This is a genomic window from Umezawaea beigongshangensis, from assembly GCF_016464305.1.
Lineage (GTDB): Bacteria > Actinomycetota > Actinomycetes > Mycobacteriales > Pseudonocardiaceae > Umezawaea_A > Umezawaea_A beigongshangensis.
Window position 1 is genome coordinate 648,898 of sequence record NZ_JAEIOJ010000003.1, and the last position, 56,376, is coordinate 705,273.

Annotated in this window: 55 protein-coding genes (2 of these 55 cut by a window edge); 21 read left to right on the forward strand and 34 right to left on the reverse strand. The window is 74.0% G+C overall.

Annotation, left to right across the window (positions count from 1 at the left end; genetic code table 11):
• Together IMZ35_RS11250 and IMZ35_RS11255 are read right to left on the reverse strand one after the other, a co-directional pair.
• Positions 1-362: the 5' portion of a PP2C family protein-serine/threonine phosphatase gene (locus IMZ35_RS11250; RefSeq protein ID WP_307867935.1), read on the reverse strand. The gene continues 349 nt to the left of window position 1, outside the view; the window shows 362 of its 711 coding nt (coding positions 1-362); the start codon lies at positions 360-362; the stop codon falls past the left edge of the window.
• A 69-nt stretch (positions 363-431) separates the two neighbouring features.
• On the reverse strand, positions 432-1,382 hold the full coding sequence (locus tag IMZ35_RS11255) for a DNA polymerase domain-containing protein (RefSeq protein ID WP_199440904.1): 951 nt from the start codon (positions 1,380-1,382) through the stop codon (positions 432-434).
• Positions 1,383-1,564: 182 nt separating this feature from the next.
• Here IMZ35_RS11255 and IMZ35_RS11260 point away from each other — a divergent pair, with 182 nt between their 5' ends.
• Positions 1,565-1,993: an NUDIX hydrolase gene (locus tag IMZ35_RS11260; protein ID WP_199440905.1), complete on the forward strand. Its 429-nt coding sequence runs from the start codon at positions 1,565-1,567 to the stop codon at positions 1,991-1,993.
• A gap of 619 nt (positions 1,994-2,612) precedes the next feature.
• Here the strand turns inward: IMZ35_RS11260 and IMZ35_RS11265 are convergent.
• Positions 2,613-3,608, reverse strand: a complete 996-nt coding sequence (locus IMZ35_RS11265) for a helix-turn-helix transcriptional regulator (RefSeq protein WP_199440906.1) — start codon at positions 3,606-3,608, stop codon at positions 2,613-2,615.
• Positions 3,609-3,702: 94 nt separating this feature from the next.
• On the opposite strand from IMZ35_RS11265, the gene IMZ35_RS11270 reads away from it, so the two are divergent.
• From IMZ35_RS11270 to IMZ35_RS11285, 4 genes are all read left to right on the forward strand, one after another.
• Positions 3,703-4,101 (forward strand): VOC family protein, encoded by a 399-nt coding sequence (locus IMZ35_RS11270; RefSeq protein WP_199440907.1) that lies wholly within the window; start codon positions 3,703-3,705, stop codon positions 4,099-4,101.
• Between the two features lie 65 nt (positions 4,102-4,166).
• Complete coding sequence (gene ybiA, locus IMZ35_RS11275; RefSeq protein WP_199440908.1) at positions 4,167-4,730, forward strand: riboflavin biosynthesis intermediates N-glycosidase; 564 nt, start codon at positions 4,167-4,169, stop codon at positions 4,728-4,730.
• Between the two features lie 593 nt (positions 4,731-5,323).
• Positions 5,324-7,294, forward strand: coding sequence for an alpha/beta fold hydrolase (locus IMZ35_RS11280; protein ID WP_199440909.1), 1,971 nt, complete (start codon positions 5,324-5,326; stop codon positions 7,292-7,294).
• Positions 7,295-7,721: 427 nt separating this feature from the next.
• Positions 7,722-10,820, forward strand: a complete 3,099-nt coding sequence (locus IMZ35_RS11285; RefSeq protein WP_199440910.1) for an AfsR/SARP family transcriptional regulator — start codon at positions 7,722-7,724, stop codon at positions 10,818-10,820.
• Between the two features lie 102 nt (positions 10,821-10,922).
• Here the strand turns inward: IMZ35_RS11285 and IMZ35_RS11290 are convergent, their stop codons facing one another.
• Entirely contained in the window at positions 10,923-11,240 is a 318-nt protein-coding gene (locus IMZ35_RS11290) for a hypothetical protein (RefSeq protein WP_199440911.1), read from the reverse strand.
• A gap of 16 nt (positions 11,241-11,256) precedes the next feature.
• On the reverse strand, positions 11,257-12,408 hold the full coding sequence (locus IMZ35_RS11295) for a cellulose binding domain-containing protein (protein WP_307867936.1): 1,152 nt from the start codon (positions 12,406-12,408) through the stop codon (positions 11,257-11,259).
• Between the two features lie 370 nt (positions 12,409-12,778).
• Here IMZ35_RS11295 and IMZ35_RS11300 point away from each other — a divergent pair, with 370 nt between their 5' ends.
• Complete coding sequence (locus tag IMZ35_RS11300) at positions 12,779-13,435, forward strand: lytic polysaccharide monooxygenase auxiliary activity family 9 protein (protein ID WP_229371369.1); 657 nt, start codon at positions 12,779-12,781, stop codon at positions 13,433-13,435.
• 281 nt (positions 13,436-13,716) lie between these two features.
• On the opposite strand, the gene IMZ35_RS11305 is transcribed toward IMZ35_RS11300, so the two are convergent.
• Complete coding sequence (locus IMZ35_RS11305; protein ID WP_199440913.1) at positions 13,717-14,484, reverse strand: alpha/beta fold hydrolase; 768 nt, start codon at positions 14,482-14,484, stop codon at positions 13,717-13,719.
• Positions 14,485-14,578: 94 nt separating this feature from the next.
• Between IMZ35_RS11305 and IMZ35_RS11310 the strand changes: the two genes are divergently transcribed.
• A complete protein-coding gene (locus IMZ35_RS11310) occupies positions 14,579-15,898 on the forward strand; it encodes an aminotransferase-like domain-containing protein (protein ID WP_199441040.1) in 1,320 nt (439 codons plus the stop codon).
• Positions 15,899-15,908: 10 nt separating this feature from the next.
• On the opposite strand, the gene IMZ35_RS11315 is transcribed toward IMZ35_RS11310, so the two are convergent.
• The gene (locus IMZ35_RS11315) at positions 15,909-16,502 is read right to left on the reverse strand and encodes a TetR/AcrR family transcriptional regulator C-terminal domain-containing protein (RefSeq protein WP_307867937.1); all 594 of its coding nucleotides are present in this window, start codon (positions 16,500-16,502) and stop codon (positions 15,909-15,911) included.
• A 146-nt stretch (positions 16,503-16,648) separates the two neighbouring features.
• Between IMZ35_RS11315 and mptB the strand changes: the two genes are divergently transcribed.
• Together mptB and IMZ35_RS11325 are read left to right on the forward strand one after the other, a co-directional pair.
• On the forward strand, positions 16,649-18,145 hold the full coding sequence (gene mptB, locus IMZ35_RS11320; protein WP_199440915.1) for a polyprenol phosphomannose-dependent alpha 1,6 mannosyltransferase MptB: 1,497 nt from the start codon (positions 16,649-16,651) through the stop codon (positions 18,143-18,145).
• Positions 18,146-18,158: 13 nt separating this feature from the next.
• Positions 18,159-19,568, forward strand: coding sequence for an FAD-dependent monooxygenase (locus IMZ35_RS11325; RefSeq protein ID WP_199440916.1), 1,410 nt, complete (start codon positions 18,159-18,161; stop codon positions 19,566-19,568).
• 75 nt (positions 19,569-19,643) lie between these two features.
• On the opposite strand, the gene IMZ35_RS11330 is transcribed toward IMZ35_RS11325, so the two are convergent.
• Positions 19,644-20,237 (reverse strand): hypothetical protein, encoded by a 594-nt coding sequence (locus IMZ35_RS11330; protein WP_199440917.1) that lies wholly within the window; start codon positions 20,235-20,237, stop codon positions 19,644-19,646.
• Between the two features lie 500 nt (positions 20,238-20,737).
• On the opposite strand from IMZ35_RS11330, the gene IMZ35_RS11335 reads away from it, so the two are divergent.
• Both IMZ35_RS11335 and IMZ35_RS11340 read left to right on the forward strand, forming a co-directional pair.
• Positions 20,738-24,277 (forward strand): SDR family NAD(P)-dependent oxidoreductase, encoded by a 3,540-nt coding sequence (locus tag IMZ35_RS11335; protein ID WP_199440918.1) that lies wholly within the window; start codon positions 20,738-20,740, stop codon positions 24,275-24,277.
• A gap of 54 nt (positions 24,278-24,331) precedes the next feature.
• A complete protein-coding gene (locus IMZ35_RS11340; protein WP_438816856.1) occupies positions 24,332-25,702 on the forward strand; it encodes a resuscitation-promoting factor in 1,371 nt (456 codons plus the stop codon).
• A 103-nt stretch (positions 25,703-25,805) separates the two neighbouring features.
• Here IMZ35_RS11340 and IMZ35_RS11345 read toward each other — a convergent pair whose 3' ends face one another.
• The 11 genes from IMZ35_RS11345 to IMZ35_RS11395 all read right to left on the reverse strand — a co-directional run bounded on the left by IMZ35_RS11345 (position 25,806) and on the right by IMZ35_RS11395 (position 37,444).
• Positions 25,806-26,450 carry a response regulator gene (locus tag IMZ35_RS11345; RefSeq protein ID WP_199440919.1) on the reverse strand — a complete coding sequence of 215 codons (645 nt, stop codon included), beginning with the start codon at positions 26,448-26,450 and terminating at the stop codon, positions 25,806-25,808.
• Complete coding sequence (locus IMZ35_RS11350; protein WP_199440920.1) at positions 26,438-27,661, reverse strand: sensor histidine kinase; 1,224 nt, start codon at positions 27,659-27,661, stop codon at positions 26,438-26,440. The genes IMZ35_RS11345 and IMZ35_RS11350 overlap by 13 nt, the downstream gene beginning before the upstream one ends.
• A gap of 9 nt (positions 27,662-27,670) precedes the next feature.
• Positions 27,671-30,205 (reverse strand): ABC transporter permease, encoded by a 2,535-nt coding sequence (locus tag IMZ35_RS11355; protein WP_199441042.1) that lies wholly within the window; start codon positions 30,203-30,205, stop codon positions 27,671-27,673.
• Complete coding sequence (locus IMZ35_RS11360) at positions 30,205-30,954, reverse strand: ABC transporter ATP-binding protein (protein ID WP_199440921.1); 750 nt, start codon at positions 30,952-30,954, stop codon at positions 30,205-30,207. Before IMZ35_RS11360 ends, IMZ35_RS11355 begins: the two co-directional genes overlap by 1 nt.
• Before the next feature lie 278 nt (positions 30,955-31,232).
• On the reverse strand, positions 31,233-31,775 hold the full coding sequence (locus IMZ35_RS11365; protein ID WP_199440922.1) for a hypothetical protein: 543 nt from the start codon (positions 31,773-31,775) through the stop codon (positions 31,233-31,235).
• A complete protein-coding gene (locus IMZ35_RS11370) occupies positions 31,775-32,908 on the reverse strand; it encodes a hypothetical protein (protein WP_199440923.1) in 1,134 nt (377 codons plus the stop codon). Before IMZ35_RS11370 ends, IMZ35_RS11365 begins: the two co-directional genes overlap by 1 nt.
• A gap of 16 nt (positions 32,909-32,924) precedes the next feature.
• Positions 32,925-33,338, reverse strand: a complete 414-nt coding sequence (locus IMZ35_RS31365; RefSeq protein WP_199440924.1) for a FixH family protein — start codon at positions 33,336-33,338, stop codon at positions 32,925-32,927.
• Positions 33,335-34,774, reverse strand: coding sequence for a DUF8832 domain-containing protein (locus IMZ35_RS11380; protein WP_199440925.1), 1,440 nt, complete (start codon positions 34,772-34,774; stop codon positions 33,335-33,337). The genes IMZ35_RS31365 and IMZ35_RS11380 overlap by 4 nt, the downstream gene beginning before the upstream one ends.
• A 108-nt stretch (positions 34,775-34,882) precedes the next feature.
• A complete protein-coding gene (locus tag IMZ35_RS11385; RefSeq protein WP_307867939.1) occupies positions 34,883-35,545 on the reverse strand; it encodes a response regulator in 663 nt (220 codons plus the stop codon).
• Positions 35,542-36,810: a sensor histidine kinase gene (locus tag IMZ35_RS11390; RefSeq protein ID WP_307867940.1), complete on the reverse strand. Its 1,269-nt coding sequence runs from the start codon at positions 36,808-36,810 to the stop codon at positions 35,542-35,544. Before IMZ35_RS11390 ends, IMZ35_RS11385 begins: the two co-directional genes overlap by 4 nt.
• A 178-nt stretch (positions 36,811-36,988) precedes the next feature.
• A complete protein-coding gene (locus IMZ35_RS11395) occupies positions 36,989-37,444 on the reverse strand; it encodes a hypothetical protein (protein WP_199440926.1) in 456 nt (151 codons plus the stop codon).
• Positions 37,445-37,633: 189 nt separating this feature from the next.
• Here IMZ35_RS11395 and IMZ35_RS11400 point away from each other — a divergent pair, with 189 nt between their 5' ends.
• A complete protein-coding gene (locus IMZ35_RS11400) occupies positions 37,634-37,849 on the forward strand; it encodes a DUF397 domain-containing protein (protein ID WP_199441045.1) in 216 nt (71 codons plus the stop codon).
• A gap of 80 nt (positions 37,850-37,929) precedes the next feature.
• Here the strand turns inward: IMZ35_RS11400 and IMZ35_RS11405 are convergent, their stop codons facing one another.
• A complete protein-coding gene (locus IMZ35_RS11405) occupies positions 37,930-38,475 on the reverse strand; it encodes a hypothetical protein (RefSeq protein WP_199440927.1) in 546 nt (181 codons plus the stop codon).
• Positions 38,476-38,984: 509 nt separating this feature from the next.
• Between IMZ35_RS11405 and IMZ35_RS11410 the strand changes: the two genes are divergently transcribed.
• Together IMZ35_RS11410 and IMZ35_RS11415 are read left to right on the forward strand one after the other, a co-directional pair.
• A complete protein-coding gene (locus tag IMZ35_RS11410) occupies positions 38,985-39,599 on the forward strand; it encodes a helix-turn-helix transcriptional regulator (protein ID WP_199440928.1) in 615 nt (204 codons plus the stop codon).
• Positions 39,600-39,899: 300 nt separating this feature from the next.
• Complete coding sequence (locus IMZ35_RS11415) at positions 39,900-41,228, forward strand: FAD-dependent oxidoreductase (RefSeq protein ID WP_199440929.1); 1,329 nt, start codon at positions 39,900-39,902, stop codon at positions 41,226-41,228.
• A gap of 20 nt (positions 41,229-41,248) precedes the next feature.
• On the opposite strand, the gene IMZ35_RS11420 is transcribed toward IMZ35_RS11415, so the two are convergent.
• The 4 genes from IMZ35_RS11420 to IMZ35_RS11435 all read right to left on the reverse strand — a co-directional run bounded on the left by IMZ35_RS11420 (position 41,249) and on the right by IMZ35_RS11435 (position 42,864).
• Positions 41,249-41,671 (reverse strand): roadblock/LC7 domain-containing protein, encoded by a 423-nt coding sequence (locus IMZ35_RS11420; protein WP_199440930.1) that lies wholly within the window; start codon positions 41,669-41,671, stop codon positions 41,249-41,251.
• Entirely contained in the window at positions 41,668-42,036 is a 369-nt protein-coding gene (locus IMZ35_RS11425; RefSeq protein ID WP_199440931.1) for a hypothetical protein, read from the reverse strand. The genes IMZ35_RS11420 and IMZ35_RS11425 overlap by 4 nt, the downstream gene beginning before the upstream one ends.
• A gap of 146 nt (positions 42,037-42,182) precedes the next feature.
• On the reverse strand, positions 42,183-42,668 hold the full coding sequence (locus IMZ35_RS11430; protein WP_199440932.1) for a MarR family winged helix-turn-helix transcriptional regulator: 486 nt from the start codon (positions 42,666-42,668) through the stop codon (positions 42,183-42,185).
• A gap of 28 nt (positions 42,669-42,696) precedes the next feature.
• Positions 42,697-42,864 carry a hypothetical protein gene (locus IMZ35_RS11435; RefSeq protein ID WP_199440933.1) on the reverse strand — a complete coding sequence of 56 codons (168 nt, stop codon included), beginning with the start codon at positions 42,862-42,864 and terminating at the stop codon, positions 42,697-42,699.
• A gap of 58 nt (positions 42,865-42,922) precedes the next feature.
• On the opposite strand from IMZ35_RS11435, the gene IMZ35_RS11440 reads away from it, so the two are divergent.
• Positions 42,923-43,141, forward strand: a complete 219-nt coding sequence (locus IMZ35_RS11440; protein ID WP_199440934.1) for a hypothetical protein — start codon at positions 42,923-42,925, stop codon at positions 43,139-43,141.
• 20 nt (positions 43,142-43,161) lie between these two features.
• Here the strand turns inward: IMZ35_RS11440 and IMZ35_RS11445 are convergent, their stop codons facing one another.
• Both IMZ35_RS11445 and IMZ35_RS11450 read right to left on the reverse strand, forming a co-directional pair.
• Complete coding sequence (locus IMZ35_RS11445; protein WP_199440935.1) at positions 43,162-43,533, reverse strand: hypothetical protein; 372 nt, start codon at positions 43,531-43,533, stop codon at positions 43,162-43,164.
• Between the two features lie 282 nt (positions 43,534-43,815).
• Positions 43,816-44,709, reverse strand: a complete 894-nt coding sequence (locus IMZ35_RS11450) for an MBL fold metallo-hydrolase (protein WP_199440936.1) — start codon at positions 44,707-44,709, stop codon at positions 43,816-43,818.
• A gap of 111 nt (positions 44,710-44,820) precedes the next feature.
• On the opposite strand from IMZ35_RS11450, the gene IMZ35_RS11455 reads away from it, so the two are divergent.
• A complete protein-coding gene (locus tag IMZ35_RS11455) occupies positions 44,821-45,675 on the forward strand; it encodes a LysR family transcriptional regulator (protein ID WP_199440937.1) in 855 nt (284 codons plus the stop codon).
• A 6-nt stretch (positions 45,676-45,681) separates the two neighbouring features.
• Here the strand turns inward: IMZ35_RS11455 and IMZ35_RS11460 are convergent, their stop codons facing one another.
• Positions 45,682-45,837, reverse strand: coding sequence for a winged helix DNA-binding protein (locus IMZ35_RS11460; RefSeq protein WP_199440938.1), 156 nt, complete (start codon positions 45,835-45,837; stop codon positions 45,682-45,684).
• A gap of 77 nt (positions 45,838-45,914) precedes the next feature.
• Between IMZ35_RS11460 and IMZ35_RS11465 the strand changes: the two genes are divergently transcribed.
• A complete protein-coding gene (locus IMZ35_RS11465) occupies positions 45,915-46,163 on the forward strand; it encodes a nuclear transport factor 2 family protein (RefSeq protein ID WP_307867942.1) in 249 nt (82 codons plus the stop codon).
• Here IMZ35_RS11465 and IMZ35_RS11470 read toward each other — a convergent pair whose 3' ends face one another.
• The gene (locus IMZ35_RS11470; RefSeq protein WP_199440939.1) at positions 46,164-47,186 is read right to left on the reverse strand and encodes a YcxB family protein; all 1,023 of its coding nucleotides are present in this window, start codon (positions 47,184-47,186) and stop codon (positions 46,164-46,166) included.
• Between the two features lie 265 nt (positions 47,187-47,451).
• Positions 47,452-48,291 carry an SDR family oxidoreductase gene (locus IMZ35_RS11475; protein WP_199440940.1) on the reverse strand — a complete coding sequence of 280 codons (840 nt, stop codon included), beginning with the start codon at positions 48,289-48,291 and terminating at the stop codon, positions 47,452-47,454.
• Positions 48,292-48,382: 91 nt separating this feature from the next.
• Here IMZ35_RS11475 and IMZ35_RS11480 point away from each other — a divergent pair, with 91 nt between their 5' ends.
• The gene (locus tag IMZ35_RS11480) at positions 48,383-48,754 is read left to right on the forward strand and encodes a winged helix-turn-helix transcriptional regulator (RefSeq protein ID WP_199440941.1); all 372 of its coding nucleotides are present in this window, start codon (positions 48,383-48,385) and stop codon (positions 48,752-48,754) included.
• Between the two features lie 324 nt (positions 48,755-49,078).
• Here IMZ35_RS11480 and IMZ35_RS11485 read toward each other — a convergent pair whose 3' ends face one another.
• The 3 genes from IMZ35_RS11485 to IMZ35_RS11495 form a co-directional block, all read right to left on the reverse strand.
• Positions 49,079-49,744: a TetR/AcrR family transcriptional regulator gene (locus tag IMZ35_RS11485; RefSeq protein ID WP_199440942.1), complete on the reverse strand. Its 666-nt coding sequence runs from the start codon at positions 49,742-49,744 to the stop codon at positions 49,079-49,081.
• 52 nt (positions 49,745-49,796) lie between these two features.
• A complete protein-coding gene (locus IMZ35_RS11490) occupies positions 49,797-50,498 on the reverse strand; it encodes a DUF2306 domain-containing protein (protein ID WP_199440943.1) in 702 nt (233 codons plus the stop codon).
• A 616-nt stretch (positions 50,499-51,114) separates the two neighbouring features.
• A complete protein-coding gene (locus IMZ35_RS11495) occupies positions 51,115-52,155 on the reverse strand; it encodes an NAD(P)-dependent alcohol dehydrogenase (RefSeq protein ID WP_199440944.1) in 1,041 nt (346 codons plus the stop codon).
• A gap of 93 nt (positions 52,156-52,248) precedes the next feature.
• Between IMZ35_RS11495 and IMZ35_RS11500 the strand changes: the two genes are divergently transcribed.
• The gene (locus tag IMZ35_RS11500; RefSeq protein ID WP_199440945.1) at positions 52,249-52,836 is read left to right on the forward strand and encodes a TetR/AcrR family transcriptional regulator; all 588 of its coding nucleotides are present in this window, start codon (positions 52,249-52,251) and stop codon (positions 52,834-52,836) included.
• A 303-nt stretch (positions 52,837-53,139) separates the two neighbouring features.
• Positions 53,140-54,579, forward strand: coding sequence for an MFS transporter (locus IMZ35_RS11505; RefSeq protein ID WP_199440946.1), 1,440 nt, complete (start codon positions 53,140-53,142; stop codon positions 54,577-54,579).
• A gap of 283 nt (positions 54,580-54,862) precedes the next feature.
• On the opposite strand, the gene IMZ35_RS11510 is transcribed toward IMZ35_RS11505, so the two are convergent.
• Both IMZ35_RS11510 and IMZ35_RS11515 read right to left on the reverse strand, forming a co-directional pair.
• Complete coding sequence (locus IMZ35_RS11510; RefSeq protein WP_199440947.1) at positions 54,863-55,702, reverse strand: spermidine synthase; 840 nt, start codon at positions 55,700-55,702, stop codon at positions 54,863-54,865.
• A 116-nt stretch (positions 55,703-55,818) separates the two neighbouring features.
• Positions 55,819-56,181 carry a hypothetical protein gene (locus tag IMZ35_RS11515; protein ID WP_199440948.1) on the reverse strand — a complete coding sequence of 121 codons (363 nt, stop codon included), beginning with the start codon at positions 56,179-56,181 and terminating at the stop codon, positions 55,819-55,821.
• 80 nt (positions 56,182-56,261) lie between these two features.
• Between IMZ35_RS11515 and IMZ35_RS32080 the strand changes: the two genes are divergently transcribed.
• A protein-coding gene (locus IMZ35_RS32080; RefSeq protein ID WP_368857014.1) for an NAD(P)-binding protein crosses the window boundary here: on the forward strand, positions 56,262-56,376 show its 5' portion. The gene runs 767 nt beyond the window's last position; 115 of the gene's 882 nt are visible here — the first part of the coding sequence; it begins with the start codon at positions 56,262-56,264; its stop codon lies off the right edge, out of view.

The window sequence follows — 56,376 nt, forward strand, 5'->3', positions numbered from 1 at the left end:
ACGCCGTCGCGCAGCAGGTAGGTGCGGGAGTCGCCGACGTTGACCAGGCCGATCCGGTCGTCGGCGAACAGCAGGGCCGTCAGCGTCGTGCCCATGCCCTCCAGGTCGGGGTCCGCCGCGACGAGCCGCGAGATCTCCCGGTTGCCGTCGAGCACGGCCCGGTCCAGGCTGCCCAGCAGGTCGTCGCCGGACTCCTGGTCCAGCGGCGCCAGCGCGCTGATCACGACCCTGCTGGCGACCTCACCGGCCGCGTGACCCCCCATGCCGTCGGCGACCGCCAGCAGTCTCGACCCGGCGAACACCGAGTCCTCGTTGTTACCCCGGACAAGACCCCGATCGCTGCGGGCGGCGCAGTTCAGCACGAGCACATGTGATCAGACGCCCGCGAACCCCTGCGGGTTGCCCCCCGTTTCCCGGCCGCGGGAGGCCGCTCAGCCGCGCCGGGCGCGGGCCCGCCGCTTGCCCTCGTGCATCGCCTGCACGCGCGCCACGGGGATCGTGCGGCCCTCCTCCACCAACCCCCGGTCCAGCCGCTGCGGCTCGGGCAGCGCCTCCGCCCACGGGTCGCGCTCCGCGACCAGCCGCGCCGCCGTGCGCAGGGTGAAGTCGGCGGGGGCGACGCGGTCGAGGTCGTCCCAGGCCACCGGGAACGACACCGGCGTGCCCGGCCGCAGGCGCGGGCTGTAGACCGCGACCACGGTCGTCCCGCCCGCCCTGGTCGAGTCCAGGAACACCCGGCCGCCCCGGTCGTCGCGGACGAACGCGGTCGTGGTCAGTGCGGGGTCGAGGCGCTCGGCGCGCGCGGCGACCGCGCGGGTGGCCGCGGCCACGTCCTCGGTCGGCGCCTCGCCGTCGAGCGGCACGACGACGTGCAGCCCCTTCGCGCCGCTGGTCTTCACCGCACCGGCCATGCCGGCCTCCGCCAGGACCTCGCGGACCAGCCGGGCGGCGAGGACGGTCGCGGAGAACGCGTCGTCGGCCGGCGGGTCGAGGTCGAGCACGAGGTCCGTGGGACGGCCGGGCCGGTCCTCCCGCAGCAGCGGCACGTGGTACTCCACCGCCCGCTGGTTGGCGAACCAGAGCAGCGTGGGGCGGTCGTCGCACAGCGCGTAGGCCACCTCGCGGCGGGACGTCTCCGCCCACACCCGCACGGTCCGCACCCACGGGGGCGTGCGGTCGGGAACGTTCTTCTGCACGAACGGCGCTCGCCCGCGCAGCACCCGGATCACCGACAGCTGCCGGTCGCGCAGGACGGGCAGGACCCGGTCCGAGACGGCGTCCAGGTAGTCCACCAGGTCCCGCTTGGTGGCGTTCGCCCCGTCGAACAGGGGCTGGTCGAGATTGGTCAGCGTCACGCCGTCCCGCACCTCGTCAGCGCTCATGGCCACATCCTGCCCCCTGCGCGGCGGGGGAGCGAGAGCAACGGCACCGCCACGGATCGGGGTCACCTCTTGACAGGTGTTCGAACGTTTGTGCGAGTATGCGGGTGCGATCTTCGGGTCGCACGTCGGGCCCGGGGTGGGGAAGCGCCTCGGGCCCGACGCCGACGTCGGAGGTGCTGGCGGTGATCGTGCGACACGTGGTGGACGTGCACGTGGTGCTGCGGCGGGCCGACGAGGTGCTGCTCCTGCGGCGACGCGACCCGGCCCCCGAGTTCGACGGCGGCTGGCAGCCACCGGCGGGCAAGCTCGACGCCGGCGAGTCGGTGCTGACCGCCGCCGTGCGCGAGGCGTTCGAGGAGGTCGGCGTGGGGATCGACCCGGCCGACCTGCGACTCGTGCACACCGCGCACGCGCGCGTCCCAGGCCACGAACCGCGCCTGGGCCTGTTCTTCGCGTGCGAGCGCTGGAGCGGCGAACCGGCCAACCGCGAGCCGGACAAGTGCTCGGAGGTGGCCTGGTTCCCGCTGTCCGCCCTGCCGAGCCCCCTGCTGGAGTACCCGTGCAGCGGCCTGGCCGCGAGCGGCCCGCTGGCCGTGCTGGGCTGGGACTGAGAGCGTTCACCCGTCCGGGACGATGCGGGAGTGCGGACGTTCCAGCGCTTCGGCCCGGCCGACGGCCGGTGCGCCACTGCTCCTGCTGGTCGGGTGATCCGCGCGGACCTCGTCGTGGACACGGCGACGGGCGCGATCGGCCACGGGCCGTGTCCGCACGACGCACCGTGAGGACCGGAGGCCGACCGCGAGCGGTGGCGACGCGGTCGGTCGTGCGGATCTCCCACTCGCTGCGGTGGATCAGCGTGTGGCGGCGGCACGACAACACGAGGTTGTCGATGGTGGTGGGGCCGCCGTGGTGCCAGTGCCGGACGCGGTGGGCGTCGGTCCAGCGGGGTGGCCGGTCGCACCGGGGGGAGGCGCAGCCGCGGTCGCGCAGGTGCGGGGCTGGGTCGGCGTGACATCCGGCCGATGTCAGGACCCGGCTGTCACCGCCGAGCACGGCGGGGATGATTCCGGCGGTGCAGGCGATCTGCCGCGCCCGCGCGGCGCTGATCACCGCGCCGCCAGGTCGAGCAGGTCGGCGAATGCGTCACCTTGGCGTTCGGGTGGGGTGCGGGTGTCGGGTCCGGTGGCGTCGGCGGGGTGCTCCAGCGCAGTGCCGCCGCCCGCGCCGCGATCACCGTCGACGGCCGGACGCCTCCGCGCCGGGACGTCGGGTGAGCCGGGCCGACCGCGCGAGCCGGTCGGCGAGCGCCAGGACGAGATCGCGGAGCTCGTCCGGTCGCTCCACGACGAACGGCAGGTCCAGCGACGCGAGCACGCCAGGCAGCCAGTCGAGCCGTTCCACCCGCAGTTCGACGCGCGACCAGTCCCCGGCCTCCGTCACGACCGCGACGCTCGGGGGAAGCCGGGTGCGGATCTGCTCGGCGGACCCCCGAACCCGCAGGGCCACCTCGTGCCGGTGCGGAGCGGTGGCGAGTCCGGTGAGGACCCGCTGCGCCGGGTCGAGTTCGCCGGGCGGCTCGAACGAGCCGGGCAGGGGACTCGCACCGGCGATGCGGTCCAGCCGGAACGTCCGGTCCTCGCCGATCGCGGGGTCCGCTCCCGTCACGTACCACCTGCCCGAGTGGGCGACGAGCCCGTACGGGTGCAGCGTGCGTTCGCTGCGCCTGCCGTCGGCGGCGGTGTAGCGGATCGACACCGGCCGGTGGTTGCTCACGGCGTCGGCGAGCACGAGCAGGACCGCGCTCTCCGGGGCGGTCGGCTCAGCGGCCGGAGTGGTGAAGGTCAGGGAGCCGAGCACGGTGTCGAGCCTGCGGCCGAGCCGTTCGGGCAGCACTCGCCGGATCTTGGCCGCCGCGGTCTCGCTCGCCATTCCCGTGGCCGTCGCCAGGCCGACGCGCCGGCCCGCGATCAGGCCGAGCAGCACGGCGAGCGCTTCCTCGTCGCTCAGCATGATCGGGGGAGTGCGGTAGCCGGAGACGAGCCGGTAGCCGCCGTAGCGGCCACGCACCGATTCGACCGGCACGTCGAGGTCGAGGAGGTGGTCGACGTAGCGCCGCACCGTGCGTTCGTCCACGCCGAGCCGGTCGGCGAGGGAGGCGACGGTCTGGACACCGCCCGCCTGGAGGAGCTCCAGCAGGGTGAGCACGCGAGCGGTGGGGCGGGGCACGGGGAGAAGTCTGCCCGCGATACCGGGCGGATTCTGTCCGGTACCGGTCCTAGCGTGGGATCACCAGCACCGATCCACCGGGAGGACCCAGCTCATGAACTTCGTCTCGATCCGCGTCATCACCGAGGACGTCGCCCGCCTCGTCGACTTCTACGAGCGCGTCACCGGGGTGCGGGCGGACTGGGCGAACGAGGACTTCGCCGAACTCAGGACCGCGGCGGCCACCCTCGCGATCGCCAGCACCCGCACCGTCCCGCTGTTCGCGCCCGGCTCCGCCCACCCGGCCGACAACCGCAGCGTCGTCGTCGAGTTCCTCGTGGACGACGTGGACGGCGTGCACCGGAACCTGACCGGTGTCGTGGAGGAGTTCGTCACCGAACCCACCACGATGCCCTGGGGCAACCGCGCTCTGCTGTTCCGCGACCCCGACGGCAACCTCGTCAACTTCTTCACCCCCGTCACCCCGGCCGCCGTCGAGAAGTTCGCCCGCTGACACCGGGCGGCTGAAACGGGGAAATCCGGTGCGCCGAGGAGGATTCCCCGTCCACACTGGTCGTCGTGCCCGTGCAGCCGCGCAGCGTCGCCGATCTGACCCGTGCCCTCCTCGACGGGAAGCGGGTGGACTACCTGTTCTTCTGGGGGCACCGGCCCGAGCCGGACGGCGGCGTCGGCCGGGGTTGCCTGAGCCAGTGGTGGCCCGTGCCCTTCACCGTCGACGGGGTGCGCTTCGCCAGCGCCGAGCACCACATGATGTGGAGCAAGGCCGTGCTGTTCGGCGACGACGACACCGCGCGGGAGATCCTCGCGGCGCCCGACCCGCAGCGCGCCAAGAGCCTGGGGCGCACCGTGCGGGGGTTCGACCACGACACCTGGGAGCAGGCGCGCTTCGACGTCGTGGTGGCCGGCAACACGGCCAAGTTCGGCCAGCACGACGACCTGCGCGGCTTCCTGCTCGGCACAGGTGACCGCGTGCTGGTCGAGGCCAGCCCGGTCGATCCGGTGTGGGGCATCGGCCTGGCCGCAGACGACCCCGCGGCGGAAGACCCGGAGCGCTGGCGGGGACTCAACCTGCTCGGCTTCGCCCTGGCCGAGGTCCGCGCGGCGCTGCGGGCACGACCGTGAGCACCGTGCGCGTCGCACCGGCCGAACCGCGCCACCTCGACGAGCTCCTCAACAGCTGAGGGCGGTCCCGCTGGGAGCGCGGTGGACCTCGTCGAGCTGAACACCGACTCGCGCCCTGCTGGAGTCGGTCGCCGACCGCCTCCCGGCGGACACCGTCGCGCAGTACCGCAGGCCGGGCACGTCCTGGTCCTGCTGGCCCGGTTCGCGCACCGTTCCGGCCGTGCTGCGCGGCGGTGCACGCGGACAGCGCCAGGACGCCCGCCTCGGTCGCGTCGCGGGCGGCGGGGGTGTCGTCGGTGCGGTCCACGACCACGACCCGCGCGCCGCCAGGTCGACCGCAGCGGCGCCGCCGATGTCCAGTCCTCCCGGTCGCACACCGGTCGCCCCGGCGATGACGACCTCGCCGTCGGAGGAACCCGCGTCGGCCTCCGCTCCGCCCTGGCGTGCTCGATCGGGACCCCGCGTGAGCGGGACGGCACCGGGGTGAACGGTTCGTCGGCGGGGGACGGTGTCGAGCGCATCACCCGCCAGGGGGAGGAGTCCTCGGTCCGCCGGGGGAAGATCGGCCGCGCCGGAATTCCTACGGTTCTCCCATGGCTCAGTTCAAGTCCCGCGTCGTCGCTCTCGCGATCACCGCAGGCGTCCTGCTCTCCCTCGTGTACCTGAGCGTGCGGCCGGAGCAGACCCTCGCCGTGCCCGAGGGAGCGGGCGCTGGTTCGCTGACCACGGAGCAGTGCGACTTCTCGACCGAGGCCGGGACGGTCGCCGCCGACTGCGGCACGCTCGTGGTCCCGGAGAGCCGGAACGACCCGGCGTCCGAGCTGATCGCGCTCCCGGTGATCCGCGTCCGCGCCACCTCGCCCGATCCCGGCGAACCGGTCTTCCGGCTGGGCGGCGGTCCCGGCATGACGAACATGACCTTCCCCCAGGCGAGCAGGCTGAACGCCGACCACGACGTGGTCCTGGTCGGCTACCGGGGCGTCGACGGGTCGCGCCGCCTGGACTGCCCCGAGGTCGGTCTGGCCATGCAGTCGTCGGACGACCTCACCGGTGCCGAGGCCCTGCCCACCACCACCAGGACGTTCGAGCTGTGCGCGAAGCGGCTGACCGGCGACGGCGTCGACCTCACCGCCTACTCGATCGTCCAGCGGGTCGAGGACCTGGAGGCGGCCCGCACCGCGCTGGGCTACTCGACGATCAACCTGGTCAGTTCGAGCGCCGGGACGCGCACCGCGATGATCTACTCCTGGCGGCACCCCGACTCGCTGAACCGGTCCGCGATGATCTCGGTCAACCCGCCCGGCCACTTCTTCTGGGACCCGCGCACCACCGACTCGCAGTTCGAGCAGTACTCGGAACTGTGCCGGGCCGACGCCACCTGCTCCGCGCGCACGCCGGACCTCGCGGCCACGGTGCGGGACACCGCCGCCGACATCCCCGAGAGCTGGGGGCCGCTGCGGATCAAGGACACGGGTGTCCGCGTCCTGAGCCAGTACGCCATGCACCACAACGGCCCGGCGTCCGCTCCGAACAACGCGCCGACCCTCGTCGACGCCTACCTCAGCGGTGACACCGGCGCCCTGTGGGCCATGTCGGTCCTGGCCGACGTCACGCTGCCCACCTCGATCGTCTGGGGCGAGTTCGCCTCGTTCGCCGCGATCGACGCCCCGGCGGCCCAGAGCTACTACGACGACGGCGGCGATCCCGGTTCGATCCTGGGCAACGCGTCGACCGACTTCCTCTGGGGCGGGCCGTCGGGCTTCTCCACGGTGTGGCCGGACAGCCCCGACAACGCCGAGTACCGCACGACGCGCCCGAGCGACGTGGAGACCCTCCTGGTCAGCGGCTCGGTCGACTTCTCCACCCCCGCGCGGTTCGCCACCGACGAGCTGCTGCCCTCGCTGTCGCGCGGGCAGCAGGTGATCCTCCCCGACCTGGGCCACACCGCCGACTTCTGGGAGCACCGCCCCGAGGCGGGGCAGCACCTGCTGACCACGTTCTTCGACACCGGCGAGGTGGACAGCTCCCGGTTCGACACCCGCCCGGTCGACTTCGCGGCCGTGCCGCTGAGCATGTCCACGATCGCCAAGCTCCTGATCGGCGTCACCGTCACCGGCGCAGCCCTGGCCCTGCTCCTGCTCGGCGCGATGGCCCGCAGGTGGTACCGGCGCGGCGGCTTCGGCCCGCGGGCGGGCGTCTGGCTCCGCGTCCTGACGGTCGTCCCGCTCGGCCTGGGCGGCTGGTTCCTGGGCGTCCTGCTGGTCTGGACCGTCGACCCGGACGACTTCGTGGCCAGCGCGACGGCCACTGTGCCCGGTGCGGGCCTGCTGATCGGCCTCGGCACGTACCTGGCCGCCACCCGCCGCGACCTGCCGTCCCGCGTTCAGCGGGCGAGCCTGATCGCCGCGATCGGCGGGGCGCTCCTCGGCGGGGTGCTGGGCTCCGTCGCGGTGCCGGGCCTCGTGGCGCCGGTCACCGTGATCGTCGGAGCGGCCGCGGCGGCGAACCTCGCCCTGCTGGTCCTCGGCCTCTCGTCCCGGTCCGTCCCCCGCACCGCGTCCTGACGAGCACGACTCCCCGCTGTGCGCCCGCCGAGCGCACAGCGGGGTTTCGTCACGTTCGAGCTGAAACGGCCAGCGGCTCGTGCGGGGACAGCGCGATCCACCGGCCGGTGCGGCTGGCCCGCGAACCCGGTCGCGAACGGACCGACCACGACGGAGCTCGTCGCCGTCGCGGTGGTGAGCAGCCGCACCCCTCAGCGCGATGCCGGTCCCGGCCACGACCAGCGGCGGCCGAGTTCGGGCACGACCGTCCCGGAGCGGGCGGGGGGCGACGGTGGCCGTGCGGTGACGGGCAACTCCGCGGCACGCGGCGGGCACCGGCGTTTCGTCACGGTCGCGGGTGACGCCACGCGTCACGACGGGAGGCGTTGGGCCGGTCGGCCGCATTTGCCTCCGGACGACCACCCCCGCCGCCGGGGTGTGACAGCCTGTGCACGGCAGGTGGCAGGGGTGGGAGCTGGTGATGGAGTTCGGCGTGCTGGGGCCGGTGTCCGTGCGCGACGGCGAGAGGGAGATCCGGCTCAGCGGCAGACTCCGCAGACTGCTCGCCGCGCTGCTCTGCGAACGGGGTTCCGCGGTGCACCCGTCGACCCTGGTGGAGACGATCTGGGGTGATCAGCCGCCGCGCGACGTCCGCAACACCCTCCAGGTCAACGTGCACCGGCTGCGCACGGCGCTGGGCAGCGCGCAGCGCATCGCGCACGGCCCGGCCGGGTACACCCTGCACGTCGAGCGCGGAGAGGTGGACGCGGACCGCTTCGCCGATCTCGCCGCCGACGGCCGGCGCGCGCTGGTCGCGGGCGACCTGGACGCGGCGAGCGCGCTGCTGGGGCGGGCGCTGCGGCTGTGGCGGGGAGCGCCGTTCGCCGACCTGGCCGACCTGGAGGTGGCCCGCAACGAGGCCGCGCGGCTGGAGGAGCAGCGGCTGATCGTCGTCGAGGAGCGCATCGCGGCCGACCTGCGGCGCGGCTCGACCGCCGAGGTGGTGCCCGAACTGCGCGCCCTGATCCGCCGCCACCCCTACCGGGAGCGGGCGCGCGGCTACCTGATGATCGCGCTGCACCGCACCGGGCGGCAGGCCGAGGCGCTGAAGCTGTACCGGGCGACGCACAGCGGGTTCATCGCCGAGCTGGGCATCGAACCCGGCTCCGAGCTGCGCGCGCTGCACGAGGCGATGCTGCGCGAGGAACCGCTGCCGCGCTTCGCCGACGTCCCGGCCGAGTCGGAGACCGCCGCGGTGGCCGCCGACGCCGCGGTCGTGCCGGTGCCGCGTCAGCTCCCCGCGGCCAGCACGTGCTTCGCCGGGCGGTCGGACGTGCTGGCCGAGCTGGCGGCGCTGCTGGCCCGCCCGGTGCCGCCGTCGACGATGGTGATCTCCGCGATCGACGGTGTCGCCGGCATCGGCAAGACCGCTCTCGCGCTGCACGTCGCGCACTCCCGGACGCACGAGTTCACCGACGGCCAGCTGCACGTGAACCTCCGCGGCTTCGACCCGGTGCACCCGCCGGTGGAGCCGGTCGAGGCGCTGGGCCAGTTCCTGCGGGCCCTCGGCGTGCCCGCCGAGCGCGTGCCGTCCGGTGTGGACGAGCAGGCCGCGCTGTACCGCTCGCTCCTCGCCGGTCGCCGCGTGCTGATCCTGCTCGACAACGCCGTCAGCGCCGAGCAGGTCAGACCGCTGCTGCCCGGCACCTCCACCTGCCTGGTGCTCGTCACCAGCCGCAACCGCCTCACCGGCCTGGTCGTCCGCGACGGCGCGCACCACGTGGCGCTCGACCCGCTGAGCGAGCAGGAGGCCCTGTGGCTGATCACCGAGCTGCTGGGCGAGGACCGCGTCGGCTCACGAGCGGAGGCCGCCGAGCTGGTGCGGCTGTGCGGACGGCTGCCGCTCGCGCTGCGCATCGTCGCGGGCGACCTCGCCGTGCACCCCGGTCGCGCGGTGGGCGACGTGGTCGCCGAACTGCGCGAGGGCGACCGGCTGGGCGCGCTGGAGGTCGAGGGCGACGCCGAGTCCACCGTGCGCGCGGCGTTCGCGCTGTCCTACGCCGCGCTGGACGAGCCGGTGCGCGAGGCGTTCCGGCACATCGGCGTGCACCCCGGTCCCGTCGTGACGCCGGTGGCGCTGGCCGCGCTGCTGAACCGCACCGAGAACGCGGCGGACGAGCTGCTGCGCCGCCTCGTGGAGACCAACCTCGTCGAGGAGGAGCGCCCGGAGCGGTTCCGGCCGCACGACCTGGTGCGCGTGTACGCGACCGAGTGCGCGGAGCGCGAGATGACCGCGGTGCAGCGCGAGGACGCGCTGAACCGCCTGCTGACGGTCTACTCGCACACCGCGCTGCTCGCCGGTGAGCTGCTGTTCCCCAGGGTCGGCCCGAGCCTGGAGGGGCGCTCCGAGGCGGTGCTGCGGATCGAGCCGCGCTCGGAGGAGGAGGCCCTGCTCTGGTTCGAGACCGAGCGGGCCAACCTCGTCTCCGCCGTGCTGCACGCCGCCGAGCACGGCCCGCTGCCCGAGGCGTGCCGTCTGGCCGACGCGCTGCGCGGGTTCTTCATGGTGCGCAAGCACCTCCCGGACTGGCTGGCGGTCGGCCGGGCCGCGCTCGCCGCGGCCGAACGCCTCGGAGACCGGCACGCGCGGGCCGCCATGCACGCCTCGCTGGCGCTGGCGCACTGGACGCGGGTGGAGTACCGGCTCGCGATCGAGCACTTCGAGCAGGCGCACGAGCACTACTCCCACGCCGGGCTGCGGCACGGCGAGGGCGGCGTCATGACCAACCTCGGCGGCATCCACTGGGAGCTGGGACAGCTGGAACTGGCCGAGAAGGCCTACGTCGTGGCGCGCGCCGCCTTCGAGGAGATCGGCTCGCGCGACGGCATCGCGACCGTCGTGGGCAACCTCGGGCTGATCCGGCAGGACCGCGGGGACCTCGACGAGGCGCTGGAGCTGTTCCGCACGGCGCTGGCCACGTCCGAGGAGCTGGGATCGCTGTACGGCATGGCGATCTACCAGGTGAACCTGGGCCGCCTGCACCGCGACCGGGGCGAACTGCGGGAGTCGACGCTGGCCCTGCACCGCGCGCTGGACCTGTACGAGCGCAACGGCGCGCGGGACGTGGAGGGCTACGCCCGCAACGAGCTGGGCCGGGTCGCGCTGGACGACGGCCGCGTCGAGGAGGCGGGCGAGGCGGCGCGGCGCGCGCTGCTGGTGGCCGAGCAGATCGGCGAGACGCGCCTGGAGGTCGACGCGACGAGCTTGCTGGGCGACGTGCACCGCGCCACCGGCGACACCGCGCGGGCCGCGGAGCACCACGGCAGGGCGCTCGCCGTGGCCAGGGAGGCGGGCTACGTGCGCGGAGAGCTGGAGGGGATGCTCGGACTGGCGCACGACGAGCTGGCCGCCGGACGCGCCGAGACCGCACTCGAACACGCCCGCGCCGCCGCCGGGGTCGCCGCGCGGGCCGGGTTCGAGCTGTTCGTCGTGAGCGCCCGCCGCGCGGAGGAGACGATCAGGGGCAGCGGCGGCACGTCGTCGTGATCTCCTCGCGGACCGGCGACGCCGCCGCGCGATCGGCGCCGCGCCGGTAGCGGACGCGGCCGGACCGGCGAGCGGCCACCTCGAACCGCCGTCCGGTGGAGTTCAGCCGAGCGGCACGGCCACGACCCCCGCGACGACCACCAGGACCGCGATGACGCCTACGGCGAGCCGGTGCGGCCCCCGGTGCACGTCGTCCTCAGCGGTGACCAGGCGGAGCCCGATCAGCCCGATCAGCCCGATCAGCGCGGTCGTCGCGACGGACCCGCGGACGAGCGACGACGCTCCGACGTCGCCGAGCAGTCGACACCCCCACGAGGACGGACAGGCCGTTCCGGCGGTACTGCGGGAGGTGGTCGCGCGTCGCCGTCCGGACGAGGAGAGGTGGGTGCGGGTCCGGCCGCCCAGAGGCCGGACCCGCACCCCGCGAGTCCCGCGGTCAGCCGGAGCAGCCCGGGCGGGACGTGGCCAGTGCGACGTCGTCGAACCAGAGGGTGTCGTCGCCGCTGCCGTAGCTCTCCCAGCCCAGGCGCAGGTCGGTCACGGCGGGTCGCCAGCCGGTGCGGCGCAGCCACTGGCCGTCGACGTCGGCGGTCGGCACCCCGTCCACCTGGAGCCCGGCGACGGCAGTGCCGTTCACCCACGTGCTCAGGTGGCCGTTCGCCCCGTCCACCCGGAACTCGACGCAGGTCCAGGTGTTCAGCGGCAGCGGCGCGCTCTGCGCGACACCGGCGGGGCTCTGCTCGGGCAGCGTGGCGTCGTCGGACTCGCGGTTCCACTGCAGGGCACGGTTCTGCCCGCCCATGCGCAGGTCCTTGCCGTTGTCCGCGCTGTCGCGCATCGCCAGGAACGTCACGTGCGCCTCGGGGAGCGCGGTCGTGTGGCGGACCCAGAACCGGCCGAACACGGGCTGTCCGGCCGGCAGCCCGGAGAGGCCGGTGCCGACGAAGACGTGGTTGCAGTACCCCGCTCGGCCGTCGACGCGGACCGACTTCGACCCGCTGTGCGCGACCGCGGAGTCCACGGAGGCCGTGCCGGTGCCGGAGCAGTTCGGTGAGCCGACGGTCCAGCGGCCGGACGGGGTGACGCCGGTCTGGTCCTCGAACCCGTCGCACACCCCGCCGCTCGGGCAGTCGACCGGGGGGACCGGCGTCGTGGTCGTGGTCGTGGTCGTCGTCGTGGGAGGGACGCCGTCGTCGTTGCAGCGCACGCCGTTGAGCGCGAAGTCTGCCGGGGTGGCGTTGGTGCCGCTGTAGGTGGCCTGGAACCCGAACTGCGCCGATCCGCCGGTCGGCAGCGCGCCGGTGCCGGCCGCGCTCACCGTCCGTCCGGACTGGACGACGGTCGCGTTCCAGCCCGAGACCACCCGCTGGTCCCCGGCGAACGTCCAGGTGAGCGTCCAGCTCGGCAGGGCGGCCCCGGCGTTGCTCACCGCGACCTGCGCGACGAACCCGCCGGTCCACTGGTTCAACTGGTAGGTCGTGGTGCACGCGGGCGCGGCGCCCGCCGAAGTGCCGCCCGCGACGACGAGCGCCGCCGTGACGGCGGTCGCGCCGAGCGCGGCGGTCAGCCGTGCGATTCCGATTCTCACGCGTCCTCCTCGTCGGCACTGACTTCTGGGAGCGCTCCCAGGACTGTAACGAGCCGGACATCTGCCGCAAGTCGAACTGTTTCCCCGGTGGCGCAACGGTTGTCGCGATCCGTGATCCGGCCGCATGGCGGGTGGTGCGGCGATCCGGCGATCGGGTAGATCTGGGAGCGGGTCGGGTGGAATCCTCACCCGGCGCACCCGCGTGGCCGGGTGGGAGTGGGCCGAAGGGTTGAGGCATAACGGTTTCCTGTCGATGCGGCCGTTGAGACGCTCGGTTGACGCCGGGTGAACCGGATGCGATCGTCGGTGGACTGGGAGCGCTCCCAGTCTCCGGGGGACACCACAGCGCAGTGACGAAGGAGAAAAGGTCTTGCGACACAAGCGCACCGCGGCGTCGGCCGCCGCACTCGTCACCGCCCTCGTCGCGAGCACGATGCTCGCCCAGAGCGGTGAAGCACTGGCACACGGCTCGATGACCTACCCGTCGAGCAGGACCCACGCCTGCTACGAGGACGGTCGTGCGCACGGCAACGGCGACCTGAACCCGACCAACCCGGCCTGCGTGCAGGCCGTCGCCATCGGCGGCAAGCAGCCGCTGTGGGACTGGTTCGGCAACCTGATCAGCAACGCCGCCGGACGCCACCAGCAGATCATCCCCGACGGTCACCTGTGCGGCCCGCAGGTCAAGTACGACGGCTACAACCTCGCGCGCGCCGACTGGCCCAGCACCCAGCTCCGCGCGGGCGCGCCGATCACCTTCCGGTACAACGCCTGGGCGCCGCACCCCGGCACCTGGCAGCAGTACGTGACGAAGGACGGCTTCAACCCGGCGGCACCGCTCAAGTGGTCCGACCTGGAGGCCCAGCCGTTCGACCAGATCACCAACCCGCCGCTGGCGGGCGGCGAGTACCGCTGGAACGCCACCCTGCCGAACAAGACCGGGCGGCACGTCATCTACTCGATCTGGCAGCGCTCGGACAGCCCCGAGGCCTTCTACAGCTGCTCGGACGTCGTCTTCACCCGGTAGTTCCCAGCCGGGCTCGGGTTCGCCGGGGCCAGGACCAGCACGGCGAACCCGACGGCGGTCACGCCGCCCGCGCGGTGGCGTGACCGCACGAGGAGCGGACCCGCACAACGTCGTGCGGGTCCGCGCCACATCTCCGAGTTGAGCGTTCGAGCACGGTGAGCTGAGCGTTCGAGACGGAGCTCGCCGCGAGCAGCGCGACGCCCGCCGCCAGTGCCAGCGGGGTGCGCGGGCTCGTGCCGGAACGCTCCACCCGCGGTGCTGGAACGGGCGACTCGCGCGGTTCAGGCGTCCAGGTCGGACAGGAACGCGGCCAGGGCTTCGTTGACCTCCGCCGGGCGTTCCAGGTTCGGGAGGTGGGCCGAGTCCACCACCAGCAGGCGCGAGTCGGGCAGGAGGGCGTGCATCCCGCGGACCTCGGCCACCGGCGTGTACTCGTCCTGCGTCCCGACGACCACCAGCGCCGGGACCGTCGCCCCGGCCAGCACGCCGGACAGGTCGGGGCGCTCGCACCGGCCCCGCATCGCGGCGGCCGCCGCGGCGGGGGACGTCCGGCGCATCACGTCGAGCACGTGCGCCGCCACCCGCGGGTCCGCGGTGGGCGAGACCATCCGGTGCAGCACCTCCCGCGCGTACGGGTCGAGCCCCTCGGCCTCCAGGCGCGCGGCCGTCGCGCGGCGGGCGTCGGCGGCCTCGGGCGTGTCGGCGGCGGGCGAGGTCGCCATCAGCACCAACCCGCGCACCCGCTGCGGGAACATCCGCAGGAACGTCATGACGATCTGCCCGCCCATCGACAGACCGCCGATCACGACCGACTCCACCTCCAGCGCGTCCAGCAGCGCGGCGAGGTCACCGGCGAAGTCCTCCAGGCGCACGGGACCCGGCCCGCTGGCGGGGCTCGCGCCGTAACCGCGCAGGTCCGGCACGATCACCCGCCGCTCGGGGCTGAACCGCTCGACCTGCGGACGCCACGTCGTGCGGTCGAACGGGTGGCCGTGCACCAGCAGCAGCGGTGTGCCGCCGCGTCCCTCGTCGTCGAACGCCAGTTCCACGGAAGGCTCCTCTCGTTGACGCTTCGAGGCTATTGCCCGCACAATCAAGCGAGCAATGAAAACAATGCACTCGGTGCAATGCGGGGGAGTCGTGGTGGAGGACTACCGGGCGCTGGCCGACGAGCTGGCCGCCGACATCGCGGCCGGGCGGCTGACGCCGGGACAGCGGCTGATCCCGCAGCGCGCCTTCGCGCGTCAGCGCCGCATCGCCGCGTCCACGGCCGCGCGGGTCTACCGCGACCTGGTGCGCCGCGGCCTCGCGGTGGGGGAGGTCGGCCGCGGCACGTTCGTGCGCGTCCCGGCGGACGTCGCGCTCGCCGACCCCGGCGGCGCGCGGGTGGACCTGGAGCTGAACTTCCCCGTGCTGCCCGAGCAGCCCGCGCTCCTCGCGCGGAGCCTGACCCGGCTGCTGCGTCCCGACGTCATGGCCGAGTCCCTGCGCCCGGTCGGGGTGGACGGCACGCCGGCCGCGCGCGAGGCGGCCACCGCGCTGCTGGCCCGTCCCGGCTGGGCTCCCGACCCGCGGCACCTGCTGTTCGCGGGCAACGGACGGCAGGCCATCGCGGGCACGATCGCCGCGTTCGCGGGTCCGGGGGATCGGCTGGGCGTCGAGGAGCTGACCTACCCGGTGGTCAGGGGCATCGCCGCGCGGCTGGGTGTGACGCTCGTGCCGCTGGCGGTCGACGAGCACGGCCTCGTGCCGGACGCGGTGCGCGCCGCCGGGCGGCTGCGCGCGCTGTACGTGCAGCCCACCATGCACAACCCGCTGGGCACGACGGCCCCGCACGCGCGCCGGGCCGAACTCGCCGAGGTGGCCCGCGAGCTGGACCTGCCGATCGTCGAGGACGCGATCTACTCCTTCCTGCGCGAGGACCCGGCACCGCTGGCCGCGCACGCGCCGGAGCGCACGGTCGTCGTGGAGAGCCTGTCGAAGCGCCTCTCACCCGGTCTCACGCTGGGGTTCGCCGCCACGCCGCCCGCGTGGACGCAGCGGGTGGCCTCCGCGCTGCGCTCGGGCGGCTGGATCGCGTCGCACTTCGCCCTGGACGCCGCGACCTGCTGGATGGGCGACGGCACGGCCTCGGGCATCGCCGAGGCCAAGCGGCGCGACGCCGCGGCCCGGCAGCGGATGGTGCGGGACCGGCTGGCCGGGTTCGACCTGCGGGCCGATCCCGGCGCCTACCACGCGTGGTGGGAGCTGCCGGAGCCGTGGCGCGCGGAGACGTTCGTCGCCGCCGCCGCCCGGCGCGGCATCGCGGTCAGTCCCGCCGCCGCGTTCGCGGTCGGGGCGGGCCGCGCGCCCGACGCCGTGCGCCTGGCGCTGGCCGCGCCCCCGCTCGACGACCTGGCGGCGGCGCTGGACACCCTGGCGGCCCTGGCCCGCCGGACCCCGGAGGACGCGGGCGTCGACTGACGGGTGCTGGTCAGGGCCGGCGCAGGAGCTGGCCGAGGCCGAACTCGAAGCGGGCCTCGAAGTCCCGCGCGCCCAGGTGCGACAGGGTCCGCGTCAGCGCCGGGTGGCCGTGCGGGGTCACGGCGGCGGCCAGGGCCGTGGGCGTCACGTGCTCACCGGCCTGCTCCTCCTGGGTCAGGCCCAGCACGAAGTAGGTGATCGACCAGGCCGTCCACGCCGCCTCCCGCTCCGGCAGACCGCCGTCGAGCAGCGCGGCGACCAGCGCCTCCGCGTGGGCCAGCGTCGCCGGCTCGGTCACGAACGTGCCGGTCACGACGGCCGCGCCGTCGCGGTGGGCCAGCAGCGCGCCGCGGTGGCGCCGCGCCAGCGCGCGCACCCGCTCGTCCCACGGCTCGGGCAGCCCGTCGAGCGACGCGCCCGCGACGATCGCGTCCGCCATCAGCTCCAGCAGCCGGGTCTTGCTCTTCGCGTGCCACAGCACGGTGTTCATCCGCACGTCGAGCCGCTCGGCCACGGCCCGCAGCGACACCGCGTCCGCGCCGCGCTCGTCCAGCAGCTCCAGCGCGGCCCGCACGACCGCCTCCGGGGTGAGCTTCTTGGTCACCGACCAATCGTATCGGGTCCTCCTGTGGTCGTACGCGGCGTGCGACCCCGGTGCGATTCGGAATGATCTCCCACCCGGCAGCATCGGGGCACGCGGCGGTCCCGCCCGTCCCGCCGGTTCACCGCACCGCCCCGATCGGAGCACAGATGTCACCGTCCCTGGCGGAACGGCGCCCGCCCGCACCGTCCGGAGTGGACGCTTCCACGAGCGCTGCGGACCGGCTCCGCTGGACCGGGTTCGGCGGCGTCCTCCTGCTCGTCGCCGCCGCGTGGGCCGGTGCGGTGACGGCCCCGTCGTCCGCTCCGGCCACGGCGGCGCTCGCGGCCGGGATCGCCGGTGCCGCCGTGCTGGTGCTGTCGTGGGCGCTGCTCGGCCGGACGCCGCCGAGTCCGCAGCGGCTCAGGTGGACGCTGGCGCTCTGGTGCGCCCCGCTGCTGGTCGCGCCACCCCTGTTCAGCCGGGACGTGTTCAGCTACCTCGCGCAGGGGGAGATCGCCGCGCGCGGTCTCGACCCGCACGCCCTCGGTCCCGCGACGGCGCTCGGCGCGGCGTCGGAGATCGTCGGGCGGGTGGGCCCGCAGTGGCGCGACACGCCGTCGCCCTACGGTTCGCTGTTCGGCGCGGTGCAGCGGCTGATCGCGCAGGTGTCGGCGGGAGATCCGCTGGTCGGCGTCCTGCTGCACCGCCTGGTCGCGGTGCTGGGACTGGTCCTGGTCGTCTGGGCGGTGCCCCGCCTCGCCGTCCTCGCGGGAGGCGCGCCGCGCACCGCGCTGTGGCTCGGCGTGCTCAACCCGCTGGTGCTGTGGCACCTCGTGGCCGGCGTCCACAACGACTCGCTGATGCTGGGCCTGATGCTCACCGGCGCGGTCGTCGCGCTGGAGGCGCTGCGCGAGCGGATCGAGTGGGGGCCCCTCGCGCTCGGCGTCGTGCTCGTCGCCCTCGGCGCGGAGGTGAAGCTGCCCGCGCTGCTCGCGCTGGCCGTGGTCGGGACCGCGCTGGCACGCCGTCGCGGCGGCACGGTCGGCGACCTCGTGCTCGCGGGGGCCGGGACGCTGCTGGCCTTCGTGGCGGTGTGCGGCGCGGTCTCGCTGCTCACCGGGCTCGGATTCGGGTGGGTGCGGACGCTGGGCACGTCCGGGCAGGTCGACAGCTGGCTGGCGCCCACGAACTGGTTCGGCTTCCTGACCGGGGGAGTCGGTGCGGTGTTCGGCGCGCAGATCACCCCGGTGATGATCGGCGTCGGCAGGACGCTCGGCTGCGTGCTGGCGGTGGGCGGGATCGCGCTCGTGCTGCGCGCGCAGCTGCGCGGCCGGATCGGCGGGGTCGCGTCCCTCGGCGCGGTGCTGGGACTGTTCGTCGTCCTCGGGCCGGTGGTGCAGCCCTGGTACCTCCTGTGGGCCGTGGTCCCCCTCGCCGCCTGCCCGCTGCCGGGACGCGCCCGGACCGGCCTGGCCGCGCTCGTCGCGGTCTTCGCGCTGCTCGTCCCCCCGCTGGCCGGGGACTTCTCCGGCCGGGCCGGTCAGCTCGTCACCGGCTACGCCATCGGCGCGCTGCTGGCGGGGGCGGCGCTCCCGCTGCTGCGCGGCACCGGGTTGCTTCTTGGTCACCGACCAAGGTTTACTGGTCCCGTTGTTGGTCGGTGACCAAGGAGCAGTGATGACCGAGATCGAAGCGGGGCGACGGGTGATCGTCGCGGGGGCGGGCCCCACCGGCCTGTGGCTGGCCGCGGAACTCGCGCTGAACGACGTGCCCGTGCTCGTCCTGGAGGCCGCGCCGCGGCGGGGCACCCGCTCCAAGGCGCTCACGATCCACCCGCGCACCGTCGAGGTCCTCGCCTCGCGCGACGCGCACCGGCCGTTCCTCGACGAGGGGGTGCGCATCCCCACCGGGCACTTCGGCGCGCTGGAGAGCCGGCTGGACTTCTCCGTGCTGGACACGCCGTTCCCGTTCACCCTGGCGCTGCCGCAGGTCAGGACCGAGGAACTGCTGGAGGCCCGTGCCGTGGCGCTGGGGGCCGAGATCCGGCGCGGGGCACGGGTGAGCGGGTTCGCGCAGGACGGCGACGGCGTCGTGGTCCACGTCGACGGCTCCGCGGACGAGCGGGGCTCCCACCTCGTCGGCTGCGACGGGGCGGGCAGCGCCGTGCGCGCCGCCGCCGGGATCGACTTCCCCGGCACCGACGCCACCACGTGGGGCTTCCTGGGCGACGTGCGCCTCGACTCGCCGCCGCGGGAGCCGGTCGGGACGGTCACCGAGCGCGGCAACCTCCTGGTGGTGCCGCTGGGAGGAGGGCTGCACCGCCTGGTCGGCGTGACCCCCGAGCACGTCGGGACGGACCGGCCGGGGCGGTTGACGGAGGAGGAGTTCCGCCGGACCGTCGAGCGGATCGCCGGGCACGACGTCGGGATGGGCGCGCCCGTGTGGCTCTCGCGCTTCGGCGACGCCACCCGCCAGGCCGCCCGGTACCGGCTCGGCCGGGTGCTGCTCGCGGGCGACGCCGCCCACGTGCACTTCCCCGCCGGCGGGGTCGGGCTCAACCTGGGCGTGCAGGACGCCGCCAACCTCGGCTGGAAGCTCGCCGCCGTCGTGCGGGGCGAGGCGCCCGACGTCCTGCTCGACACCTACCACGACGAGCGCCACCCGGTCGGCGCGGCCGTGTTGCGCAGCAGCCTCGCCCAGACCGCGCTGATCACCTCCTTCTCCGCGCAGGGCCGTGCGCTGCGTGACGTGCTCTCCACCCTCGTGGTCACCCGCCCGGAGGTGTCGCGCGACCTGGCGGAGCAGCTCTCCGCGCTCGGCGTGGCCTACCGCGCCCCGGACGACGCGCACCCGCTGGTCGGCACCCGTGCACCCGATCTGCCGGTGGGCGGATCGGGATTGTTCGCACTGCTGCGACCCGGTCGGCACGTTCTTCTCGACTTCGCCGGGAACGCCGAATTGCCGGTACCGGCCAGAACGCTCGTGCACTCTGCACGTGCACCGCGGGATCGTCTCGAATGGGACGGCGTGGCCGCCGCGCTGATCCGTCCCGACGGCCACGTCGCCTCGATTTCCGCATCGCGGTAGAGCGGGACGCGTGTCATTCAACTCGTGGTCGGCAAATTGCATCGCGCAGTTCACGCGCGATTTCGAAGCGCTTCGTCAGCCCGCGCGGGCCGACGTCCACCCGAAGGCCGCGAGCACGCCGGGGCCGGGTTCGCGGTGCGCCACGATGGACTGCTCCAGGCGCTCGTCGGTGAGCACCCACGGCACGCCGTTCACCAGCAGCGAGGCCGTGAGCTCGGCGACGAGCCCGGTGCCGCCGCGCTCGTCGGTGACGTACCGGTAGTCCGGCGCGTCGGTCTGCCGCCGCATCCCGACCTTCTGCAGGGCGAGCCCGAGGGGAATGCCCAGGTCGAGGTCCTCGCGGACGCTGCGCGGCAACCTGCTGGTCACCACCAGCGCGTTCACCGAGGCCAGACGCACCGGGACGCCGGCCAGCTCCGCCCACAGCTCGCCCTGCCGGTAGGTGGTGCGCTCGCCCTCGTCGAGGTCGAGCACGTGGGCCTCCGCGGAGGTGGCGCACCGCCGGTCCTCGGAGAGCAGGCGGTGCGTGACGCCGCTGCGGTGGTTGTCCTGGATGCCCAGCCAGGTGCTGACCGACGAGGTCAGGCAGTTCTGGGCCCTGATCAGCGTGACGAGTCTCCTCATCCGGCGCAGGAGTTCCACGTCCGTGTTCGCGGCGATCGTCTGCATCGTCTCTCCCTGGGGCTGCTGACCGGGTTTCGGCGCTGGAGTCGTGATGGGGTTCGGACAACGACGAGGAACCGGGGTGGCGGTCCGCGCACTGCCCGGAAGAGGTAATCGCATCCCTTCCAACAATTGCCTCGTTGAACACAACACTTTCTCCGGTCACGAGTGTGCGCCACAGTCCTAACGTTTGGGTGTCACGTTCCCGCACTTCGCGCGGAACACACAGAAGGGCGCGGCCGTTTGTGTCTGCTCGTCGCGCGGTTCGGCCGATCGGCCGAGCGCCGTCACCGTCCGCGGCGTTCCCCGCGACGGTTCCGGTGTGCTGCGAACGCCGGGGACGTCGCGGCCGACCGGGGTGCGGCGCTCACCCGGCCGGGGTGACGGGGCCGAGTCCCCGCGGGGAGCGCCACCGGGGGCAGATCACGGGGGGCGTCAGCGCAGTCGGCTCCGCGAGACGACCCCGCCGTTCGACACGGTGTGGCCCTACCGGTACTTGTGTGGACATGCTTCACGCCCGCCTGATCCGTCCGCTCCCCGAGCTGCTCGCCGAGCACGTGCGCGATTCGCCGACCAGGGTCGCCTTCGACGACGGCACCCGCAGCGCGACGTACGCCGAGCTCGACGTGAGAACGGCGCGGATGGCCGGGCACCTCGCCCAGCTCGGGCTGGAGTCCGGGGACCGGGCGGCGATCCACCTGGACGACGGCGTGGCGGTCGTGGAGAGCCTGATCGCGATCACCAGGGCGGGCGGCGTCGGCGTGCCGCTCGACGCGCGCTGCACCGAGGCGGAACTGACGCACCTGCTCGGCGACAGCGCCCCGCGCGTGATCATCACCGACCCGCAGCGGCTGCCCGCCGTCCGTCGCGCCCTGCCCGCCGGGCAGCACGCCGAGTTCGTCGTCACCGGTCCCGAGCCCGCGCGGGACGCGCCCAGCGGAACCCTGGGCTACGACACGGCCACCGGCACACAGCCGCTGTGGCCGGCCGCCGACGCGCTCGACCTCGACGCCCCGGCGTGGATCCACTACCCGCCCAGCGGCACCGCTCCCACCCCGCGCGGGGTGGTGTCCAGCCAGCGGGCCGCCCTGTGGCCGTCCTCGGCGTGCCACGCCCCGCTCCTCGGTCTGACCTCCGACGACGTCGTGCTGTGGCCGCTGCCCACCACCGACGCGTTCGCGCACTCGCTGTGCGTCCTGGGGGTCCTCGCCGTCGGAGCCACCGCCCGGATCACCAGCCCCTCCCAGATCGACCGGAGCGTCGAGGTGCTGCGCGCCGGAGGGGTCACCGTCCTGGTCGGCGACGCGGCCACGTTCCGCCGGCTCGTGCGCTCGGTCCGCGACGCCCGGTTCACCCCGCGCGGACTGCGGATCTGCCTGTCCACGGGTGCGCCCAGCACCCCGCTGCTGCGCCGCTCCGTGCTCGACGCGCTCGGCGTCGACCTGCTCGACGGCCACCACGCGCCGGAGACCTGCGGCCTGATCTCGGTCACCAGGCCGGGCGACCCGCCCGTCGACGACTCCTCCGGCCTGCCGGTGCCCGGCCGGATGATCCGCCTGGTGGACCCGGCCACCGGACGCGACGTCAAGACCGGCGAGGAGGGCGAGCTGCTCGTCGGCGGCCCCGGTCGGATGCTGCGCTACCACAACGATCCCGAGGCGTCGGACACCGCGCTGCGCGAGGGCTGGTGCCGCACCGGCGACCTCGCCCGGCGCACCAGGAACGCCCACGTCCAGATCACCGGCCGGGTCGCCACCGCCCCGCCGCCTCCGCCCCGCGACGTGGTCACGGTGCCCGTGCGGGAGCCGCTGTTCCGGGTCGACTGGGTCGTCAAGCCCGACCCCGTCGGCTCGGTCGACGGCACGTGGGTGGTGCTGCGCCAGGACACCGACGTCGCCGAGGGGCAGGACGCGCCCGACGTCGTGGTCCTGCCGGTGAGCACCCGCGCCACCGACACCGACGTGGTGTCCACCGTGCACTCGCTGACCTCCCGCACGCTGGAGTCCCTGCGCACCTGGCAGGAGCGGCCGGGACTGGCGCGGGCCAGGCTCGTCGTCGTCACCCGCGACGCCACCGCCCCCGTGCCCGACCTCGCCGCGGCGGCGGTGTGGGGGCTGGTGCGCACCGCCCAGTCGGAGAACCCCGGCCGCATCACGCTCGTCGACCTCGACGGGCGTGCCGAGTCCCTGCGCCTGCTGCACGCCGCCGTCGCCGGTGGTGAGCCCCAGCTCGCGATCAGGGAGGGTGTCGTGTCGGTGCCGCGGCTCGCGAGGGCCTCGGAACCCGCGACCCCCGGCCCGACGCCCACCGCGCGCGGCACCGTCCTGATCACCGGCGGCACGGGAGGTCTCGGCGCCGTCGTCGCCAGGCACCTCGCCGACAAGCACGGTGTGCGCGACCTGCTGCTGGTGTCGCGGCGCGGCCCGGCCGCCCCCGGCGCGGCACGGCTGCGCGGCGAGCTCCAGGCGATGGGCGCGCGGGTGCGCATCGTCGCGGCCGACGTCACCGACCGGGCCGCCCTGGGCGCCGTCGTGCACGGCGTGCGGTCGACCCTCACCGGCGTCGTGCACGCCGCCGGGGTCCTGGACGACGGAGTCCTGTCCGCGCTGACGCCCGAGCGGATGGCCGCCGTGCTGCGGCCCAAGGTCGACGCGGCGTGGAGCCTGCACGAGCTGACCCGCGACCTCGACCTGTCGGTGTTCGTCCTGTTCTCCTCCGCCGCCGGACTGCTGGGCACCCCCGGCCAGGGCAACTACGCGGCGGCCACCTCGTTCCTCGACGCCCTCGCCGAGCACCGCAGGGCGCAGGGGCTGCCCGCGCAGTCGCTCGCCTGGGGCTCCTGGGCGCACGACCGCGGCATCGCCGCCCGCAACCGCCAGCGGCGCAACGGTTTCACCGGCATCTCGCCCGAGCGGGGCATGGTGCTGCTGGACGCGGCGCTGCGCTGCGGCGAACCGGTGCTCGCGCCGATCCTGCTCGACCCCGAGGCGGAGCGCCCGCCCGCGTCGGCCGTGCCCGCCGTGCTGCGGAGCATCGTCACCCCGGCCGCGCCGGGCACGGCGCTGCCCGAGTGGCTGCTCGACCACGTGGAGCCCCAGGCCGAGCGGGAGCCGGACACCGTCCTGCTGCCCAGGATCAGCGCCTCCACCAACACCCTCACCTCCCTCTACCGCGGGGTGTGCCGGGCGGGCCAGCCCGCCTCGGCGACGCAGATGCTCGTCACCGCGTCGTGGGCGCTGCCGTCGTTCGACGCGGCGGCCCGCGGCTCGCACGCCCTCCCGCCGGTCCGGCTGTCCCCGGCACCCGTGCGCGGCCCCGCGGTGATCTGCCTGCCCTCGTTCGTCCCGGCGGCGGGCGCGGGGGAGTACGTCCTCTTCGCCGACCACCTCGGCCCCGGCGTCGAGGTGCACGTCCTGCCGCACCCCGGCTTCGGCACCGGGCAGGCCGTGCCGGACGACTGGCGCACGCTGGCCCGGCTGCACGCCGAGACGGTCCTGCGGCACTTCGGCGACCGGCCGTTCGTCGTGCTGGGCCGGGCCAGCGGTGGCCGGGCGGCGCACGCCGTGGCCACCCACCTGGAAGACCTCGGCTCACCCGCCGCGGCGCTCGCGCTGATCGACACCTACCCCGACGACGACGCCCACGACTGGCTCCCGGCGCTGCTGGCCCGCACCGCGCTGCGCGAGGGCGACCGGCTCGACGCCGCCGCCGAGGAGGCCGCGCTGGGCGCGACCGGCGCCTACACCCGGATCTTCGGCGCGTGGACGCCGGAGGTCATCGGCACCCCCACGCTGCTGCTGCGCGCCCAGACGCCGGCGCCGGAGATGGTCGGCCCCCGGCACGGCCAGGACTGGCGGACCTCCTGGCCGGTGCCGCACCACGTGCTGGACGTGCCCGGAGACCACTTCACCGTCGTGGAGGAGCACGCCAGGAGCACCGCGACCGCCCTGCGGGGATGGCTGGAGTGGTTGGGGCTGCTGCGTTCCCCCGTGCGGAGCAACCTCCCCGCCGACGCCGGGGCCGCGCGCGGCCCGCTCGTGGGGTAGTGGGATGATCGCCGCTCGTTCACGCCGCTTCCGCCGACGGAAGGTTCCGACCCTGTGACCGGACCCGACAGGTTCTCCCAGGACACCGAGTGGTTCGGCCCGGTGGGCGGGACCGCCGTGGGGCTCGTCGACCGCCCGCACGACCCGCTGGACGCGCTGACCATCACGACCGCCGACGTGCTGGACGTGCTCGGTCCCGACGCGGACGACCTGCTCGCGTCGGTGGACGTCGACGTCGACGAGCTGATCCGGCTCATCAACGCCGAGACCGCGGTCATGCCGCCGATGATCGTGCCGGACTCGGCGGAGGGCGCGGAGCTGGTCGAGGCGCTGGGCAAGTGGAAGCGGCGCTTCCTCAAGAGCGCCGTCGCGGCCGTGCTGATCTCCATCACCGGCGGCGGCGCGTCGGCGCTGGCGATGGACAAGTCGATCACCGTGGACGTCGACGGCCACAGCACGACCGTGCGCACCTGGGAGTCCACCGTCGGCGAGGTGCTGGCCGACGAGGGCATCACCATCGGCGAGCACGACGCGCTGAGCCCGTCGCCGCAGGCGAAGGTCGGCGACGGCGGCAAGATCGTCCTCGACCGCGGTCGCCAGGTGCGGCTCAGCGTCGACGGCGAGGAGAAGCGGGGCTGGGTCCGCTCGGTCACCGTCGGCGAGGCGATGCGCCAGCTCGGCGTGGCCGCCGACGACGCGTGGACGTCGGTCGGCCGCGACGCCGAGGTGCCCCTGGAGGGCATGTCGGTCGAGGTCAAGACCGTCAAGACGATCACCCTGTTCGACGGCGCGCAGGAGGCCCGCCAGCTCCGCACGACGGCGGTGACCGTCGAGGAGCTGCTGAAGACCGAGAACCTCGCCGTCGGCGCGGAGGACCACGTCGAGCAGGCGCTCGACCTGCGGATCACCAACGGCGCCGAGGTGCGCATCAGCCGCACCGGCGTCGCGGTCCTCAACGTCTCGGAGTCGATCGCCCCGCCCGTCGAGGAGATCCCCGACAGCACCCTGATGAAGGGCTCCGAGGAGGTCGTCGACCCCGGTGAGGCCGGTGAGCGGGTCGTCACCTACCGGGTCACCCAGAAGAACGGCCAGGAGATCGGCCGCGAGCAGCTCGGCACGAAGGTCGTCAAGGAGCCGAGGGCCAAGAAGGTCAAGGTCGGCACGAAGGTCCCGCCCGACGGCGCGGTCTGGGACCGCCTCGCGCAGTGCGAGGCGACCGGCAACTGGGCCATCAACAACGGCAACGGCTACTACGGCGGCCTCCAGTTCGACGCCCAGACGTGGAACGCCTACGGCGGCTCCCAGTACGCGCCGCTGCCGCACCAGGCCACCCGCGAGCAGCAGATCGCCGTCGCGACGAAGGTCCGCGACGCGCGCGGCGGCTACGGCGCCTGGCCCCACTGCAGCGGCCAGCTCGGCCTCTAGCCGTTCACGGGACCCCGGTGACGGCGCGAGCTGGCCGAGCGGGCCACCGCCGAGGTGATGAGCCGCTGCGTCATCACCGTGACCACCGAGGACGGGAAGCTCGTCACCGGTTGAGGTAGGCCAGCACCGCCCGCACCCGCCGGTGGCTGTCGTCGGCGGGGGGCAGGTCGAGCTTCGCCAGGATGTTGCTGATGTGCTTCTCCACGGAAGCGGGCGCGAGCACGAGTTCGGCGCAGACGGCCGAGTTGGACAGGCCCTGCGCGACGAGCGAGAGCACCTCCCGCTCCCGCGCGGTGAGCGCCGCGATGCCGCGGTCGCCCGCGTTGCGCGCGACGAGCTGCCGCACGACCTCCGGATCCATCACCGTGCCGCCCGCCGCGACCCGCTCGATGGTGTCCAGGAAGTCGTCCAGCGCGGTCACCCGGTCCTTCAGCAGGTAGCCGACCGCGCCGTTGCCGCCGGCGATCAGATCGGCCGCGTACACCCGCTCGACGTACTGCGACAGGATCAGCACGGGCGTCCTCGGCTCGCGGGCGCGGATCGCCAGCGCGGCGCGCAGCCCCTCGTCGCGGAAGCCCGGCGGCAGCCGGACGTCCACGATGGACAGATCGGGGCGGTGCCGGGCCACCGCCTCCTCCAGCTCCGGCGCGGTGGCCACGGCGGCCACGACCGTGTGCCCGGTGTCGGTGAGCATCCGCACCAGCCCGTCGCGCAGCAGCAGCAGGTCCTCGGCGATCACGATGCGCACGGCAGCTCCACGTGGACGACGGTCGGGCCTCCGACCGGACTGGTGACCGACATCGTGCCGTCCAGCGCCTCGACCCTGCGGCGCAGGCCGTCCAGGCCGGACCCGGTGGCGTCCGCGCCGCCGCGGCCGTCGTCGCGGACCTCGACGGTCAGCGCGTCGGCCCTGCGGGTCAGGGTGATCGCGCACGCCTGCGCCCCGGAGTGCTTCACGACGTTCGCGAGCGATTCGGCGACGACGAAGTACGCCGCCGACTCCACGGCCGCCGCGAGTTCCCCCAGCGCGTCGCCGCGGATCTCGACGGGCAGCGGCGCGTCGCCCGCGAGCGCGGCGAGCGCGGCGGTCAGCCCCCGGTCGGTCAGGATCGGCGGGTGGATGCCGCGGACCAGCCTGCGCAGCTCGGCGAGCGCCTCGTCGAGCTGGCGGCGGGCGGTGAGGACCTGGTCGCGGGCGGGCTTCCCGGTGGTGCGCATCGCGCGGTCGGCCAGGGCGAGCGTCATGCCGGCGGCGACGATCCTGGCCTGAGCGCCGTCGTGCAGGTCGCGCTCGATCCGGCGCAGTTCGGCCGCCTGCACGTCCACCACGCGGCGACGGGTGGCCGCGAGCTGGCGGGCGCGTCGCGCGAGGCGCTGCCGGGGGCCGGGTTCGAGCAGTGCCACCGCCACCCGCGCCTGCACGCGAACCGAGACGGCGACGAGCCGCCACGCCACCGGGGCCAGCACCAGGCCGAGCGCGGTGAGGACGAACCGGCCGCCCGCGCTGGTGAACAGCCAGCGGACGACCGGCGGCAGGTTCGGGTTGGGCACCGCCCACAGCCACAGCGGCGCGACGATCGCGCCGAGGTCCACCAGACCGACGACCACCCCGGCCAGCCCGGCGAGCCCGAGGGGGAACAGCAGCAGCAGCCAGGCGAGGTCCCGCCAGGTGGCGGGTTCGCGGATCAGCTCGCTGCCGCGCCGCCACGGGTTCGCCGACGTCGCCGGCTCGTAGGGCGATTCGACCGGGCGGCCGAGCACCAGCGCCGCGCGCAGGCGTTCGAGCCCGGCGAGGTGGCGGGTCACCCACGTCACCACGAGGAACACCGGCGGGGCGAGCTGGGTGAACGACAGCACGGTGCTGGCCAGCGTGGTGACCAGGACCCACACGAAGGTGGCGGGGCCCAGCACCAGGCTGGCCAGCAGGTGGGCCAGATCGCGGGCCCCGCGGCGGATCACGTGATCAACCTAGTCCGTCGTCGCGGCGCCGGGGGCGGAATCGCGGCCCGTCGGGAGCGACCGGGTGCCGATCACGAGCCGGGCCGGCACCGCCCCGGCGACCACACCCAGCAGGGCCACGCCGCCGAGCATCGTCAGGTACCGCAGGGGTTCGGCGAACAGCCTCCACCGCCCGTCCTGCGCCACGCTGAACGTGCCGACCACCGCCCCGCTGATCACGCAGCCCAGCACGAGGGCGACGCCCACGACGACGAGCGTCTCTCGACCGAGCATCCGGTGCAGCTGCCCGGCCGTGGCACCGGCCAGACGCAGATCGGCGAACTCGCGGCGACGGGCGCCGGTGGCGACGGCGAACGTGTTGACCACGGCTATCGCGGTGAAACCGAGCGAGACGACCACCATCAGCTCCCACGCGGCCTGCTGGTTCTGCACGTCCGACGCACCACCCCGCGGGTCGGCGGCGTCGGTCGCGGCGAGCGTGGGCCACCGGCCGCCGACCGTCGAGGCCAGGTCCGCGGCGCCGCGCAGGTACAGGGCTCCGACGAGGCCGTGCGGGTCGTGCGTCGCCACCAGGTCGGCCGGCAGCACGAGATCGCCGAACCCGCGCCGGTTCAGGTAGGTCGCGACGACGGTCAGCTCGACCCGCGTGCCGTCGGCCAGCCAGAACACCGGTCGGTCGCCGACCCGCCAGCCCCGCGCCTCGGCGAGCGGACCGCTCACCGCGACCTCGCCGTCACGCAGGTCGGTCAGGTCCCCGGTGGTCACGCCCAGGTCCACGGCCCGCTCACCGGTGACCCGCAGGCCCTGGGCCGGGTGGTCCTCCGGCTTGCCGCCCTCGTCGACCACGACGCGGGTGCCGAGCGTCGCGGCCGACCCCGTCACCCCCGGCAGGGCCGCGACCTCGGCAGCCGTCGTCAGCGGCAGCCCTGGCGCGTTGGTCGCGGCGACCCGCACGGTCGCCGGTGCGGTGCGCGCGGCCTGCTGGTCGGCGGTCACCGCGGTCAGGACGTCGCCGTTGAGCAGCATCGTCGCGTTGATCGCGAACATCAGGGTCAGCGGGATCGCGACCCCCACGACCCGCCGCGACCCGGCGCGGGTCATCGCACCGGCCAGGCGGCCGAGCACCCCGGTGAGCCCGGCCAGCCGGGACAGCACGGCGATCAGCGGGTCGACCACGACCGGCCCGAGCGCGGCGGCGGCGCACAGCAGCAGCGAGCAGGAGACGAATCCCATGCCCATGCCGAACTGACCGCCGAGCGGCACCAGACCCAGCACCGCGACCGCCCCGCCGACCAGCACGGCTGCGGTCAGCACCCGCGGCACCACACCGGTCCGGCTCGCGGTGACGGTCTCCCGCAGCGCCTGCGTCGGCGCGATCCGCACCGCCCGCCGCGCCGCGAACCCGGTGGAGAGCACGGTCACCAGCAGTCCGAGCACCACGGAGACGAGCAGCACCACCGCGTTCAGCGACACGGTGAACTGCGCAGGCACCGCGCCGAGCGTCCGGAACCGGGTCGCCACCAGCTCCGCCACCACGACCCCGAGCGGCAGCGCGGGCACGGCCGCGGCGAGCGTCACGAACGCGATCTCCAGGCGCAGCAGGCGGTGCAGCTGACGCGGCGTCGCACCAGCCGTGCGCAGCAGTGCGAGTTCCCGCAGCCGCTGACGGACCGCGAGCGACACCGTGCCGGTGAGCACGAACACCGCCGCGAACCCGGTGATGCCGAGGACGAACCCGAAGACGGAGATGGCGCCGACGTGGTCCGGCACCGCGCCGGGCAGATCGGCGGTCACGCGGTCCGCCCCCGCGTGCACGGTCGCGGTGTCCCCGAGCCGCTCGCGCAGCGCGGCGAGCGTGGAATCACCGTCCACTCCGGACTCCAGGTGCACGCCGACCGCGGTCGGCCCCGGCAGCCCGGACAGCTCGGCGACCCGCGAGTCCGCGACGAACACCGCGGCCTGGCCCGGCACGCTCCCGCCCGCGATCCCGATGACGCGCAGGTCCCGCGCCCCGGTGCGGCTGGTCAGCCGCACCGTCTGGCCGACGTGTGCGCCGAAGCCCTGCTGGAGCACGACCTCGTCCGCTCCCGGCGCCGCCCCCTCCAGCAGCGAGTACGGGGTCAGCTCCGCGGAGGACCACCCGTGCGCCACGGTGGCCGCGTCCACCGCGCGCACCGGAACACCGCCGAGGTCGAGCGCCACCGGAAAGGCGTGGTCGGCCACCGCTGCGGCGACACCCGGCGTCTCCGCGACCGTGTCGACGACCGACTCCGGCAGCGGCTCCGCACCGGTCAGCCGCTCGCTCTTCGTCTTGACCTTGGCCTCGTCGCCCTTGTCGATCGACGTGCTGAGCACGATCGACCGGTCGCCCGCGACCACCGCGTCCGCGGCGGCGAACCTGTTCCCGCCCGGCCCGGCGGTCAGCACCGACCACAGCAGCAGACCGCTCCCGGCGATCAGCGCGATGGCGAGGAACGCCGTGAGGAACGTGCCCGCGAAGGATCCGAGGCGGCGTCGCACGCTCGCCACCGCCAGCCGCGCCATCACCGGGTCAGCTCCATCATCGACGCCGACACCCGCTCGGGGGACGGCGAGAACATCTCGTCCGCCATCCGCCCGTCGGCGAGGAACACGACCCGGTCCGCCCAGCCCGCGGCGACCGGGTCGTGGGTCACCATCACCACCGTCGCTCCGAGCTCGTCCACGAAGCGCCGCAGCAGCGCCAGCACCTCGCGGCCGGTGGACAGGTCCAGCGCCCCCGTCGGCTCGTCACCGAAGACGACCTCGGGACGCCCGGCCAGCGCGCGGGCCAGCGCGACCCGCTGCTGCTGCCCGCCGGACAGCTCACCCGGACGGGCCTTCTCCCGGCCCGCCAGTCCGACCAGGGCCAGCAGCTCCCGCGCCCACCCCCGGTCCGGCCGCGTGCCGGCGAGCTGCTGCGGCAGCAGCACGTTGTCCCACACCGACAGCGCGTCGACGAGGTTGAACGACTGGAACACGAAGCCCACGTGCGACCGGCGCACCGCGGTCAGCTTCGGCTCGCGCAGCGCGGCGATCTCCTGCCCGGCCAGCACGACGCGGCCCGAGGTGGGCCGGTCCAGTCCCGCCGCGCAGTGCAGCAGAGTCGACTTGCCCGACCCGGACGGCCCCATGACCGCGGTGAACGACCCCCGCTCGAACCCCACCGTCACACCGTCGAGCGCCCGCACCCCACCGGGGTGCACCTTCGTCACAGCGGTCAGCTCCACCACGTCGCGCGGTGGCACTTCCGTCGAACCCTGCACCAGAACCATGTGGAAGATACTGCTGGGGCACGAGTTCCGAACCCACCGTGCGAGCAATGATCCGGAGGACCGGGCTGTCCCCACCTCCGTTCGGCGGATCGGGAGAGCAGCTGATCCGTGTCGTGCGGACGGCCGCGGTGCTCGGCCACACCGAGGAGCAGCTCACGGGGGAGCGCACGACGGAGGCGCGCGAGCTGCACGGGATCGACCTGGCGGTGACCGCGGAGCTGCGGTTCGAGCGACGGCGACCCGCCGCCCGCCCCCTGCGGAACGGGCGGCGGGTCGCCTCACACGGCCGACAGCTCCTCGCGGGAGGGCCTCGTGCGGCGCCAGGCGATCGTCAGGAACGTGATCAGCCCCAGCAGCGGCAGCGTCGCCACCGCCCAGCTCAGCGCCAGCGGCGGTCCCGGCTGCTCCAGGACCTCCAGGTTCGGCAGCACGCCCTCGCCGCGCCCGTCCGGGCCGTCGACGGCGAACGTCATCGTCCACGTCCCCGGCGTGTCCAGGGAGGCGATGTCCATGCCCCACACCTCCAGCTTGCGCGGGTGGCGGGCCAGTTTGCGCGTCTTGTGCTCGTCCGCGCCCACCAGCTCCTGCCGCACGGTGCCGGTCCTGCCCTCGATGCCGCCGTCCGGGGCGAAGGTGAAGTCCAGCGACTGCATGGCGCGCACCGGCCAGGTGCTGAACCCGACGGTGATGCCGTACGGACCGGCCTGCACCCGCTCGGTGTGCACGACGTTCACCGGTTCGTAGGCCGCCGCGGGCTGTGCGCTCGTTCCGAGCAGGGTTGCGGTCGCCAGCAGTGCCGCGACGGTGGTCCGCGTCCTCATCACGCCTCCTCGGCGGTGGTCGGGGCGATGGCGCGCAGCGTCAGGCCGAAGCGCCAGCCCAGAAGGCCGGCCAGCGCGCCCAGCACGAGCGCGACGATCGCGGTCGGTGCCACGTAGCCGAACTCGGGGAGCGGAGCGTCGAACAGCAGCGTGCGCTGCAGGGGTGCCAGCGCCGCGACCAGGGCGGTCGCGACCGCTCCGCACAGGGGTGCGACGACGCGCGCGGACCAGCCGCTCGCGCGGGCCACCCGCAGCGCGCCCTCCAGGAGCAGCGCCACGCCCAGCAGGGACATCGGTATCAGGCTCGGCAGGCCGGGCACCCGGTCCACGTAGTCCCGCACCGGCAGCCCCACGGCGTCGGCGTAGGTGTAGGTCGCCCACGGCGTGAACACCCACAGCACCGCCTGGAGCGCCGCCACGGCGCCGCCGGCCAGCAGCGCCGCACCCGGCCTGCGGAAGTACGACACGGCCACCACCAGCAGGAGCACGGTCGTGAACGCGATGCTCGTGTCCACGGCGTCGAACGCGCCGTCGGCGTCCTGGAACGCCAGCGACGTGATCGTGAAGAACGCCACCAGCAGCGCCAGCGAGACGAGCACGCCGATCCGGCCCCAGCGCTCGGCCCGCGCCGCGGCGAACGCCATCAGCGAACCGATGATCGTGGTGGAGATCGCCAGCAGCAGGCCGATGTGCGGCGGCGAGTCGATCGTCGCGTCGAAGCCGTACAGACTGTGCCACCACTGGTCCCACAGGCCGTAGAGCAGGAACGTCGCGGCAGCCGTTCCGGTCACGAGATAGGCGACGGGAGCGGCGAACGTCCGCCCGAACACGCCGATCGCGTGCCCGCCGACCGCCGGGTCCACCGAGCGTCCGGCGCGCTGCGCCGCGGTCGTGCGCAGCACCACGACGAGCGCGGCCACCCCGGCGACCGCGCTGCCGGTGTAGAGGAGCAGGTGCGGCAGCGTGAAGAACGTGTCGGGTCCCACGTCGCTGTGCCACTGCACGTCCCAGCTCAGCCCGAACATCGACATCAAGGCGCCCAGGAGCACCGCGGCCGCAGGTGGCCACCCCCTGGTTCCCGCGCGTGCGCGGGCGTTCACCGCCACGCGTGTTCCCGGTGCTGTCAGGTCCATCGTGCTCGTCTTCCTCTCATCCGCTGATCAGGAGCGGGAACACGACCCGCTCCGCTCCTCGCGCGTCGTCGACGACGACGGTCAGTTCCCACTGCCCGGCCATGTCGAGCGGCACCTCGGCCGCCCGGTACCGGCCGTCCCCGGTGCGCTGCGCCGGGATCGGCGGCAGTGCGTGCCCCATGTGCGGCATGGCCGGTTCGATCCGCACCTCGTCCACGTCGGGCGCGCCGCTCACCTCGACGTCCACGCCGGTGGTGCCGGCGCGGGCCGCGTCGACCACCAGCCGCACGCCGTGCCGCGACGTGGCCGCCTCCAGCGCGGCCGGTGCGCTTCCCGAGCCCGGTCGGGCGAACAGCACGACGGCCGCCGCGACCACCACCGCCACGAGCAGCGCCGCCACCGGCGCCGCCCGCATCCACCGCCGCGTCACGGCGTTCCTCCTTCTCCGGCTCCGACGTCCAGCAGGACCGGTGTCGTCACCAGGGCGTAGTCGCGCTGGTTCTGCACCCACACCCGGTAGCGGCCGGGCAGCGGGAACGTGTGCGTGAACGTCACCACGGGGCCGTAGGCGGCGACCGTCTCGTCCGGCGGCCCGCCCGTCGCGCCCGGCGTCAGCGGCACCATCGCGTGCGCGTGCGCCCACACCGGTGCCCGCTGGGCCGCGTCGCCCACCGGCTCCCCGTCGGGCAGCGGGCCGACGACGATCAGGTGTCCCACCATGCCCAGCCAGGGCTGGAGGTCGGCCGTCGTGCCGACCCGTGCGGTGATCGTGGTCGGCTCACCCGCTCGCGCCCCGGTCACGGCGACGTCGACGGGGGTGCCGTTCACGTCGCGCGCACCGGCGGCGGGCGGCGACGACGGGTCCACCGGCGTGCCGGGGACGTCGAAGCCGGTGGGGGAGCGCAGCAGCTGCACCCCGCCACCGCGGCGGGAGATCTCCGCGGACACCGCGTGGTGGCCGGGTTCCGGGGCGCGCAGCCGCGCGCGGTACTCGCCGGGAGAGACCCGCACCGGGTGCACGTGGCGCAGTCCGCCGGAGGGCGTGACGACCACGAGGTGCATCAGCGCGTCGTCGTGCACGAGCAGGTCGTCCACCGGGCGTCCGCTCGCGCCGTCGGTGAGCGACAGCTCCAGGTCGAGCGCGTCTCCGGTGCTCCCGGCGCGCAGCAGCAGCGTGACCGGTGGCCGGGAGAGGTCCGAAGTGGACGGACGCTGCACGGAGTACGGGTCGCGGACGGCGTCCTCGGTGGCGTCGACGTCCTCGCCGGGACGTGGTGGGGCCGGGGTGGAGGCGGACAGCAGCGCGGCCGTCACCGCCACGGCCAGCGCCGCCACGAACCCGCCCGCCGGCAGCAGCACGACCCACCCGTGCCGCGCCGTCACAGCCGTGCCCAGCGCGACGAGCAGCAGCAGCCCGGCGGCCACGAAACCACGGTAGGTCAGGCCCTCCGCGGGCGACATCACCGCCACCGGCACCACGAACGGGATCAGCGCGACCCGCTCGCCGTCGTCGACCGCCAGTTCCTGCGGCCCGGCGGTGTCCACCCGCAGCGTCCCGTGGTGCGGACCGGGCGTCGCGCCCAGCGCCACCACGGCCTCCGGCCCGCCGCCGCCGCCCGGCCGTGCGACGCGCAGCCGCAGCTCGCCGGGCGCGCTGCCCTCGTGCGTGATCACGTCGACCCTCAGCGGGCCCGGCACCGCGTCCACCCGGCGCAGCACCACGGTCAGCTCGCGGTCCCCCAGCGTCTGCGCGACGTGCACGTCACCACCGGCCGGTGCCCCGTCGGCGAGCGCGAGCGCTCCACCGCACAGCGTGGCCAGCGCGCTCAGCAGCAGCGCCGCGATCGTCTTCTCCGTCGTCCTCATCGGGACCGACTCTAGGAACGGAGCGTGTCCCCGTCGTCACGGCAACGGGGGACCGCTCGTCCCCCGCACGAGGGATTCGACCCCGGCACCGGGTCGGGGTCGGCGGGCTCAGCGGTGCGGACCGCTCACCAGACCGTGCGCGTAGGCGTAGACGGCGGCGTGCACGCGGTCGCGCAGCCCGAGCTTGGTGAGCACCCGCGACACGTGCGTCTTGACCGTCTCCTCGCCCACGTGCAGCTGCGCCGCGATCTCGGCGTTGCTGCGGGCCGCCGCGATCAGCAGCAGCACCTCCTGCTCCCGCGAGGTCAGCCGCCGCACCTCCGGCGGCGCGGGCGGCGGTTCGATGCTGGTGGCGAAGCGGGTGATGAGTCGCCGGGTCACCGACGGGTCGATCAGCGCGTCGCCCCGCACGGCCACCCGCATCGCCGAGATCATCTCCTCCGGCGGGAGGCTCTTGAGCAGGAAACCGCTGGCACCGGCCCGCAGCGCGCGGTAGACGTACTCGTCGCTGTCGTAGGTGGTGAGCACCAGCACCCTGGTGACGTTGCCCGGCGCGCCCAGGATCGCCTCCGCGGCGGCGAGGCCGTCGAGCTTCGGCATCCGCACGTCCAGCACGGCGACGTCCGGGCGCAGCCTCGCGGCCAGCGCGACCGCCTCGCGCCCGTCAGCGACCTCGGCGACGCACTCCAGGTCCGGCTGGGTGTCGAGCACGGCGCGCATCCCCGAGCGGAACAGCGCGTGGTCGTCGGCGAGCAGGACGCGCAGCGTCACGGGCGCTCCCCGGTCGGCAGGAGCGCGCGCACGACCCAGTGCTCGCCGGTGGCGTCCGGGCCGTGCCGGAACTCGCCGTCGAACAGCGCGACCCGGTCCCCGATGCCGGCCAGCCCCAGCCGCGGCGTCCCGGTGTTCCGGTGGGCTCCGCTCGTCGCCGTCCTGTTCGTCGCCGCGCTGTTCGTCGCCGTCCTGTTCGTCGCCGCCCTGTTCGTCGCCGCCCTGTTCGGCATCTCGTTCGTCACCGTCAGCACGACGTCCCTCTCGCGGACGTGCACGTCGACCTCCACCAGTCCTCCCCCTCCGTGGCGCAGCGCGTTCGTCAGCGTCTCCTGCACGATGCGGTGGAGCGCCACGTCGACCGATCCCGGCAGTTCCCGCCGCCCGCCGCGGGTGGTCAGCGCCACCGGGAGCCCGGCGGCCCGCACGCCCTGCACCAGCTCGTCGACGCCCGCCAGTCCGGGCTGGCGGTCGGCGCGGTCCTCGTGGCCGTGCAGCAGGGCCAGCAGCCTGCGCAGATCGGCCATCGCCGAGCGGCTGGCCCGTTCCACGGCGTGCAGCGCGCGCCGCGCCGGGCCGTCGGTGTCCTCTCCCAGGCCGAGCCGGGCGGCTCCCGCGTGCACGCCGATCGCGCTGACGTGGTGGGAGATGACGTCGTGCAGGTCGCGGGCGACGGCGCTGCGCTCCTGCGCCACGGCTCGCGCGACGGCGGCCCGCTCGGCGTGCTGCTGCCGCTCGCTCCGCTGCTCCAGCTCGGCGATGTAGGCGCCGCGCGCGGTGGTGTAGCGGCCGACCAGCAGCGGCAGCAGGCAGCTCGCCGCGACGTCGAGCACCACCGGCCACGGGCCGGGTTCCCGGCCGCCCTCCAGCTCCAGTTCGTTCACGACGAGGCCGACGGCCATCGCGAGCGCGGAGGTCGCGGCCTGCGCGCCGCCGAGCCAGGCCCCGGCGCGGTAGGCGGCGATCAGCACCCCGGCGTCGTTGACCTGCTGGCCGCCGGGGCCCAGCAGCAGGGAAGCGGCGACCAGCAGCAGGGCGTGCGCTCCCGCGACGAGGCCCGAGCGCCGGGCCGAGGTGGCGAGCGCGCCGTCGACCGCGAGGATCAGCACGACGAGGACCTGCTCGCGCCAGCCGAACGGCGCGGGCTCGCTCAGGACGAACGAGGCCACGTCGACCACCGCGCACGTCGCCGCCACCAGCAGGGACTGGCCGACCAGTGATCTGCGGGTGCCGCGCACCGGGTCGGTCGCGCCGTCCGTTCCCACCTGTTCCGTCCCCCGCTCGCCTCGTCCGGCAGGGGAGAAGCGTAAGGCGCGCGCGACGGAGCCAGATCCCCCGCGCGGGGGACCCGGCGACGGGCCGAACGGTGTCCGCGGTGAACGGGGGGAGGAAGTGGCGCGGCCGGTGGTCAGCCGACCGCGTTCACCCCCCTCACGGACGTCCTCACGACGCGAGTCGGGCGGCGCGAACGCCGGCCTTCCGCCACGAGGGAGGCCGTACCGTCACGGGGCGCTGCTCCACCGGAGGAACGTGGAGCGAGCGCGGTGCGGGAACGGCCGTACGCGGTGCATCGGGATGGTCGGGGTGGACCAGGTTCAGCAGAGCCAGGAGGGCGCGGTCGGCCCTGCCCTGGTACACCCAGACGACCTGCTCGGGGGCGAACAGGTCGATCTTCTCCCGCTTGGGCACCCGCGCGGCGGTCACGTGCTGGAAACCCCTGAGCGTCACCATGTCGACGTAGTCGTCCCAGTCGTAGGTGCAGACGATCGCCGACGGTTCCACGACCCCGCCGCAGTAGCGGAGGGTGAAACCGTCGTTCACGACGTCGACGAGCAGTCGTCGCACCAGCGGCGACAGCTCGTCCTCGGTGATCTGGGCATCGCTTCCTGCCGATGCCACGCGCAAATCACCAGTCTCCGTGCTCATGACCACCGCCAAGCTCCAGTGCACAGTCACCTGAAGATGCACGTGCATTTGGTTCGTGCAGGACGCTAGCATCGTGCACGTCCGGATGCACGTGCATCCGCACGGCACGTCCGAGTGGTTCTTCAGCTCCAGGAGGTCACCGTGTCCGTCGTCCAGAACGGCATGTCCGCCGACGCTCTGACCGAGGCCCGGTGGCGGAAGAGCCGCCGGAGCGGGGCGGTGGGCAACTGTGTCGAGGTCACGCCCCTGCCGGACGGTGGCGTCGCGGTCCGCAACTCCCGCTTCCCGAGCGGCCCGGCACTCGTCTACACCCGGGCCGAGATCGAGGCGTTCTTCCTCGGGGTCAAGGACGGCGAGTTCGACGACGTGATCGGCTGATCCGCGAAATCAACCGATCGGAGGAGCTGGCCGCTGCTGCGAACGAGACCTGAACCGGTCGAGCACCGCTCGGCCCGGCGTCAGTTCCCGTCGACCTGCTCCCGCAGCGCGCCGCACGTGTCGCAGGCGAAGACGTGCACCAGCGGGCCCTCGGCGGACGCCGGTCCGAGGTAGGCCGCCGGGCGACCGTGGCACAGCGGCCAGCACTCGCCCCCCGGCGCCGCGTACGCCGGTGTGCGCAGCAGGTCCAGCAGCGCGGCCGGCGCCTCGCCGAAGCGCACCGGACCCGCTTCCGTGTCGTGGCTCTGCACCCACCGACCGGCGCTCAGGCAGTCCAGGCACCCGTGCGCGTCGAGATCCGCTCCGCGGGTCAGCGCGTCGGCGGCGCCGGGGCTCAGCTCGTCGCGCAGGTCGATCGCGGTGCCGCAGTGGTGGCACGAGTCGGCGTGCCCGCCCCGCCGCACCCTGGTCCGCTGGGTGCAGCGGGGGCACGCGGTGACCACCTCGTCCAGTCGCAGGCACTCCCGCGCGGTGCCGCACAGCGCGCACGTGCGCACGCCCCCGAACCCCGACGCCTGCACGACGTCCGTGCGGAACAGGGGGAAGAGCGGCGCGGCGAGGGTCACGCTCGCATGATCCCCGCTCCGCCCGGTCGCGCGACACCGACCAACGACCCGTTCTGTCCGGTCGCGCTTGCGCGCACGTCACTCCGTCGTGTGGTCAAAGGGGAAAGCTTCTACTGGGCGTGGTCTCGTCGCCGATTGTGACGAACCGCACACCCAGAGGTGGCGATGATCGGTCTAGACCTCTGACCAGGGCCTTCGAGCCTTCGAGGCATCCCGGCAGTGCCCGAAGAGCACGCCGTGCTGAGACGTGTGGGCACTCGGTGAGCAGTTGTGGTCTGTCGGATGAGCACTCGTTCGGAGCAACATCACCCTCGGCAGTGGCACTCCGCCACTCGCCCGTTCCCCGGAACGCACCTCGACGGGTCGTCGGACGCGGTTCCGCCGACCGCTCCGCCGGTGCCGGGCACCGGTGTCCGCTTCGGCGGCGAGGCAGAGCAGAAGAGCGGTCCGGGCACGACGGACGTCCGTCGTCCGGATCGACTACGGGTAGGGGAGGACCTGTGGAGAGAATGCGTGTAGTGCTGCGAGCGACCGATCCGATCACGCTCGCCGGACTGAGCGGTTCGCTCAAGGAGCGGACCGAGCTGATGGTGATCCCGCCGCAGCGCATGGCCGAGGCCGACGTCTGCGTCATGGCGACCGACCGGGTGACCCCGGAGGTCGTGACGCTGATGCGCGGCGTCGCGGCGGAGTGCGGGGGGCCGACGGTGCTCGTCACGGGCCACGTCGATCCGAACGACCTGCTCACCGCCGTGGAGTGCCGGGTCGTCGCGGTGCTGTCCCGCGTCGCGGCCACTCCCGAGCGGCTGGCCGGCGCCATCAAGGCCGCCTGCACCGGGCGTGGACTGCTGCCGCCGGACCTGCTGGGCGAACTGCTCCAGCGCGTCGGCAGGCTCCAGCGCGAGGTGCTCGCGCCCAACGGCCTCACCGCGTCGGGCCTCACGGCGCGGGAGATCGACGTCCTGCGCCTCATGGCGGAGGGCTGGGACACGGCGGAGATCGCGGACAAGCTCTGCTACTCCGACCGCACGGTCAAGAACATCATCTACGGCATGACCAAGCGGCTCCAGCTCCGCAACCGCTCGCACGCCGTCGCGTTCGCCCTGCGTGCCGGGGTGATCTGACGCGAGGTGGTCCGACGCGGTGTGGTGCGCCACCCGTGCGCACGGGGGCGTCGTCCGGTTCACCGGCCGGCGCCCCTTCGCACGGGGGAACTGCGTCATCGAACGACCCCTGTTCGCACTCGCGACCACTCGTGGTGCACAGATGATCACGACGGCCGGCGGTGCGTCGAGGTGTGGATACCTCCGCTGCCCCAACGCACACCGATGCGTGCCCGCCCCCGGACGCGCCCGCGAGGTGGGCACCGGATGAGCTGTGGGTGAGCTGTCGGGTGAGCGCCGATCACGAGCAGTCTTGAGATCATGGAAGAGACCGGCCGGGCCGTGGTCGTCGGTGCGGGCATCGCCGGACTGCTGGCCGCCAGGGCGCTCAGCGACGTGTTCGAACGGGTCGCGGTGATCGACCGCGACGTCCTGACGGCCGGGGCCACCGGCCGGCGCGGCGTCCCGCAGGGCCCGCACGCGCACGCGCTGCTCGCGGGAGGGACGGCCGCGCTGGAACACCTGCTCCCCGGCCTGGGCGACGAATTGGTCGCCGGGGGCGCGGTGCGCGCCGACCTCCAGCACGACCTGCGCTGGTACAGCGGTGATCACCGGTTGCGCGCCGGACGGCCGCGGCTGGAGGGCGTCGGCGTCAGCGGAGTCGCGCTGGAGCGCGCCGTCCGGGACCGCGTCCGCGCGCTGCCCGGCGTCACGATCATCGGCGCGTGCGACGTCGTCGGCCTCACCTCGGCACCGGGACGCGACCTGGTGACCGGAGTGCGGCTGCTGCCGCGCGCGGACAGCGCCGCGGAGACCAGGCTCGCCGCCGACCTCGTCGTGGACGCGGGTGGGCGGGCCTCGCGCACTCCCGCCTGGCTGGAGGAGATGGGCTACCAGCGCGTGCCGGAGGAGAGCGTCGAGATCGGCCTGGCGTGCGTCACCCGCCACTACCGGCGCGAGCCGCACCACCTGGACGGCGGGCTGGGGGCCGTCGCCGGGTTCCACCCCGGAACGCGGCGCGGCGGCTGCGTCATCGCCCAGGAGGGCGACCGGTTCGCCGTGACCGTCGCCGGGGTGCTGGGCGAGCACCCGCCGGGCGATCACGCCGGGCTGCTCGCGTTCGCCGAGTCGCTGCCCGGCGGCGAGGTGGCCGAGGTCGTGCGCACCGCGCAGCCGCTGGACGACCCCGTGCGGATGTCCTGGCCGAGGCACACCCGCCGCTACTACGAGCGGGTGCGCCGCTTCCCGGACGGGCTCCTGGTGCTGGGCGACGCGCTGTGCACCTTCAACCCCCTGCACGGGCAGGGCGCGTCGGTCGCGGCGCTGGAGGCGCAGCTGCTGGCGCGGCTGCTCGCGCACGGCACCGACCGGCTGGCCCGGCGGTTCTTCCGGGCCGCCGCCTCGCTGGTGCACGGCCCGTGGTCCATCGGCCGTGGCACCGACCTGCGGTTCCCGGAGCTGGGCGGTCGCCGCACCGCCGCCGCCCGCCTGGTCGCGGCCTACCTCGACCGCTACCGGGCCGCGGCGGCCGGTGACCCGGTGCTGGGCGGCGCGCTGGTCCGCGTGTTCGCCCTGACGAGTCCACCGGCTCGGTTGTTCGCGCCGGACCTGGTGGCGCGGGTGCTGCGCCACCGCGCCGGGTCGCGCTGAGCCCGCGTCCCGGCCCCGGATCAGCCCTGGTCCGGGGCGAGCAGGATCGCGACCGCCCGCTTCGCCGCGACGGTGAAGCGTCCGAGGGTGGTGTTCGGGGTGCCGAGCAGGACCAGCAGCAGCGTGCTGCTCAGCGGGACGATGCCGATGCAGCCGCGGTCGCCCTCGAACATCGCGCCCTGCATCCGGCCCAGCGAGGTGACCTGCAGGAAGCGGGAGCCGATGCCCGCCGCGGCTGCGGCCATGGCGGCGGCCTGCGAGGCCACCGCGTCGCCGTCGGCGGCGCTCAGCCCGGTGTCGGCGGACAGCACCATGCCGTCCCGGCTGGTCACGACGGCGCCCTGGATGCCGTCGACCTGTGCCCGGACCCCGCCCAGGAGTTCTGAGAGGACGCGGGGATCGCGCAGGCGGATCGGCGTGCGGTTGCCGTTCTGCTCGTTCATACCGTGAGCTTCTGCTCGACGCGCCGCAGGTGGTGCCGGGCGAGCGCCAGGTTGGCGCGGCCGCGGTCGAGCACCAGGTACAGGAACAGCCTGCCCACCAGGACGTCCGACAGCGGGCGGATGATGTGGTACTGCCGCTGGAGCGTGATGAGGATGTCCTCGATCGTGTCGTCCAGCTGGAGCGAGGCGATGGTCCGCAGCTTCGCCCGCATCACCTCGGTGTTGCCCGCACCGGCGGCTTCGAGGTCCAGCAGGGCGTTGCCGCCCTGTGCTCCCAGCGTCATGCCGCTGTCGTAGTCGACCAGCGACACACCCACCGCGCCCTCGACCGTCATGGCGTCGCGCAACGCCTCGTCGATGTTCACCCGCTGAACCTCCACCCGGACCGACCGGAGGCGACGGACCGCGCCCCCGTGCCACGTGATCGTGGCTGCCGCAAGCACGTTACCCAGACGGGTGACGTTTGCGCGGGGATCTTCACCCGCAAGTCGCAAACGGGCAGGTCACATCGTTACTGTTCGGAGTCGGTGGGTGTGGTCCTGTCCAGCTCGATGCGTGCGAGCATCCGGCCGAACACCGACTCCAGGACGTCGAGCTCCTCGGCCGACAGCGGGTCGAAGAAGTAGCGGCGCACCACCTCGACGTGACCCGGAGCCGCCGACTCGATCGCCGTGCGGCCCGCGGGCGTCAGCCGCACCATCGAGCCCCGCGCGTCGTCCGGGCACTCCTCGCGGACGACGAGCCCCCGCTTCTCCATCCGGTTGACCTGGTGGGAGAGCCGGCTGCGTTCCCAGCCCACGGCGCGACCCAGCTCGCGGGTGCGCAGCACACCGTCCGCCGCCTCCGACAGGGGAGCGAGCAGGGCGTACTCGGCGGCCGAGAGGCCGGCGTCGCGCACCAGCTGCCGGTCGAAGGCGGCCTGGAGCTCCCGTCTGAGGTCGCGGTAGGCGAGCCACACGCGGTCCTCGTGCTCGTCGAGCCACCGTGCCTCGGCCACCGGACCACCCCACTCACTCGTTGACGTGTCACGCCGAGCGTCGCACGGCCGTGTCGATGCCGTCCAGCAGCACCTCCGGGCCGGTCTCGACGGCGTTCCCGGCCGCCTGCACCAGGTGCGGGACGTCCTCGTCGACCGGTCGCCCGGCCACGCTGGTCGAGTCGCTGCCCGCGGACGCGCGGGCCGTGGTGTTCATCGGTGGTGTTCGCCGCGGCGACGTCGCGCCCTGACACGGCAGCGCGCTGCCGGACGCCGTGCGCGCGGCGGAACCGCCGCCCGGCTCGGTGTTCGCGCGGCTCGCGGGCGGGGGCGCTCTGCGCCGCCACCTCCCGACCGAACGCGGCCTGGACCGCCGGTCGGCCGAGTGCACCGGCTACCGGCGGCCGCGGCTCACCCGGGACGACGCCCTGTCCGAGCAGGACCCGGCGGAGGCGCGGGAACGGGTGGCCCGGCTCGGCGGCGAGCAGGGCTGATCACGCCGGTGGTGCGGAGTTCAGCTCGACTGGCCGTGGCCCGCGTCCAGGATTCCGCCGGTGGCGCAGACGTCACCGGCCAGCGCCTCCGCCTCGTTCACGCCCGGAGAGCCGACGGGGACGTCGAGACCGTTGGCGACGTCCTCCACCGGCACCTGGGCGATCAGCGCGTTCACGTCGAGATCGCACGCGCCGACCACCACGTCGGCGTTGTGCAGCAGGTCGGTGTCGTTCGTGTTCACCAGGCCGACCTGCACGTGGTCGCTGTTGTCCACGACGTCGATCCCGCCGACCTCCAGCGGGCCGGGGACCTCGGCCGCCGAAGCCGCACCGGCCAGCATCACGGTGCCCGCGGCGGTGGCCGTCACGACGGCGCCAAGCTTCTTGAACACGACCAACCCCTTGTGGTGATGTCATCCGCACGATCGAGAGGACGGCGACCCCGGTCACGCACGACGTGCCGGTGGTGATCGACGAGGCCGCACCGTGGGGTGCAACGTACCGACGCCCCCGCCCCGATTCCACCGCCCAACACCATCGTGTGATCCGCTCCCCCTCCCGCGTGAACGCGAGTGGAGCGTTCCAGCACCCCGAGCGGAGCGTTCGGGCACGGCGAGCGGAGCGTTCGCGCGACCCGGTCCGGTGCGGACCGTCCACACCGGACCGGACGACGATCAGCCGGCGTGCTCCGCGCACAGGCAGCCGACGCCCCTGCCGAGCCACTCCCGGCCCGTCCAGTCCGGGTACCGCTCGATCATCAGCGCCGAGACCTCCTCGGCGATCGTCTCCTCGCTCACCGCCGAGTCGCGCCGCACCCACGTCTCGTCGCGCAGCAGTGCCAGGTAGTCGCGCACGTCGGTGAGCAGCTCCGCGCCGCCGACGTCGCCGTGACCGGGCACGACGACCCGCGGTCTCCCGGCGGCGAGCCGCTCCAGCACCGCCAGCCAGCGGGTGCCGGACACGTCGGTGTCGTGCGGCGGGAACCACGGGAAGATGGCGAACTGGCCTGCCTCCACCAGGTCGCCGGTGAACAGCACGCCCGCGTCCGGCACCTCCACCACCTGGTCGCCCCGGCTGTGCGCCCGGCCGGTGGCCCGCAGCCGCACCACCCGGCCGCCCAGGTCCAGTTCGTGCTCGCGCTCGTAGACGACGTCGGGGGTGGCCAGTTCGACGCCCTCCAGCCGACGCGCGACCGTCTCGCCGAGCCCGCGGAACATCTCCAGGTAGCCGGGGCCCCTCGTCCTCAGGTCGTCGGCCTGGTCCCGGTTGAGCAGGAACGTCGCGTCGTCGGCGAAGACCTGCGCGCCGAACGCGTGCTCGGGGTGGAAGTGCGTCGTGGTCAGGAGGAGCCTGCGTCCCCGCGCGTACTCGGTCGCGAACGCCAGCACGGTCTCCGCGTTGCGCGGCCCCAACCCCGTCTCCACGACGAGAACGGAGTGCTCGCCGCCGATCACCCCGATGTTCGGGACGAGCGGCACCCGCCGGTCCGGGATCACCACCAGGTCGCGGGCGAGTTCCCGCACACCGGTGGTCTCCACGACGGGATCGGGCAGCACCTGATCGGACACGCTGACTCCTTCTGAACGGGAACGGGACCGGCCCCAGTCCAGCGCGCGGGCGTTCGCGGTGTCCAAGTCCGGTGCGGTGCCGCCGATACCGGCCGCGTATCGTCGCAGCTGATGGACCTGCGCGAGCTGCGGTACTTCGTGGCGGTCGCCGAGGAGCTGCACTTCGGCCGGGCCGCCGCGCGCCTGCACATGACCCAGCCGCCGCTGAGCAGGGCGATCAAGCAGCTGGAGACCGATCTCGGTCACGTGCTGCTGCACCGCTCACCCGCCGGGGTGGCCCTCACCCCGGCCGGGGCGGCGCTGCACGCCGAGGCGCGCACCCTGCTCGCGTCGGCCGACCGGCTGCGCACGCGGGTGGCCGACGCCGCCGGCGCGTCCACCATCACGATCGGCACGCTCGGCGACAGCTCGGAGCAGACCGGCGCCCGGCTGGCCGCCGCCTACCGCGAGCAGCACCCCGGCACGCGCGTGCGCGTCCGGGAGGCCGACTTCACCGATCCGACCGCCGGCCTGCGCGCCGGTCTGGTCGACGTCGCCCTGACCAGGTCACCGTTCGACGACACCGGCATCACCACCCACGTGCTGCGCAGCGACCCGGTGGGCGTGGTCCTGCGCGCCGACGACCCCCTCGCCGGTCGGGACCGCCTGCGCACGGGCGAGCTGGCCGACCGCCCGTGGTTCCGGTTGCCCGAGGGCACCGATCCGGTCTGGCGGGCGTACTGGAACGTCCACGACCGCGACGGCCCGGTCGTGCGCACGGTCCACGAGTGCCTCCAGGCAGTCCTGTGGAACGGCTCGGTGGGGATGGCCCCGCTCGCGCACCCGCTGCCCCACGGCCTCACGGCGGTTCCGCTGGTGGACGTGCCGCCCAGCGACGTCGTCGTGGCGTGGGCGGGCACCGGTCCGAGTCCGCTGGTCCGCTCGTTCGTCCGGCTCGTCGTGGCCGCTCACCGACCGGAGGGCTGAGGACCCTCAGCCCGGCGCGTGGTGCGCGAGCAACCGGGTGAGCAGGCGGACGAGCGCCTGCCGGTCGTGGGCCGACAGCGGTTCGAGCAGTTCGTCCTGCACGCCGTCGAGCGCCCGGTCCAACCGTCGCAGCTGCCGGTTCCCGGCGCCGGTGAGGGTCACGGTGTTGCGCCTGCGGTCGTCCGGACGACGTCACGGTCCACTCGCCGAAGGCCGGGGAGCTGCACGGCGCGGGCGAGGTGGTCGACCTGCTGCGCCGGAGCGGGGTCGAGGGGGAGCGCACCCGGCACTCGAACACCGACGTGCTGGTGGACCTCGACGGTGACAGCGCGGAGGTGTCGGCGAACCAGTTCGTGCGCTTCTACCGCGACGGCCAGCCGCCCCACCGCTCCAGCGGCCTGCGCCTGGCCCACACCGCGGTGCGGACGCCCGCGGGCTGGCGGTGCCGCGAGGCGTGGATCGTGCTCGCCTGGACCCGCGAGGACTGATCACGAGCGCGGCGTGGCGAGCACCGGCTTCCCCGAGTTCGTGGTGCTCATCGTCAGCAGCGCGCTCAGCTCGGCCGCCTGCTCCGCGGCGAGCAGCCGCTTCGGCAGCACGAGCACGACGGTGGGGCTCTGGTGCAGCAGGAAGAACTCCGCGGTCTCCCGCAGCCGGTGGAACGCCGTCCAGCGGACCGCGTACCGCTCGGTGGCCGTGACCGCGGAGATGCCCTCGTCCGTGACGGTCCACCGGGTCGGCACGCACAGCCTCTCCGCGGCCTTGCGCACCGCCCGGCGACGGCCGGCGGTCGTGTTCCAGATCAGGAAGAGCGCCGCGCCGACGCAGGTGGCCCCCGCCCAGATCTCCCCCGACAGCAGGTAGAGCACGCCCAGGACCAGCGACACCGCGGCGAGCACCCGCAGGAGCACGTCCCTGCCGCGGAACGCGAAGCCCATGCCCCTGACGTACTCGTCGACGCGGACCTGACCGGCGAACTCCAGCCGTTCGGGCGTCGCGCCCTCCGGTGGCGGCGGGAGCGCGCCCGCCTGCGGCAGCACCTTCCCCCGCTCGCGGTGCGGGGCGAGCACGGCGCTCAGCTCGGCGGCCTGCTCGTCGGTGAGCAGGCGTCCGGGCAGCACGGTCACCTGCTGGGAGTTCTGGAACAGCAGGAAGAACTCCGGCGTCTCGACGATCCGGTGCAGCGCGTCCCAGCGCAGCTCGTACCGGTCCGTCTCGGACTCGAAGCGGTAGACGTCGTCGGTCAGGACGAACCTCGCGGGCACGCACACGCGGTGTGCCACCTTGCGGATCGCCCGGCGCTGTCCGAGGGTCAGCTGGTAGACGACGATCACCGCGCAGACGATCAGCGACGAGCCGACGTCGGCGAACGCGGTGGTCAGCAGGGCGGCTCCGCCGACCAGCGCCGCCGCGCACACGGCGAACACCACCGCTCGCGATCTGTGGTGGGCGGCGGCGAGCCCCCGCAGCTGTTCGGCGACGTCGACGCGGCCGGTGAACTCGATGTGCACGGCGGACTGCTCCCGTTCTCGGAGGTGGGAGCGGATCGTCGCACCTCGGGCCGCGTTCACCGGCACGTCGAGATCGCGTCGTTGTGAAGTCCGATCGGTGGTCACCGTGCGTGAACGGACAGTTCCGGCGACCCAGTTCGCGCACGGAGAGCAACCCGGTGAACGACGAGTGCGCCGACTGCACCGCCGCGGACTTCGGCACCCGGCCGACGCTGTCCTGCCCGCCGTCCGGCGACCACGACCTCACCCGACCCGGTGACAGGTCTCAGCGGAACGCGGCGACGTTGCGCGCGGCCCAGTCCGCGAAGGTGCGCGGAGTGCGGCCCAGGACCCGCTGGACGTCCGGGCTGACGCGCAGCTCGGCCGGGTTCGGGGAACCGAGGATGTCCAGGGTGTCGTCGGCGAGTTCCGCCGGCATGGCCAGGGACATGCCCGCCTTGGCCTCCTCGCGGGTGAGTTCCCGGAACCGCACCGGTGAACCCAGCGCGGCGGCGATGGCCTGCGTCTGCTGGCGCGGAGTGATCACCTCCGGGCCGGTCAGCTCGTAGACGCCGCCGCTGTGCCGGTCGTCCAGCAGGCACGCCGCCGCCACGTCGGCGATGTCGGCCGGGTCGAGGATCGGCACGCCGACGTCGCCGAAGGGCGCGGCCACGACCCGCTGCGCGCGGACGGACTCGGCCCACCACAGGGCGTTGGAGGCGAAGCCGCCCGGCCGCAGGACCGTCCAGTCCACACCGGACTCCCGCAGGACGTCCTCCACGCCGCGCAGCGCGATCCGCGTCGCGCCGTGGGGCCTGGTCACCACGCCCAGCGAGGAGAGCAGGACGATCCGGCGGACCCCGCTGGCGGCGGCCCGGCGGACGACGCCGGCCGGGTCGGCCCCGGCGGCGTGCAGGTCGCCGGGCAGCAGGAGGAACAGCGCCTTCGCCCCCTCCAGCACGGGGTCCAGGCCGGCGGGCTCGTTCAGGTCGGCGCTCACGTGGCGGACGCCGTCCCGTGCTGCCGCCGCGTTCCGCGACACCGCTGTCACCTGCTCGCCCGCCTCGGCCAGTGCCCGCGTCAACGGCCGGCCCACGTTCCCGGTAGCTCCGGTCACCACGATCATGATCTGCTCCTCGTTCGACGTCCTCTGTGGAGAGAACGCTAGGAGGCGGGCTAACTCCTGGTAAGGACGTACCTCCGGGTAAGCTCAGCACGTGGCAGAAGGCGCGCAGTTCACCCCGGCCGAGGCGGACGCGTCGTATGAGGTGTTTCACACCGACTGCCTCGCGCGCGACGTGGTCGACCACGTGACCAGCAGGTGGGGCGTCTGGGTGCTGATCGCCCTGCGAAACGGAGACCTCCGGTTCTTCGAGCTGCGCCGGAGCATCCGGGGCGTCAGCGAGAAGATGCTCGCCCAGACCCTGCGCGCACTGGTCCACGACGGCCTGCTCTGGCGGAAGGTCGAGCCGACGACGCCGCCACAGGTCACCTACGGGCTGACCGAGTTCGGGCGGGAGATCGGCGAGCCGCTGACGGAGCTGTTCGACCGGATCACGCGGCGGCTGTCGCCCAGCGGCACCCAGTAGGACGACACCCAGTAGGACGGCACCCGGTAGGACTGCACCCGGGACGGCACCTGTCAGGCGTGCCGCGCCGCCGGGTGGTGCTTGCGCAGGTCGGAGACCGTCAGCCGGTCGAGCACACCCGGCCGGGCAGGACGCGGGAGGCGCGCCGGTGGTGCAGCGGGTGCGGGGCCTGCGGTCCGTCACGGCCTTCGCGATCGTGCGGGCCGCGACCTCGGACGGCACGCCCGCCCTGGTGAACGCGGCGACGTGGGAGGGCGGCGCCCGCACCAGATCCTGCTCACGACCTGGCCGGACGGCCTCCGGATCACCGGAGCCGGTGTGACGCTACGACTCCCGGTCCGGCGTCGTGAGCCCCACGACCAGCACGTGCAGGGCGGAGTCGACGGTGGCGTCCCGCTCGTCCTGCGACGGTTGGGGCTGGAGGTTGGGCAGGAGGGTGGCCAGACCGTGGACCGTCGCCCAGCTGGCCATCACCGCGTCAGCGGTCCTCTCCGGTGCCAGGCACCCCACCGCGGTCAGGCGGGCGAGCGCCTCCAGGAGCACCGAGTCGGGCTTGGGCCGGTCCTCGTAGCCGGGGTCCGTCGTGTCCTCGACGAAACCGGGCGCCTTCACACCGACGGGATCGCCCGCCATGGCCGTGGCGAAGAGGCCCGGTTCGTCCAGCGCGAACCGCACGTAGGCGCGGCCGACCTCGCACAGGTGGGCCTTCGCCGCCTCCACGGGGTCGGCGGGTTCCCGGAACTCGGCGAGCTGGGCGATCATCGCGGCGGCCATCGCGCGGAGAGCCTTCTGGGACACGGCTCGCTTCAACGTGGCCAGCGTCGTGAAGTGGCCGTACGCGGAGTTCGGCGCGACCCCGACGATCCGGGTGACCTCCCGCAGGACGACGGCGTGCGGGCCACCTGTGCGGGCCAGCTCCACGCCCGCGTCGACGAGAGCAGCCCGCAGGTCACCGTGGTGATAGGTGGCGCGCTTGCGTCGCTGTTCCATGGGGAGATCCTGGCACGCGGGGGTCGGGGGGCCGGGGTGGCCCGCGCGCCGGTCACACCTCGACGGGCACGGCGTCGGCCCGTGCCGTCCCGCGCGGTGCGGGAGACGGGGAGAACCGGAGGCCGGGAAGGTCGCGGCGCCGGATCATGATCTCCGCGACGACGATGTTCGGCAGCCAGCACAGGAAGGGAACGGCGGCGTAGGCGTCGCCCATCAACTGGTCGACCTCCGGGTCGGGACCGCCGACGCCGATCGCCAGCTGGAAGAGGATGAGAACCCCCAGCCACAACCGCAGCGTGGGGGCGGCGAAGGTGAGGGCGAAACTGCGGATCATCCACGCCTGGTGACTGGCGAAGTCGCGTTCCCGCGCGGCGCGATAGCCGCGCCACGTGGTCCAGCCCCAGAGCACGGCCAGCGTTCCGAAGCCGAAGAACCCGACGAACGCGGCGGTGCTGAAAGCGGCCATCACCAGGCCCGAGACCGAGGCGAACGCGATGGACACGGCGTAGGTGCGGCCGATCCAGCGGTGCACGGCCCGGTAGCGGCGGCGGATCGTCCTGGCGAACTGGAACGGCCCCACGGCCAGGGCGACGCCCGCCGAGACGATGTGGACGTAGAAGGCGATCTGGACGAAGAACGGCCGGTCCGCGTAGCCGCCCGCGAGGCCGACCTCCTGTTCGGCGAGCGCGTCGAGGCTGCCGGTCGCGTACTGGCCGACGAAGTACCCGGAGATCGCCAGCGATGTCAGCGTCACCGCGGTCCAGCTGCCGCGTGAGCCGCGTCGTGGCCGTGTCCGGGACGGGGGTGGCGAGGAAGTCAGCGCGGTCATCGCGACGAACCTGCTTTCACGAGGTGTGCGGAGAAGAACGGCAGCAGGAGGAGAGCGGAGCTGAGGAGCGAGACGTGCTTCTCCGGGGAACGCGCGCACTCGTCGGCGGCGCGGTCGAGGCATCAGCGTGCGCACGCGATCTGGACAGTGTGAGTTTGCCCGTGCCGGAGCGCGGCTGTCAAGCGAGCCGACCTCCAACGCCGACCTCCGACGCCGACCGGTGCCGGGTGCACCGGGAACCCCTCCGTTCCGCCCCTCCGTGTGCCGGAGGTGCCGGGGCTCCGGGGAGTCGAGAGGTGACGTGGAGTTCGGCGTGGTCCGCGGTGCTCGGCGATCCGGTGCGGTTCCTACCGCTGGCACTGCCGTTCCCATCCGGCTTCGCGCACGCCCTGCTGCTGTTCTCCGGCGACGTCCTCGCCGTGTGCGGACTGGCCGGGTTGCTGCCCGCCGCGCCCCGCCCCGCCGAGCACCTGCTGCGGCGGCTCACCCGCGGAACGCGGCGGAACCGGTGGCCCGGCCGCTCTCCGCGGGCGTCGCACCGTCAGGACAGGTCGGACAGGTCGAGGACGAAGCGGTGCCGGACGTCGCCCCGCTCCAGGCGGTCCAGGGCGAGGGCCGCGTCGGCCGACGGGAGGACCTCGACGTCGGCGGTGATGCCGTGAGCGGCGCAGAAGTCGAGCATCGCGGCGGTGGCGGGAAGGCCCCCGCTGCCCGCGGAGCTGAGCTTCTTGCGGCCGATGAGCAGGTCGAGCGTCTCGACGGTCACGGGACCGAGGTGACCGAGGTGGCTGAGCGTGCCGTCCACCGCGACCAGTCGGAGGTAGGGGCCGAGGTCGTGCGGGACGGGGATGGTGTCGATCAGGACGTCGAACCGGTCGCGAGCCGCGGCCATCTGGTCGGGATCGCCGGAGACGACCAGGTCGTGGGCACCGAGTTCGGCCGCCTCGGCCGCGCGGTCCGGCGACCGGCTGATCACCGCGACCTCGGCGCCCAGTGCCGCGGCGAACTTGACCGCCAGGTGGCCCAGGCCGCCCAGTCCGCTCACCGCGACGCGGGTGCCCGGCCCCACGCCGAGAGCCCGCAGCGGCTCCCACACGGTGACCCCGGCGCACATCAGGGGCGCCGCCGCGGCCGGGTCCAGTCCGGCGGGCAGGGGGTGGGCGAACCGGTCGCGGACGACGTACTCGCGGGAGAAGGCGCCCAGCGTCGGAGACCCGTCGTGGCGGTCGGTGCCGCCGTAGGTCAGCGTCGGGAACTCTCGGCAGAAGTTCTCCTGACCCGCCGCGCACAGGGCGCACTCGCCGCAGGAGTCCACGATGTTGCCCACGGCGACGGGATCGCCGACGCGGAAGCGGGTCACGTCGGGACCGGTCTCCGTCACCACGCCGGTGAACTCGTGACCCGGCACGAGCAGCGGCCCGTCCTCGCCGCGGTGCTCGCGGACGGCGTGCAGGTCGGTGTGGCAGACGCCGCAGAAGTCCACGCGCACCGCGACGTCGTCGCGGCGGAGGTCGCGCCGGGGGATCGACACCCGGTGAAACTCGCGCGGGCCGTGCGCCTGCCAGCCGGTGCTGTTCCTCATGACACTCCTTCAAACAGACTGTTCGGTCTGTTCGAAGGTAGGACAGTGCCGCAGGAAAAGCAAACCAACTGTTCTGTCTGTAGAGTGGGTGCCATGCCCGACCAGCAGTTGACCGCCCGAGGTGAGGCCACGCGCAAGCGCATCGTCGACGTGGCCACCCGCGAGTTCGCCGAGCACGGCATCGCCGGAGCCCGCATCGAACGGGTCGTCGCCGCGGCGCGCACCAACAAGGCTCAGCTCTACGCCTACTTCGGCAGCAAGGAGAGGCTGTTCGACGCGATCTTCTTCGCTTCCCTGGAGCGGATCGTCAACGTCGTCCCCATCGACGCCGGTGATCTGGCGGACTGGGCCGTGCGCCTGTACGACGAGTACCTCCAGCGCCCCGACCTCATCCGGCTCGCCACCTGGGCCCGTCTGGAACGACGACCCACCGGCCACCTGGTCGAGAACGCCGACCGGCTGGACGACGCCAAGCTGCGCGCCATCGCCGAGGCGCAGGCGGCGGGCCTGATCCGCGCCGGTGACCCGTTCGACCTGATGGCCCTGGTCATCGCCATGTCGATGGCCTGGTCGCCGGTCAGCAACGTCTACGCGGCCACCGCCGACGAGCCCGCCGACGTCCACGACCGCCGCCGGGAACTGCTGCGCGACAGCGTGCGCCGCGCCGTGTCGCCCGCCTGACGGCGCCCGGTCCGGTGTGGACGGAACCGTCCACACCGGACCAGATCACCTCCCCGGTGCCGGGCGTCGATCCCGGACGGCCGCGATCCGGGCCTGTTTCTCGCGCCGGGGATCACGCGCCACCAGGTCGTGACCGTCGTCACCGGGCCCGTCGAGCGCGGCGCGACTCCGTCGACGTCGTTGTAGGGTGCAAGCCTGCTCGGCCACGTGGCCGAGGTGGTCTGGCCCGCTGCGGGCTGATCCGGGGCTCGAAACCTCCAGCGTTCCTTTCGCAAAGCCGGAGCTTTCCTCGTGTCCACACCCTTGCCCTCTTCTCCTCCCGATTCCCGGCGCTGGTGGGCGCTGGCGGTGCTGTCCCTGACCCAGCTGGTGGTCGTGCTGGACGCGACGATCGTCAACGTCGCCCTCCCGCAGGCCCAGGAGGACCTGGGGATGACCGACGCCCAGCGCCAGTGGGTCATCACCGCCTACGTCCTGGCGTTCGGGGCACTGCTGCTGCTCGGTGGCCGGATCGCCGACTACTGGGGCCGCAGGCGCAGCTACCTGGTCGGGATGCTCGGCTTCGGCGCCGCTTCCGTGTGGGGCGGGCTCGCGCACAGCGGCACCGAGCTGATCCTCGCCCGCGGCCTGCAGGGCGTGTTCGCCGCCCTGCTCGCGCCCGCCGCGCTCGCCCTGCTGACCGTCACCTTCCCGTCGGGCCGCGATCGCGGCACCGCCTTCGCCGTGTTCGGCACCGTCGCCGGAACGGGCGCCGCGGTCGGGCTCGCCCTGGGAGGCGTGCTCACCCAGTTCGCGGGCTGGCGGTGGTGCCTGCTGGTCAACGTCGTCTTCGTGGTCGTCGGCGTGGTCGGCGCGCTGCTGTTCGTCTCCGAGAGCAGGGCCGACGGCGACAACCGCTACGACGTCGCGGGCGCCGTCACCGTCACCTTCGGCCTGGGCAGCCTGGTCTACGGGTTCACCCTCGCCGAAGCCGGCTGGGGCTCCCCGGACACGCTCGTGTTCCTCGTCCTGGGGCTGGTGCTGCTGGCCCTGTTCGTCCTGGTCGAGTCCCGCGTGGCCCAGCCGCTGCTGCCGCTGCGCGTGGTCCGCGACCGCGTTCGCGCCGGAGCGTTCCTCATCCAGGCGATCATCGGCGCCGTCTTCATCGGCATGACCCTCTACCTGGCGTTCCACCTGCAGATCGTGCTGCACCTGAGCCCGCTGCTGGCCGGGCTGGCCGCCCTGGGCATGACGCTGGCGACCACGGCCACCGCGCCCGTCGCGGCCAGGCTGTTCCCGAAGCTCGGCGCGCGCGTGCTGATGACGACCGGTCCGCTGATCGCCGCGGCCGGAATGCTCCACCTGACGCGCATCACCCCGGAGGGCGGCTACTGGACCCAGGTGCTGCCGGGGCTCGTCGCCGCCGGGATCGGCATCGCGTTCGTCCTCGTCCCGCTCCAGAACGTCGCCCTCAGCGGCATCGCCCCGCACGACGCGGGAGCGGCCTCGGCCCTGGTCAACTCGGCCATGCAGATCGGCGGCTGCATCGCCCTGTCCGTTTTCACCACCCTCTACATCGCGACCGTGGAGAACTCGGACGGCCCGCCGCTGCGCGCGTTGACCGACGGCTACGCGGCGGTCTTCCTCGCCACCGCCGTCGTGCTGCTGCTCGCCGCCCTCGTCGCCGCGACGATGCTGCGGGGGCACCGCGCGCCGCCGTCGTCCGATCGAGCGCCGGGCGAGGAGTTCGTCCACGCCGGGTGAGCCCGCCGCGCCCCGGCGGGGTGTGTCGTGCCGCTGTGCGGCCACCTCGCCGAGGCGCAGGTCGGGAAACCGGGTGAACGGCCGCTCCAGGCCGGTGGCGATCTCCTGGCGGGCGGCGGTGCGCCGATGCAGGAGTGGGGCCCGCGCCCAAGCCGAGGTGGCCGCGGCGGGGGCGGGCGACGCCCGGACCTGGCGGGGTCCTGTCGCGGGGAGACCGGCCCTCAGGCGCGGGTGGAGCGCCTCGGCCGCGCCGCGCCGGCAGCGGGAACCCGGTCGGGGTCGTTCACCGGGGACGGCGCGGCACGAGGGCGACGTCGCCCGCCGGGTGCTCGGCGGTCAGCGCGGGCGCCGTGCCGTGCAGGGCCGCCAGTTCCGCGGCCAAGAGGCAGAACACGCTGCTGCCGCTGGACTCCGCCCACGTGGTGAGGGCCTGGTGCGGCAGCTCGCGGTCGGAGGCCGCCAGGACCACGTTGCCCGGCCGCTTGCCCAGCATCGGGCCCGCTTCGGTGAGCAGCACGACGTGCGGGAACACCTCGCCGAGGGAGGCCACGGCGCGCAGCACCAGCGTCACGTCCGCCGCGGACCACATGTTGCTCAGGTGCAGGCCGCCGGGACGCAGGACCCTGGCGATCTCGCACAGGAACTCCACGGCCGCCAGGTGGACCATCATCGTGTCCGCCTGGAAGACGTCGACCACCACCACGTCGGCGCTGGCGTTCGGAGCGCGCCCGACCCCCGACTCGCCGTCCTCGACGTGCACCCGCAGGTCGGCGACCGAGTCCAGGGCCAGGTGGGAGCGCACGAGGTCGACCAGCGGGCCGTCCAGTTCGTACACCGTCTGGGGTGAACCGGGGCGGGTCGCGGCCACGTACCTGGGGATCGTGAACCCGCCTCCGCCGACGTGCAGGGCCGACACCGGCTCACCGGCGGGGTGGTGCAGGTCCAGCACGCGAGCGATCCACTGGGAGTAGGGCATGTGCAGCCTCGCCGGATCCTCCACGTCCACACAGGACTGGAGAGTGCCGTCGACCGTGAGCAGCAGGGCCGTCGGGTGGTGCGGGGCCGGCGCCAGCCGGGCCGTGCCGAACCTCACCGGACGTTCCACGGCCTCGCGCGATTCCACGCCGCCATCATAGGTCTCGGCGTGCCGCGCGCCGAGCGAGGTGCCCGGAGTCCGCCCGTGCGGACGGAGCCCGAACACCTCCCGTTCGTCTCGTGGCAGCGCTCAGGACCCGGCTGCTAGCACGGGCCGTCGTGCCAGCTCAGCTTCGTCACGGTCACCGGGAGGTAGAAGATGTTGCCGCCGGGGTCGAAGCAGTTCTGGTAGGACGAGGTCGACCCGTCGGGCCAGGTGTAGGAGTACTCCAGGTCGACGCTGCGGGGCGTGTGGTTGTAGTAGGTCAGCGCCGGGACGCTGCCGGACCACTCGCGGTTGGTCACCAGGGACGGGGTCTCCACGGGCGCGGGCTCCGGGTGGGCCCAGTTGGGCCAGATGCAGAAGTTGTCCTGCGGGCAGTTCCCGGGCGGCCACGCCTCGCCCGACGTCTCGGACATCGCCGCCGACGCGGTGGGGGCGGTGACCAGCAAACCTGCGGCGGCCACGGCGAGGGCAACGGACCTCAGTCGCATGTTTTCCCTTTCCGAGATGAATCGGTGATTCGTCCCGGAAAGCTACCGCTCAGATGTTGAACGGTCAAGCACATCATTCGAGCACTGTCCGAACTCGCGTTCAGAATTCATTCCAGCACTACCGCGGGAGCTGTTGCGAACCACTGCTGCCGAATGCTGTCCTTCGTT

Excerpts from the sequence above, each read along its gene's own strand:
- IMZ35_RS11485 (WP_199440942.1), bottom strand. The coding sequence starts at position 49,744 with ATGGAACAGCGACGCAAGCGCGCCACCTATCACCACGGTGACCTGCGG.
- IMZ35_RS11255 (WP_199440904.1), bottom strand. The coding sequence starts at position 1,382 with ATGAGCGCTGACGAGGTGCGGGACGGCGTGACGCTGACCAATCTCGAC.
- IMZ35_RS11410 (WP_199440928.1), top strand. The coding sequence starts at position 38,985 with ATGCGTGTAGTGCTGCGAGCGACCGATCCGATCACGCTCGCCGGACTG.
- IMZ35_RS11420 (WP_199440930.1), bottom strand. The coding sequence starts at position 41,671 with ATGAACGAGCAGAACGGCAACCGCACGCCGATCCGCCTGCGCGATCCC.
- IMZ35_RS11360 (WP_199440921.1), bottom strand. The coding sequence starts at position 30,954 with ATGGTTCTGGTGCAGGGTTCGACGGAAGTGCCACCGCGCGACGTGGTG.
- IMZ35_RS11455 (WP_199440937.1), top strand. The coding sequence starts at position 44,821 with ATGGACCTGCGCGAGCTGCGGTACTTCGTGGCGGTCGCCGAGGAGCTG.
- IMZ35_RS11355 (WP_199441042.1), bottom strand. The coding sequence starts at position 30,205 with ATGGCGCGGCTGGCGGTGGCGAGCGTGCGACGCCGCCTCGGATCCTTC.
- IMZ35_RS11500 (WP_199440945.1), top strand. The coding sequence starts at position 52,249 with ATGCCCGACCAGCAGTTGACCGCCCGAGGTGAGGCCACGCGCAAGCGC.
- IMZ35_RS11335 (WP_199440918.1), top strand. The coding sequence starts at position 20,738 with ATGCTTCACGCCCGCCTGATCCGTCCGCTCCCCGAGCTGCTCGCCGAG.
- IMZ35_RS11400 (WP_199441045.1), top strand. The coding sequence starts at position 37,634 with ATGTCCGCCGACGCTCTGACCGAGGCCCGGTGGCGGAAGAGCCGCCGG.
- mptB (WP_199440915.1), top strand. The coding sequence starts at position 16,649 with ATGTCACCGTCCCTGGCGGAACGGCGCCCGCCCGCACCGTCCGGAGTG.
- IMZ35_RS11270 (WP_199440907.1), top strand. The coding sequence starts at position 3,703 with ATGAACTTCGTCTCGATCCGCGTCATCACCGAGGACGTCGCCCGCCTC.
- IMZ35_RS11435 (WP_199440933.1), bottom strand. The coding sequence starts at position 42,864 with ATGAACACCACGGCCCGCGCGTCCGCGGGCAGCGACTCGACCAGCGTG.
- IMZ35_RS11415 (WP_199440929.1), top strand. The coding sequence starts at position 39,900 with ATGGAAGAGACCGGCCGGGCCGTGGTCGTCGGTGCGGGCATCGCCGGA.
- IMZ35_RS11495 (WP_199440944.1), bottom strand. The coding sequence starts at position 52,155 with ATGAGGAACAGCACCGGCTGGCAGGCGCACGGCCCGCGCGAGTTTCAC.
- IMZ35_RS11380 (WP_199440925.1), bottom strand. The coding sequence starts at position 34,774 with ATGAGGACGACGGAGAAGACGATCGCGGCGCTGCTGCTGAGCGCGCTG.
- IMZ35_RS11475 (WP_199440940.1), bottom strand. The coding sequence starts at position 48,291 with ATGATCGTGGTGACCGGAGCTACCGGGAACGTGGGCCGGCCGTTGACG.
- IMZ35_RS11370 (WP_199440923.1), bottom strand. The coding sequence starts at position 32,908 with ATGGACCTGACAGCACCGGGAACACGCGTGGCGGTGAACGCCCGCGCA.
- IMZ35_RS11280 (WP_199440909.1), top strand. The coding sequence starts at position 5,324 with ATGGCTCAGTTCAAGTCCCGCGTCGTCGCTCTCGCGATCACCGCAGGC.
- IMZ35_RS11330 (WP_199440917.1), bottom strand. The coding sequence starts at position 20,237 with ATGCAGACGATCGCCGCGAACACGGACGTGGAACTCCTGCGCCGGATG.
- IMZ35_RS11365 (WP_199440922.1), bottom strand. The coding sequence starts at position 31,775 with ATGAGGACGCGGACCACCGTCGCGGCACTGCTGGCGACCGCAACCCTG.
- IMZ35_RS11325 (WP_199440916.1), top strand. The coding sequence starts at position 18,159 with ATGACCGAGATCGAAGCGGGGCGACGGGTGATCGTCGCGGGGGCGGGC.